Source organism: Sphingomonas benefaciens (assembly GCF_052907485.1).
Map to the genome: position 1 here is coordinate 845,610 of NZ_JBREIC010000001.1, position 56,930 is coordinate 902,539.

Annotated in this window: 50 protein-coding genes, 2 tRNA genes and 1 riboswitch (2 of these 53 cut by a window edge); of the genes, 10 read left to right on the plus strand and 42 right to left on the minus strand. The window is 68.5% G+C overall.

What is annotated here, in order from left to right:
- The 10 genes in view from ACU5AX_RS04120 to ACU5AX_RS04165 are tightly spaced (at most 16 nt apart) and all read right to left on the minus strand, a layout consistent with a single transcriptional unit that may run on beyond the window.
- Positions 1 to 1,133, minus strand: the 5' portion of a protein-coding gene (locus ACU5AX_RS04120) for an XrtA/PEP-CTERM system amidotransferase (RefSeq protein WP_446689767.1). 754 nt of this gene lie to the left of the window's left edge; the window shows 1,133 of its 1,887 coding nt (coding positions 1–1,133); its start codon is at positions 1,131 to 1,133; its stop codon lies off the left edge, out of view.
- Positions 1,134 to 1,135: 2 nt separating this feature from the next.
- Entirely contained in the window at positions 1,136 to 2,662 is a 1,527-nt protein-coding gene (gene xrtA, locus ACU5AX_RS04125; RefSeq protein WP_446689768.1) for an exosortase A, read from the minus strand.
- On the minus strand, positions 2,659 to 3,846 hold the full coding sequence (locus tag ACU5AX_RS04130; RefSeq protein WP_446689769.1) for a TIGR03087 family PEP-CTERM/XrtA system glycosyltransferase: 1,188 nt from the start codon (positions 3,844 to 3,846) through the stop codon (positions 2,659 to 2,661). Before ACU5AX_RS04130 ends, xrtA begins: the two co-directional genes overlap by 4 nt.
- Complete coding sequence (locus ACU5AX_RS04135) at positions 3,846 to 4,880, minus strand: FemAB family XrtA/PEP-CTERM system-associated protein (protein WP_446689770.1); 1,035 nt, start codon at positions 4,878 to 4,880, stop codon at positions 3,846 to 3,848. The genes ACU5AX_RS04130 and ACU5AX_RS04135 overlap by 1 nt, the downstream gene beginning before the upstream one ends.
- Positions 4,877 to 5,722 (minus strand): XrtA system polysaccharide deacetylase, encoded by an 846-nt coding sequence (locus ACU5AX_RS04140; protein ID WP_446689771.1) that lies wholly within the window; start codon positions 5,720 to 5,722, stop codon positions 4,877 to 4,879. Before ACU5AX_RS04140 ends, ACU5AX_RS04135 begins: the two co-directional genes overlap by 4 nt.
- Positions 5,712 to 6,965, minus strand: a complete 1,254-nt coding sequence (locus ACU5AX_RS04145; protein WP_446689772.1) for an ExeA family protein — start codon at positions 6,963 to 6,965, stop codon at positions 5,712 to 5,714. Before ACU5AX_RS04145 ends, ACU5AX_RS04140 begins: the two co-directional genes overlap by 11 nt.
- 12 nt (positions 6,966 to 6,977) lie before the next feature.
- Entirely contained in the window at positions 6,978 to 8,582 is a 1,605-nt protein-coding gene (locus ACU5AX_RS04150) for a hypothetical protein (RefSeq protein WP_446689773.1), read from the minus strand.
- Entirely contained in the window at positions 8,579 to 9,577 is a 999-nt protein-coding gene (locus ACU5AX_RS04155; RefSeq protein WP_446689774.1) for an AAA family ATPase, read from the minus strand. The genes ACU5AX_RS04150 and ACU5AX_RS04155 overlap by 4 nt, the downstream gene beginning before the upstream one ends.
- 6 nt (positions 9,578 to 9,583) lie before the next feature.
- Positions 9,584 to 11,095 (minus strand): XrtA system polysaccharide chain length determinant, encoded by a 1,512-nt coding sequence (locus ACU5AX_RS04160; RefSeq protein ID WP_446689775.1) that lies wholly within the window; start codon positions 11,093 to 11,095, stop codon positions 9,584 to 9,586.
- Between the two features lie 16 nt (positions 11,096 to 11,111).
- Positions 11,112 to 11,747, minus strand: coding sequence for an XrtA/PEP-CTERM system exopolysaccharide export protein (locus ACU5AX_RS04165; RefSeq protein WP_446689776.1), 636 nt, complete (start codon positions 11,745 to 11,747; stop codon positions 11,112 to 11,114).
- Between the two features lie 169 nt (positions 11,748 to 11,916).
- On the opposite strand from ACU5AX_RS04165, the gene ACU5AX_RS04170 reads away from it, so the two are divergent.
- Positions 11,917 to 12,345, plus strand: a complete 429-nt coding sequence (locus tag ACU5AX_RS04170) for a DUF4879 domain-containing protein (protein WP_446689777.1) — start codon at positions 11,917 to 11,919, stop codon at positions 12,343 to 12,345.
- Here the strand turns inward: ACU5AX_RS04170 and ACU5AX_RS04175 are convergent.
- Positions 12,338 to 13,567, minus strand: a complete 1,230-nt coding sequence (locus ACU5AX_RS04175) for a pyridoxal-dependent decarboxylase, exosortase A system-associated (RefSeq protein WP_446689778.1) — start codon at positions 13,565 to 13,567, stop codon at positions 12,338 to 12,340. The two genes, ACU5AX_RS04170 and ACU5AX_RS04175, sit on opposite strands and share 8 nt — an antisense overlap.
- On the minus strand, positions 13,564 to 15,057 hold the full coding sequence (locus ACU5AX_RS04180; protein ID WP_446689779.1) for an acyl-CoA ligase (AMP-forming), exosortase A system-associated: 1,494 nt from the start codon (positions 15,055 to 15,057) through the stop codon (positions 13,564 to 13,566). Before ACU5AX_RS04180 ends, ACU5AX_RS04175 begins: the two co-directional genes overlap by 4 nt.
- Positions 15,058 to 15,141: 84 nt before the next feature.
- Here ACU5AX_RS04180 and ACU5AX_RS04185 point away from each other — a divergent pair, with 84 nt between their 5' ends.
- From ACU5AX_RS04185 to ACU5AX_RS04195, 3 genes are read left to right on the plus strand one after another with little or no spacing between them, the layout of a single operon-like run.
- Complete coding sequence (locus ACU5AX_RS04185) at positions 15,142 to 15,414, plus strand: acyl carrier protein (RefSeq protein ID WP_446689780.1); 273 nt, start codon at positions 15,142 to 15,144, stop codon at positions 15,412 to 15,414.
- 53 nt (positions 15,415 to 15,467) lie between these two features.
- Positions 15,468 to 16,124, plus strand: coding sequence for an alpha/beta hydrolase family protein (locus ACU5AX_RS04190; RefSeq protein WP_446689781.1), 657 nt, complete (start codon positions 15,468 to 15,470; stop codon positions 16,122 to 16,124).
- Positions 16,112 to 16,876 carry a hydrolase 1, exosortase A system-associated gene (locus ACU5AX_RS04195; protein ID WP_446689782.1) on the plus strand — a complete coding sequence of 255 codons (765 nt, stop codon included), beginning with the start codon at positions 16,112 to 16,114 and terminating at the stop codon, positions 16,874 to 16,876. Before ACU5AX_RS04190 ends, ACU5AX_RS04195 begins: the two co-directional genes overlap by 13 nt.
- Positions 16,877 to 16,983: 107 nt before the next feature.
- Here the strand turns inward: ACU5AX_RS04195 and trxB are convergent, their stop codons facing one another.
- The 6 genes from trxB to ACU5AX_RS04225 all read right to left on the minus strand — a co-directional run bounded on the left by trxB (position 16,984) and on the right by ACU5AX_RS04225 (position 28,747).
- On the minus strand, positions 16,984 to 17,952 hold the full coding sequence (gene trxB / locus ACU5AX_RS04200) for a thioredoxin-disulfide reductase (RefSeq protein WP_446689783.1): 969 nt from the start codon (positions 17,950 to 17,952) through the stop codon (positions 16,984 to 16,986).
- A 136-nt stretch (positions 17,953 to 18,088) separates the two neighbouring features.
- Positions 18,089 to 21,166, minus strand: a complete 3,078-nt coding sequence (locus ACU5AX_RS04205) for a TonB-dependent receptor domain-containing protein (RefSeq protein WP_446689784.1) — start codon at positions 21,164 to 21,166, stop codon at positions 18,089 to 18,091.
- 262 nt (positions 21,167 to 21,428) lie between these two features.
- The gene (locus tag ACU5AX_RS04210; protein ID WP_446689785.1) at positions 21,429 to 22,478 is read right to left on the minus strand and encodes a threonine aldolase family protein; all 1,050 of its coding nucleotides are present in this window, start codon (positions 22,476 to 22,478) and stop codon (positions 21,429 to 21,431) included.
- Between the two features lie 51 nt (positions 22,479 to 22,529).
- Positions 22,530 to 22,644: riboswitch (SAM-I-IV-variant riboswitch) on the minus strand.
- A gap of 35 nt (positions 22,645 to 22,679) precedes the next feature.
- Positions 22,680 to 25,193, minus strand: a complete 2,514-nt coding sequence (locus ACU5AX_RS04215) for a TonB-dependent receptor plug domain-containing protein (protein WP_446689786.1) — start codon at positions 25,191 to 25,193, stop codon at positions 22,680 to 22,682.
- A gap of 184 nt (positions 25,194 to 25,377) precedes the next feature.
- Entirely contained in the window at positions 25,378 to 26,226 is an 849-nt protein-coding gene (locus ACU5AX_RS04220) for a tyrosine-protein phosphatase (RefSeq protein ID WP_446689787.1), read from the minus strand.
- 67 nt (positions 26,227 to 26,293) lie between these two features.
- Complete coding sequence (locus tag ACU5AX_RS04225) at positions 26,294 to 28,747, minus strand: TonB-dependent receptor (RefSeq protein WP_446689788.1); 2,454 nt, start codon at positions 28,745 to 28,747, stop codon at positions 26,294 to 26,296.
- A gap of 194 nt (positions 28,748 to 28,941) precedes the next feature.
- Here ACU5AX_RS04225 and ACU5AX_RS04230 point away from each other — a divergent pair, with 194 nt between their 5' ends.
- From ACU5AX_RS04230 to fdhD, 3 genes are read left to right on the plus strand one after another with little or no spacing between them, the layout of a single operon-like run.
- Positions 28,942 to 31,230: an FdhF/YdeP family oxidoreductase gene (locus ACU5AX_RS04230; protein WP_446689789.1), complete on the plus strand. Its 2,289-nt coding sequence runs from the start codon at positions 28,942 to 28,944 to the stop codon at positions 31,228 to 31,230.
- Complete coding sequence (locus ACU5AX_RS04235) at positions 31,137 to 31,733, plus strand: molybdenum cofactor guanylyltransferase (protein WP_446689790.1); 597 nt, start codon at positions 31,137 to 31,139, stop codon at positions 31,731 to 31,733. Before ACU5AX_RS04230 ends, ACU5AX_RS04235 begins: the two co-directional genes overlap by 94 nt.
- Positions 31,730 to 32,530, plus strand: a complete 801-nt coding sequence (gene fdhD / locus ACU5AX_RS04240; protein ID WP_446689791.1) for a formate dehydrogenase accessory sulfurtransferase FdhD — start codon at positions 31,730 to 31,732, stop codon at positions 32,528 to 32,530. The genes ACU5AX_RS04235 and fdhD overlap by 4 nt, the downstream gene beginning before the upstream one ends.
- A gap of 4 nt (positions 32,531 to 32,534) precedes the next feature.
- On the opposite strand, the gene ACU5AX_RS04245 is transcribed toward fdhD, so the two are convergent.
- Positions 32,535 to 32,837, minus strand: a complete 303-nt coding sequence (locus ACU5AX_RS04245; RefSeq protein WP_446689792.1) for a hypothetical protein — start codon at positions 32,835 to 32,837, stop codon at positions 32,535 to 32,537.
- A gap of 280 nt (positions 32,838 to 33,117) precedes the next feature.
- On the opposite strand from ACU5AX_RS04245, the gene ACU5AX_RS04250 reads away from it, so the two are divergent.
- Positions 33,118 to 36,255, plus strand: a complete 3,138-nt coding sequence (locus ACU5AX_RS04250) for an alpha-L-rhamnosidase (protein ID WP_446689793.1) — start codon at positions 33,118 to 33,120, stop codon at positions 36,253 to 36,255.
- Positions 36,256 to 36,341: 86 nt separating this feature from the next.
- Here ACU5AX_RS04250 and ACU5AX_RS04255 read toward each other — a convergent pair.
- From ACU5AX_RS04255 to ACU5AX_RS04270, 4 genes are all read right to left on the minus strand, one after another.
- A tRNA-Met gene (locus ACU5AX_RS04255) sits at positions 36,342 to 36,418 on the minus strand.
- A gap of 54 nt (positions 36,419 to 36,472) precedes the next feature.
- The gene (locus ACU5AX_RS04260) at positions 36,473 to 37,000 is read right to left on the minus strand and encodes a 2'-5' RNA ligase family protein (RefSeq protein ID WP_446689794.1); all 528 of its coding nucleotides are present in this window, start codon (positions 36,998 to 37,000) and stop codon (positions 36,473 to 36,475) included.
- Positions 36,997 to 38,931 (minus strand): potassium transporter Kup, encoded by a 1,935-nt coding sequence (locus ACU5AX_RS04265; protein WP_446689795.1) that lies wholly within the window; start codon positions 38,929 to 38,931, stop codon positions 36,997 to 36,999. Before ACU5AX_RS04265 ends, ACU5AX_RS04260 begins: the two co-directional genes overlap by 4 nt.
- A 144-nt stretch (positions 38,932 to 39,075) precedes the next feature.
- Entirely contained in the window at positions 39,076 to 39,519 is a 444-nt protein-coding gene (locus tag ACU5AX_RS04270; RefSeq protein WP_198352603.1) for an Lrp/AsnC family transcriptional regulator, read from the minus strand.
- 123 nt (positions 39,520 to 39,642) lie between these two features.
- On the opposite strand from ACU5AX_RS04270, the gene ald reads away from it, so the two are divergent.
- Positions 39,643 to 40,749, plus strand: coding sequence for an alanine dehydrogenase (gene ald, locus ACU5AX_RS04275; RefSeq protein WP_446689796.1), 1,107 nt, complete (start codon positions 39,643 to 39,645; stop codon positions 40,747 to 40,749).
- Positions 40,750 to 40,789: 40 nt separating this feature from the next.
- Complete coding sequence (locus ACU5AX_RS04280; protein WP_198352601.1) at positions 40,790 to 41,008, plus strand: DUF3072 domain-containing protein; 219 nt, start codon at positions 40,790 to 40,792, stop codon at positions 41,006 to 41,008.
- A gap of 116 nt (positions 41,009 to 41,124) precedes the next feature.
- Here ACU5AX_RS04280 and ACU5AX_RS04285 read toward each other — a convergent pair whose 3' ends face one another.
- The 19 genes from ACU5AX_RS04285 to gspD all read right to left on the minus strand — a co-directional run.
- Positions 41,125 to 41,778: a tetratricopeptide repeat protein gene (locus ACU5AX_RS04285; protein WP_446689797.1), complete on the minus strand. Its 654-nt coding sequence runs from the start codon at positions 41,776 to 41,778 to the stop codon at positions 41,125 to 41,127.
- The gene (locus tag ACU5AX_RS04290; RefSeq protein ID WP_446689798.1) at positions 41,775 to 42,182 is read right to left on the minus strand and encodes a cytochrome c-type biogenesis protein; all 408 of its coding nucleotides are present in this window, start codon (positions 42,180 to 42,182) and stop codon (positions 41,775 to 41,777) included. Before ACU5AX_RS04290 ends, ACU5AX_RS04285 begins: the two co-directional genes overlap by 4 nt.
- Positions 42,179 to 42,706 (minus strand): DsbE family thiol:disulfide interchange protein, encoded by a 528-nt coding sequence (locus ACU5AX_RS04295; RefSeq protein ID WP_446689799.1) that lies wholly within the window; start codon positions 42,704 to 42,706, stop codon positions 42,179 to 42,181. Before ACU5AX_RS04295 ends, ACU5AX_RS04290 begins: the two co-directional genes overlap by 4 nt.
- Entirely contained in the window at positions 42,703 to 44,619 is a 1,917-nt protein-coding gene (locus tag ACU5AX_RS04300; RefSeq protein ID WP_446689800.1) for a heme lyase CcmF/NrfE family subunit, read from the minus strand. The genes ACU5AX_RS04295 and ACU5AX_RS04300 overlap by 4 nt, the downstream gene beginning before the upstream one ends.
- On the minus strand, positions 44,616 to 45,050 hold the full coding sequence (gene ccmE / locus ACU5AX_RS04305) for a cytochrome c maturation protein CcmE (RefSeq protein WP_446689801.1): 435 nt from the start codon (positions 45,048 to 45,050) through the stop codon (positions 44,616 to 44,618). The genes ACU5AX_RS04300 and ccmE overlap by 4 nt, the downstream gene beginning before the upstream one ends.
- Before the next feature lie 97 nt (positions 45,051 to 45,147).
- Positions 45,148 to 45,888: a heme ABC transporter permease CcmC gene (ccmC, locus tag ACU5AX_RS04310; protein WP_446689802.1), complete on the minus strand. Its 741-nt coding sequence runs from the start codon at positions 45,886 to 45,888 to the stop codon at positions 45,148 to 45,150.
- Positions 45,889 to 46,139: 251 nt separating this feature from the next.
- Complete coding sequence (locus ACU5AX_RS04315) at positions 46,140 to 47,192, minus strand: Leu/Phe/Val dehydrogenase (RefSeq protein WP_446689803.1); 1,053 nt, start codon at positions 47,190 to 47,192, stop codon at positions 46,140 to 46,142.
- A gap of 104 nt (positions 47,193 to 47,296) precedes the next feature.
- A tRNA-His gene (locus tag ACU5AX_RS04320) sits at positions 47,297 to 47,373 on the minus strand.
- Positions 47,374 to 47,420: 47 nt separating this feature from the next.
- Complete coding sequence (gene gspN / locus ACU5AX_RS04325) at positions 47,421 to 48,134, minus strand: type II secretion system protein N (protein ID WP_446689804.1); 714 nt, start codon at positions 48,132 to 48,134, stop codon at positions 47,421 to 47,423.
- Positions 48,131 to 48,601 carry a type II secretion system protein GspM gene (gspM, locus tag ACU5AX_RS04330; protein ID WP_446689805.1) on the minus strand — a complete coding sequence of 157 codons (471 nt, stop codon included), beginning with the start codon at positions 48,599 to 48,601 and terminating at the stop codon, positions 48,131 to 48,133. Before gspM ends, gspN begins: the two co-directional genes overlap by 4 nt.
- A gap of 46 nt (positions 48,602 to 48,647) precedes the next feature.
- Entirely contained in the window at positions 48,648 to 49,721 is a 1,074-nt protein-coding gene (gene gspL / locus ACU5AX_RS04335; protein ID WP_446689806.1) for a type II secretion system protein GspL, read from the minus strand.
- Positions 49,718 to 50,704, minus strand: coding sequence for a type II secretion system minor pseudopilin GspK (gspK, locus tag ACU5AX_RS04340; RefSeq protein WP_446689807.1), 987 nt, complete (start codon positions 50,702 to 50,704; stop codon positions 49,718 to 49,720). Before gspK ends, gspL begins: the two co-directional genes overlap by 4 nt.
- Positions 50,685 to 51,359, minus strand: a complete 675-nt coding sequence (gene gspJ / locus ACU5AX_RS04345) for a type II secretion system minor pseudopilin GspJ (protein WP_446689808.1) — start codon at positions 51,357 to 51,359, stop codon at positions 50,685 to 50,687. The genes gspK and gspJ overlap by 20 nt, the downstream gene beginning before the upstream one ends.
- Positions 51,356 to 51,766 carry a type II secretion system minor pseudopilin GspI gene (gspI, locus tag ACU5AX_RS04350; RefSeq protein ID WP_446689809.1) on the minus strand — a complete coding sequence of 137 codons (411 nt, stop codon included), beginning with the start codon at positions 51,764 to 51,766 and terminating at the stop codon, positions 51,356 to 51,358. Before gspI ends, gspJ begins: the two co-directional genes overlap by 4 nt.
- An 80-nt stretch (positions 51,767 to 51,846) precedes the next feature.
- The gene (locus ACU5AX_RS04355; protein WP_446689810.1) at positions 51,847 to 52,308 is read right to left on the minus strand and encodes a GspH/FimT family pseudopilin; all 462 of its coding nucleotides are present in this window, start codon (positions 52,306 to 52,308) and stop codon (positions 51,847 to 51,849) included.
- A 118-nt stretch (positions 52,309 to 52,426) separates the two neighbouring features.
- Positions 52,427 to 52,867 carry a type II secretion system major pseudopilin GspG gene (gene gspG / locus ACU5AX_RS04360; protein WP_446689811.1) on the minus strand — a complete coding sequence of 147 codons (441 nt, stop codon included), beginning with the start codon at positions 52,865 to 52,867 and terminating at the stop codon, positions 52,427 to 52,429.
- A 9-nt stretch (positions 52,868 to 52,876) separates the two neighbouring features.
- Positions 52,877 to 54,100 (minus strand): type II secretion system inner membrane protein GspF, encoded by a 1,224-nt coding sequence (gspF, locus tag ACU5AX_RS04365; RefSeq protein ID WP_446689812.1) that lies wholly within the window; start codon positions 54,098 to 54,100, stop codon positions 52,877 to 52,879.
- Positions 54,101 to 54,207: 107 nt separating this feature from the next.
- Positions 54,208 to 55,683, minus strand: a complete 1,476-nt coding sequence (locus ACU5AX_RS04370) for a GspE/PulE family protein (protein WP_446690466.1) — start codon at positions 55,681 to 55,683, stop codon at positions 54,208 to 54,210.
- A gap of 268 nt (positions 55,684 to 55,951) precedes the next feature.
- Positions 55,952 to 56,930 carry the 3' portion of a type II secretion system secretin GspD gene (gspD, locus tag ACU5AX_RS04375; protein ID WP_446689813.1) on the minus strand. The gene runs 1,259 nt beyond the window's last position, so only the last 979 of its 2,238 coding nucleotides appear in the window; the start codon falls outside the window, past its right edge — the gene reads right to left on this strand; the stop codon is at positions 55,952 to 55,954.

Sequence of the window (56,930 nt, forward strand, 5' to 3'; positions counted from 1 at the left end):
TGGAACTTGTAGCGGCGGTAGCCCGCTAACGCCTCGTCCGCGCCGTCGCCCGACAGCGCGACCGTGACCCGCTGCCTGGCGAGCGCGCAGACCTGATAGGTGGCGAGCGCGCTGGCGTCGGCGAAGGGTTCGTCGAAATGCTGGACCAAGGTGTCGATCAGCGCGACGTCGTCCGCGCCGACAACCTGGGCATGGTGATCGGTCGTGAAACGCCGCGCAATGGCGGCGGCATGACTGCGTTCGTCATGGCCCGCCTCGTCGAAGCCGATCGTACACGTCTTGACTGCCTGCGCGCTCGCCTCCGCCATCAAGGCGACGACCGCCGAACTGTCGACCCCACCCGAGAGGAAGGCGCCAAGCGGCACATCCGCCACCATCCGGCTGCGCACGCCCTCGCGCATCCGGTCGAGGAGCTCCCCTTGCATCTGCCGTACCGAACCGGTGGCGCGGTTCGCGAAGCTGACGTCCCACCATTGGGTCGGCCGCGGCACGGCATGGCCGCGGCGCAGGACCATCAGATGGCCTGCCGGCAGCTTGCGCACGCCGGCGACCATGCAGGCATCGTCGGGCACGTAACCGTAGGCGAGATAGTCCTCGACCGCGGTCAGATCCGCCGCGCGGCGCAGCAGGGGGTGCGCCAGCAGCGCCTTGAGTTCGGAGGCGAAGGCGATGCTGCCGTCGGCCAGTTCGACGTAATGGAGCGGCTTCACACCTAGCCGGTCCCGCGCCAAGACGAGCGCGCCAGCCTCCGCGTCATGCAGCGCGAAGGCGAACATACCGTTCAGCCGGGCGAGCAGCCCGGCGCCCCAAGCGCGCCAGCCATGCAGTAGCACCTCGGTATCGCCGACGGTGCGGAAGCGCGCCCCGCGCGCGGCGAGCTCCGCGCGCAGCTCGGCGAAATTGTAGATTTCGCCATTGTAGGTGACGCTCAAGGCGCCGTCGTGCATCGGCTGGGGCGAACCCTCGAGATCGATGATCGACAGGCGGCGGTGGCCGAGGCCCACACCGGCAGCGGTCCAGACGCCGTCGCCGTCGGGGCCGCGATGGCTCAGCGTCGCGATCATCGCCCGGATGCGGACCGGATCGACCGGCTTGGGCGTGCCGGGATGAAAGATACCGGCGATCCCGCACATGGCTAAAGGCCCGCGATGCGGTCGGCAAAGGCATCCATCGGGCCGATCGCCGCGGCCAGGCCCGCGATGTCGGCGCGCGCATCGCGACCGGGTGTGATCTCCGCCGACAGATGGACTGCCACCGCGCGCGGCGAGCCACCGAACAGCCGCGTCTTCATCGTCTGAAACTTCACCCGCCGCTCGTCCGCCGTTATCGTGTCGCCGACGACGTACCACGTCGCGACGAGCCGCTCCACCGTAAGTCGGCCGGGACCGGGTGCCGTGATCCGCATCACCGCGCCCCCGGCGATCGGTGCGGTGTCGCCGACCCGGATCCAGCGATCCTCCTCGCGCAGCACGCCGGTGCCGAAGGCGCCGATCTTGTGCCCCTCGCCCTGCGCTCCGAACACCGCGACGGCGAGATCGACCGCGCCGGCACCCCGCGCATAGCGTCCGAACAGATAATGGTCGGCACCGGGATAATAAGGCTGCCACGGCGCAGTCCGGCTCAGCGGAGCGCGTTGCCAGCCGCTGAGCTTGGGCAGGTCGACCCTTGCCGGCAACGGCGCCGGCCGAGCGGTGGCGGCGGTCCACACCGGCCAGACCGCTGCCGCCGCGACGACCAGCAGCACCGCGATCGGCGTCGCGATGATGCCGCCACGCGGCGTCGGCAGATGCGCGGGATCGAACGCGGGCGCGTCGGGAGCCCGGTCGAACCAGCGCCAGCCGATCGCCAGCACCGCCGCCATGACGAGCCCGAAGAACAGCCAGCCATAGACGATATGGTCGAATCCGGTCGCCGTTTCGACGTCGGTCAGATGCGCGGCATAGATGGTGGCGAAGGCGCGGACGCCGTTGGCGAGCACCGGTACAACCAGGCTGACCGCAAGGAAGATCGCCCGCCGCCGCCAGCGGCTGAAGCAGACGTTGGCAACCAAAGCGGCGAAAGCGATCATTGCGATCACGAATTTAGCGCCCGAACACGCCTCCGCCACCTCGAACCAGTAGCGACCGGCATGGATCAGTACGCCGTTCGAGCTCGCCGGCACCCCGAACAGGTGCAGCAGGGGCATCACCATCGCTACTGTCACTTGCTGCAACGGCGGTTCCAATTCCTCGCCGAACGGGACGAGGAACAGCGCATAGCCCAGCGGGAACAGCAGCCCACGCGTGACCTGCGGGCCGAACAGGGTGACGCAGGCGCCCTGCAGCATCACGATCACGCCCAATTGGCGGGCGAAGCTCACCCCGCCCGCCTCGCCAAGCGCCCAGCAGAGCCCACCGATGGCGACGACCGTCAGGCCGGGCCACCAGGCGACCGGGAGCAAAGCGCTCAGCTCGCCGCGCCGCTGCCATACCAGCCAGGCGATGACCGGTCCGATGAATAGGCAATGGCCGAAAGTGGTACTGGTCCACCAGATCGTGACGAGCCGGACGACATCGGCACGGAATACCAGCAGCATCGCCGCACTGGCCAGCACCAGCGCCAGCGACTGCCGCCGCCAAGGGCTCGCCGCGGGCTTCGGCGCGACGGTCATCGCGATCGTCATGCCGCCGCCCGTACATCTAGGCCGAGTAGGATATCCAGCGGCTGCAGCCGCGCCGGCCAGGCATAGCGCGCCATAACCTGCATCCGGGCGAGCCGCCCCAGCGCCGATGCATCGTCCCTGTCCGCGATCAATGCCAGTACCGCCGCGGCATGATCCTCCGTCGTATCGGCGACGCGAACCGTGCCGAGATGGTCGATGCCCTCAGCGGCGGCCGCACTGGCAACGACGGGCCGTGCCATTGCCATCGCCTCCAGCACCTTGTTCTGGATGCCGCGTGCCAGCCTGAGCGGCGCGACGCAGACCGCCGCCGCCGCCAGCCACGGACGGACGTCATCGACCGCGCCGGTGACGATCACCCCCTCGCCGGCCAGGCCACGGACGGCGACAGTCGGCTGCCGTCCGACGATCGCGAACCGGGCTTGGGGCTGGCTGCGGCGGATGATCGGCATGATCGCCTCGGCGAACCAGACGGCCGCCTCGACGTTGGGGGGATAGTCCATCTGCCCGGTGAAGACGATCGTTGGACCAGGGCCGTCGATCGGCTCGACATCAGACGGATCGAAATGCGCAGCGTCGATACCGTTCTCGATGACATGCACGGCACCGCGCGCCCCGCCCTGCCGAAAGAGCGTCGCCTCCGCTTCGCTGACGAACAGGCTGGCGTCGACGCGAGCGGACATGGCGCGTTCGAACCTACCGAGGAGGCGGGCTTCGCGCCGCATCAGCCAGCGCATCGGCGGGGAGCCCTGTCCGGCGTATCCGGCGAACTTCGCCGAATCCACGTCGACGAAATCCATCACCGCCATCGGCGCCGTACGGGTGTCGAGATATTGCGCCATCTGGCCGGAGAAGCAGTAGACGCGCGTGATCGGGTTGGCCGCCAACACACGCCTCACCGCGCGACGCATCGCCCCGCTGGCGAAGGCGGCGAGCGACACCGGGCGGCCGGTCGCCAGCGCTTCCACCGCGGCTAACGCGCGTGCCTTGCGGCGCGGCACGATCGTCGCGCTGGCGAGCATCGCCGCCAGATCGGCGGGCAATTCGGTATCTCTACCGTCTTCGGCGAAGGCGACCAGATGGACCCGCGCGCGGGCGGCGAGATGGCGCAGGATGTGATAGCTGCGGATCTTGTCGCCGCGGTCGGGCGGGAACGGTGCGCGATGCGCCAGGAATAGGATGTCCATCACCCCAGACCGCGCGCGATCCACGGGCCGATCAGATTGGCGACGGGCAAGGGCAGCCGCTTCCAGCTGCGCACCATCAGCGCGTATTTGGGGTTAAGCGGATTGACCTCGCGCGCCGCACCTTCCTGTCGGGTGGCATAGAGGCGCGGCACGGGCTCGAAGCCCCAATTCTTCTTGAACGCCGCCGCCCCGGTTCCCGTCTTCGAACGGCCGAAGTCGAAGCGCGTGCAGCCGCGCTCGCGGGCATGTTGCATCAGTGCATAGTACATCCGGTCGTTGGCGCGCAGCGTCCGCGCTGCCGCGGTCCCGCCACCCCAATAGGGATAGACGGTTCCGTTAAAGTACAGGCTGAGGACGCTGGCAATTGGCGTGCCGCGGTGGCGAACCGTCAGGACGTCGCTGTCGAGCGCCGCGGCGACGGCCCGGAACAGACGCGCGGGAAAGACCGGCGTACCGAGGTTACGCACCGATTCCGCATAGACGCGATATTGGTCCGCCAGATCGCCGGTCGCGACACCCGTGGTAACTGTAAGGTCGGCGTCGAGACTCTTGCGCACTTCTGCCCGTTGCTTGCGCGGAATGGCGAGCAGTTGCGTATCGTCGTCCGGCGCGAGATCGCGCACGAAGCCGAGGTAGCTGGTCGCATCGACCGCCCATCCTTCAGGCAGAACACCGCCACGCAGCTCCACCGAAGGACAGCCGAGCCGGCCTGCCAGCGCCCATGCCGCCGCCGCCAATGCCTCGCCACCCCCGCCCAGCACGCCCCCGTCGACGGCGAACGCCGCCGACACCAGCGCCTTGCCGAATAACGGCGACCGCATGGCCGTCACCGGCAGCACGCCGATCAGTGTGCCACCGGCGCTTTCCGCGACCAGATAACGAGCACGCTGTCCGGTGCCGTCCGCCACGGCCCGGCTCCAGCCGCTCAAGTGGAAGGGCGTCGCCCCGGCTGATTCGCGTACGAAGGCGTCAATCCGTGCCGCTTCGCGGCCGTCGCGTAGATCGACCACCCGGACGGCGGGCGCAACCGTCACACCGCCACCTGTGCCACCACCGCATCGACGCGCCCCCAGCGGTGCCGCGCGATCAGGCCGTCGAGCTTGCCCGCCATTGCCGCCAGCCGTGAATAATGGCGTACCCGCGAGCGCAACGGCGCGTTCCGCACCCGCGGCTGGTCGGGATCGACCTCCCATGGATGGAAATAGAAGACCGCGGGCTGACGCTCGGCATTGACCTGGCGCACCGCGAAATCGGTCAGGGCGGCAGGCAGCATCCGGAAAAAGCCGCCGCCTGTCGCCAGATGGCGGCCGCCGATGCTCGCCACCGTCACCGGCAATTCGATCAGGTCGCTGCCGGCGATCGGCCGAAAGGCGAAGCGAGGTGCATCCCGCCAGCCGTAATGATCATGACGCACCGGCGCGACGCTGGACGAATAACGATAGCCCGCCGCCGCCAGTTCGGCATGTGCCCAGGGGGTGCGCTGATCGATCGAGAAGCTCGGCGCGCGATAACCGGTCACCGCCGCGCCGGCCGCATCCTCCAGCGCGACCCTAGCGCGGGTGAGGTCGTCCCGGAAGGTCGCCGCATCCATGGTGAAAACGCGGCGATGATCCCAGCCATGGCTGGCGATCTCATGCCCCGCCGCGACGATGCGCCGGATCAGCCGCGGATGGCGTTCCGCAACCCAGCCCAGGGTGAAGAAGGTCGCCTGCACGCCGGCTGCCGCGAACAGGTCGAGCACCGCGCCGGTGTTCGCCTCGACGCGCGAGCCGAGGCTGTCCCAGTTCGCCTTGTCGATGACTCGTTCGAAGGCGCCGACCTGGAACCATTCCTCGACGTCGACCGACAGGCCGTTGAGAACGCGATCAGGCCGCATCGTCCCACGCATTCGGATTGCGGATCGGCATGGCGGCGGTCGCGATCGCGGTCGCGGATGGCGCGTCGCTGCGGTCGCTTTCGACCCAGTCGACCAGCAAGGTCAGCACGCGGCGCAGCGCGGCCTCCTGCTCCTCGATTCGCGCCTCGAGCGCGGCGACACGCTCAGCCAAGGCATCGGCACCGGCTTCGACGTGAGTCTCAACGGCCGCTTCTGGCCCCGCCGTGTCGATCTCCAGCCAGCGCGGACTGCGCGGCACGAAGCGACGCACACGGCCGTCGCTCTCGTCGAGCTTAACCGGCGCCGGCTCAGCCGTCTCCTCGGCCATGTCCGGCTCGGCGCGTGGCGGGAGCTGTTCCGCCACGTCGTCGAAGCGGTCGCCATCCGCGCCAGCGCTCGGCTCGTCCGCGGCCTCCGGTGCCAGGATCGGCAGATCGGCGTGGAGGTCGCGCAGCACGTTGCCCACCACCCCGGCATCGATCAGCGTCAGATCCTCGATCGCCGCCTGCAGCATCACGCGCCCGGCGAGCAGGTTGAGCCGGCGGGGCACGCCGCCCGATCCCTGGTACAGCGCGTCGAAGGCATCCTCGGTGAAATCCGGCCGCCCCTGCCAACCGACCAGCGACAGGCGGTGCGCGATGTAATCGGCGACCTCGCCGGGCTCCATCGGGTCGAGATGGTGGATCGCGATGACCCGCTGGCGCAACTGTTCGAGCCGCGCCGAACCATGCAGCCGGTCGCGGAACTCCGGCTGGCCGAGCAGCAGGATCTGCAGCAAAGCGTGGCCGCCCGCTTGGAAGTTGGACAGCATGCGCAGCTCTTCGATCGACTCCACCGGCAGCGCCTGCACCTCGTCGACGATCAGCAACGTGCGGCGGCCGGAGCGGGCCACTGCATGCAGGCCGCGCTCGATCGCGGTCAGCAGCTGTGCCTTGGTGAGTCCGGCCGGATCGACGCCCAGCCCGCCGGCGACGATACGCAGCAGGTCGTCCGCCTGGATCGCGGTCGAGACGATCGTCACGACATTGAGCGCCGCCGGGTCGAGCTGCCCAGTCAGATGACCGACCAGGGTGGTCTTGCCGGCACCGACATCGCCGGTGACCACGATGAACCCCTCGCCCTGCGTCAACCCGTAACCCAGATAGGCCATCGCCTTGCGATGCGTCGCCGTCTCATACCAGAAGCGCGCATCCGGCGTGAGCTGGAAGGGGCGCCCCGTCAGGCCGAAATGTTCCTCGTACATGCCTGCCCCCGATCAGAACGAATAGCGTGCGGCGACCTGCGCCTGCGCGGACCATTGGGTGTCCAGCGCCGGCAGATCGAAGGCATAGAGCCCTGCCGTCGCGCTGGTGGTGATCCGGCCGAAGCTGCGACCGTAGCTGGTCGTCGCGCCATAGGACCAGACGCCGGCGTTGCGGACCGCGCCCGGCTCGTAATAATTGACAAAGACGTTGGCGTCGATGTTCGACACCGCAGTCAGAGTGCGGTTCCAGAACAGCTGGCCGTATACGCTCTGATCCTCGACCCCATAGAGGGTCACGCCCTGCACCGTGTCGGGATCATACAGCTTGCGATTGGCATAGCCGATGCCGCCGCCCCACGTCGATCGGCCGCGGGTCGCGGACAGCACCGCATCGATGCCGCGGGCGCGATAGCTGGCGGTGGTGATCGACTGGAAGACGTCGTTCAGACAGCCGCCCGGCGTCGACCCGCGGGTCGAGAAGATGCAGCCGTTATATTGCTGCGTATAGGCGTCGCGGGCGGAGATGAAGCTGGTCGGCAGGTTGGATAGACCGGTGCGCAGCTGCTGACCGAAGGTCGTCACCGAATCGTAGACGTCGGCGGCGAAGCCGACATGTTCCGACGCCTGATAGGTCATCAGGCCGGTGTAGCTAACGGAGCCATAACGTTTGCCGACATGCGCTTCCGCCGACAGGCGTCGGTTTGGCCGCCACACGACACCAGCGTCATAATATACGCCATCGGTGCGATAGGCGATGCGGCGCGGCGAGCGCTCGTCGGTGACGTAGCGGCCGGCCGCGTCCAGCGCCGGGGCGCCGGGCGACGTGAACAGCGGCGACCGGTCGCTCGTTTCGATCTTCTCGTAACCGACACCGGCGGTCAGCGCCACATAGGGCGAAACCGGTGCCAGCGCGTCGCCGCGCACCCGCCAGGAGTCGTAACGCGCGTCCAGCTGGCCTGCATCCTCGCGCTGCCAGCCGCCGCTCAAAGTCGCGCCGATCGGAGCGACATCGCCGGGCTTCACCGCCACCGCGATGCCCGCGACCTGTCCGAAACTATCGTCATAATAGTCGAGCCGGGGCGAGCCCGCCGTAATGCCTGTGTAGGTCGGCACCTTCACCTTGGTATAGCCTGCCATATAGCTGGCGACGACGCTAGCCGGGCCGGCGTGGGTCGCGTAGCTGGGGCCACCATAGACGGCGTAGATCTGGCTGACGTTGGCGTCGTTCGCGGTGATCACGCCGGGTGCGGCGCCGCGGATGTCGGAACGTGTCCGCGTCGCCAAGCCTCCCGCCTCTAGGCTCAGGCCGCGAGCAAGCTGTGCGGAGACACGAGCGAGGCCGTAGTGGACATCGTCGTCGCCGACATTCTTGTCCCAGGAAAAGCGGCGTTCGTAGCGATACGACAATTGTCCGGCGACCCGCTGGCCGGTCGAGGCGACGTCGACGCCGGCGGCAAGGCTGGAGTAGGTCAGCGTATCGTCGTTGGTGAGATCCGAGACGAGCACCTGGCCGATCTCGATATAGGGGGTCACCGCGACGCGGCCGCGCTGTTGTGCCTCGGCGCTTCCCGCGACCGCGAGCGACGCGACGCTGCCGAGCAGAAGGAGGCGGATCACTTGCCGATCTCCTGGCCGTAATAGGTGCCGAAGCGCTGGGCGCCGGGCACGAAGGACATGGCGTTGAGGACGAGCGCGATATGGTCGCAGGCGTCGAGCCGCTGCACCGCCTGCTTCAGTTCGCTTTCAGGCGTGTGGTCGGCGCGGACCACGAGCATGACCTGGCCGACCAGCATCGCCAGCACCGCGGCGGGCGAGGCGGCGAGCGCCGGCGGCGAATCGAACACGACGATGCGCCGTGGGTTCGCTTCCAGCAGCCGCGCGATCACCGCGCGTGTCCGGTTCGATGCGAGCAATTCGGTGTCGGTTGCGGTGCGCGTACCCGCTGGCAGGATCGACAGGCCGCCGACATCGGTGCGGATCACGAGCTGTTCGACGTCGAGGTCGCCGTCCGCCAGGGCGTCGAGCAGGCCCGGCGTCTCGGCCAGCCCGAGTTGCGCCAGCACGTCGGGCTTGGCGAAATCGGCATCGACCAGCAACACCTCGGTATCGCGCTCCGCCGCCATCGACAGCGCCAGATTGATCGCGCTGAACGTCTTGCCGTCACCGGGACGCGCCGAGCAGACCAGCACCGTTCTTGCCTTGTCCGGCTGGCCATCACGGGCGATGCGCTCGCGCGTGATCAGCAGCTGTCGCTTGATCAGCCGGAACTCTTCGGCGAGCGGACCGACCGGGGCACCGGGCACGATCATCCCCGCCTCGGCCAGCAGGCCGCGATCGATCCCCGCAATATCGGACAGTTCGGGCGTATCGTAAAAATCGTCGGGCAGTTCATGCCCGACCGGCGCGCGTAGTTCCTCCGGGATGGCCAACAGCGTCGGCGAATCGAGGTCTTCGACCGTCGCGGGCTCGACCGGCAACGCAGAGGCCGCGCCCGGTGTCTCCACCCCGACGGGCTGCCGCGCGCGAAGGTGGGAACCGAAGTCGTAGACCTGCGCCGCCCGCTCGAGCAGCGAGCTGGACCGCGAGAACGGGTTGGAAGTGGGTGTCGCCATAAGGGATCAGGCCGCCATGCCGCGTTGCAGGACTTCGACACAGAGCAGCAGAACGAACGCGCCGCCCAGACCGGCCGTGCCGCCGAGAAACAGCTTCAGCCGCTTCGCCCGCAAGTCCGACTGGGCGCGGGTCACCACCTCGCCGATCGACCCGATGACGCTCATCCCGGTCGCCTTCTCGAGCTGGGCCGAGGTCGCGAAGGTCGCGCGCAGCTGCCCCATCAGGAACGCCGCGCCGATGCCGGCGGCGAGGCCCGCGATCAGCACGCCGGTCAGCAGCAGCATGCGATTGGGCGCGGTCGGCGTCCGCGGCATGGTCGGCGGATCGATGACGGAAAATTTGACGCTGTCGGTCTGCGTTTGCGCCTGGCCGCGCATCGCGATCTGCTGACGCTGCGCGAGCAGCTGGTCGTACTGATCCTTCAGCACCTGATAGTCGCGATCGATCTGGCCCTGCTGCGCCGCCACCTCCGGATCGCCGGCCAGCTTGGCGTTGAGTTGGTCGAGATCGCTCTGCAATTGCGCCTTGCGCATCCGCAGCGAGGCGACCGTCGATTGCTTGTCCGCAACCATCGATTGCAGCGACAAATAGAGCGGATTGGGCGTGCCGCCGCCCGCCGCGCCGGCCGGTTCGCCGCGCGCCGCGGCCTGCGCCGAGGCGAGCTGGCGCTTGAGCGCGATGACGTCGGGATGCTGGTCGGTATAGCCCCGGGCGCGGGCGTCGGCGAGCTGGCCCTGGATCGCCGCGAGCGCGGCACGGGCGGGACCGCCGGTGACCCCGCCGACGCCGGGAATGGTCTGGGCGGTGCCGGCCATCTGCCCCTGCACGGCGGCGAGGCTGGACTGCGCCGCGGCGAGGTCGCCGTCGACCTGCGCCATCTGGCTGCGCGCAGCGCCGATCCGATCGCTGACCGTGCCGGTGCCGGGCAGCGAGCCCAGATACCGGTTCTGGAAGTCGGCGCGCTTGGCTTCTGCGTCGGTCAGCTGGCCCTGCAACTGGTCGAGCTGCTTGTTGAGGAAGCTGAGGCTCTGGCTGGTCTGGCTGCGGTCCCGGCCGAGATTCTGTTCGACGAAGATGTCGATCAGCTTCTGCGTGATCGCCTTCGCCAACTTTGGGCTGGAGGCGGTGGTGGTGATCTGGAAGAGGTTGTTCTGTTGGCTCTCGACCTTGATCGCGGAGGCGAGGCCGGCGACCCGGTCGGCAACGTCGCGATCGCTCGACACGGTGTTGGCGAGGTCGGTGCCGCGCACCACCTTCTCCAGATTGACCGCGGAGATCAGCGTCTGCCGGACGGTGTCGACGTCCTGCTGCGCCTGTGCCGCCGGTGCGTCCATCGTCGGCGGCAGGATCGATTGCATCTGCACGAAGACGCGGGCCCGCGATTCGTAGCGGCTTGGCATCTGGCTGACGAAGAACCAGCCGAGCACGCACACGCCCCAGGCGACGGCCAGCGCCAGCCAGCGTCGCGTCCAGATCGCATGCAGCGCCAGGCGCGCCTCGTCGTAGATGCCGTTCATCCCCGCCCCGGCTCCCTTAGAACATCGATTCGGGGATGATGATCACATCGCCCGGCTGCAGGCTGACATTGGCGCTCGAATCGCCGCGCTTCAGCAGGTCGCCGATCTGCAGCTTGTATTCGTGCTGCGCGCCGGTCTCGCGGTCGTGGCGGACCAGCTTGGCCTTGTTGCCCGCGGCATATTGGTTGAGGCCGCCGACCGCGATCATCGCGTCGAGCAGCGTCATGTTGGCGCGATACGGGATCGACGCCGGCTTCTCCGTCGCGCCGATGATCCGCACCTGCTGGCTGTAGGTGCCGGAGAAATTCTCGACGATCACCGAGACGATCGGATCCTTCACATATTCGCCGAGCGCGCGCTTCATGTCGGCCGCCAGCATGGACGGTGTCTTGCCGACGGCGGGCATGTCGTTGACCAGCGGGGTGGTGATGCGACCGTCGGGCCGCACCTGCACCTTGGCCGACAGTTCCGGATTGCGCCACACGAAGATGTTGAGCGAATCGAGCGGCCCGATCACATATTCCTCGCCCGGCTGCTCCTTCGAGGCGACGTAAGTCGCGGCGGGCAGCGCGGGCCGGGCGTTGCCGCCGGAACACGCCGACAGCACCGTCGCCAGGCCGCCTAGCATGAGCAGGACACGAACGCGCACCATCAAACTCCTCCTGACCGTGACTGCACGTAAGGCTTGGGGTCCCTGCGCAGCCGGGGTTCCCCGGCGGCTATGCGGTCGGACAGGTGAAGATAGCGTTAGGAACGCCGTGCCCGTTTTTGCAGCGGTTTCCGCTGTTTGTCCGTAAGTCGACGGCGCGGTAGGAGATGGCATGCGGATCCTGCCCCTCGCCCTGATCGTCTGCACAGCGCCCGTCCTGGGCCAGGCTGCGCCCCCGTTGACCGGCGTCGTCGTCGCCTCCGTCGCTTCACCGGCGGGGTTGGAGCAGATCCAGGCGGATCAGCCGGCGACGCGGCGACACCATGCGCCGGGGCCGGTGACGGTGGTCGTGCACGAGACCGGCATCGGCGGCAGCCGCGTGACGCTGATCGACGGCGAGGCGCGGCAAATCCCCTCCTCGACCAAGCCGCTGTGCGGGCCGCAGCTGGCGGCGGGCGCGTGCGGGCCGGGACAACCGATCGCGGGCCTGGAGGTCAGCTACCGGCTCGGCCGCATCGCTCCCGGCCAGACCTTCACGTTCCGCGACCGGTCGGCGGCCAGCGCCGGCGCGCCGATCGAGACGCAGATCACGATCAACTGAGCGGCGCGACGATCTCGTGCGCGGGCGGGTGGCCGAGGAACGCCGTCGGGCTCGCGCTGGCCCCATAGGCACCGGCGAGGAAGACCGCGATCAGGTCCCCCACCTCCGCCGCCGGCAGCGCGACTTGGTCGCCGAGCCGATCGAGCGGGGTGCACAGCGGCCCGACCACCGATACCGTCTCGGCCGCCGGCGCGCCCATGCGATGTGCCAAAGCGAGCGGATAGTTGCGGCGCACCACCGTGCCGAAGTTGCCGCTGGCGGCGAGCTGATGGTTGAGGCCGCCGTCGGTGATCAGGAAGGTCTCGCCGCGGCTGACCTTCCGATCGACGATGCGGGTCAGATAGACGCCGGCCTCCGCGACAAGCCAACGACCCAGCTCGATGGCGTAACGCGTGCCGGCCGCGGTCAGGGCGCTCCGTTCGACCGCCTCCGCCAGCGCGGCGCCGACCCGCTCGATGTCGAGCGGCGTGTCGCCGGCGAAATAGGGAACGCCGAAGCCGCCGCCCAGATTGACCAGCGGCGGTACCTGCCCCGCCTCGTCGGCCAGCCGTTCCGCCAGCGTCAGCGTCGCGGCCTGCGTCTCGATCACCGCCGCGGCATCCAGCGCCTGACTGCCGGCGTAGATATGCAGCCCCCGCCAATCGGCGCCGGCGGCGACGATGGAGCGGATCAAGGCCGCGCCGCGGTCGGCATCGACGCCGAAGGGCGATGGCCGGCCGCCCATCTTCATGCCAGAGCCGCGCAGCTCGATGTCGGGATTGACCCGGACGGCGAGCCGGGGCGAGCGGCCGAGCCTGCCGCCGAGGGTCAGGGCGCGCGCAGCCTCACCCTCGGATTCGACGTTGAGCGTGACCCCCGCTCGGATGGCGGCGGCGAGTTCGTCGTCGCGCTTGCCAGGGCCGGCAAAGCTGATCGCGGCGGCGGGCTTTACCGCGAGCGCCCGGTCGAGCTCCCCGGCGGAGGCGACATCTAGGCCGTCGACCAGGGGCGCGATCCCGGCAAGCAGCGCCGGCAGCGGATTGGCCTTGATCGCGTAATGGAGGTCAATCTTCTCAAAGTTCGCGCGAAAGCGACCAGCCCGCGCAGCGACAACGGCCAAGTCGTATACGAAAAGCGGTGTACCGCCGGCGGCTGCGACCCAGTCGTGCGTCGGCCGGCCGGCGATAGCTAACTCGCCGGATTGACTGGCAAATTCAGGAGGCAGCGGGCCGGTCGGCTTCATGCCGTCACCTCGGACCGGATGGCGGCGCGGTCAAGCTTGCCGTTGGCGTTGCGGGGCAGATCGGCGCGCCAGAGATAGGTCGTTGGCTGCATGAAACTGGGCAGCAGGGTGCGCAATCGGGTACGCAACGCCGCCTCGCCCGCCGGGTCGCCGGCGAGCATCACCGTGATCGCCTGGCCGAGCCGCGGATCGGGCACGCCGACCGCGACCGCCTCGCGCGCCTCGCCGCCGGCAAGCACCGCTTCCTCGATCTCCAGCGGGCTGATGCGGTTGCCGGCACTCTTGATCATCTCGTCGTCGCGACCGACGAAGCGGAGCAGGCCGTCCGCCCCCTCGACCACCGTGTCGCCGGACCAGACGGCGGTACCACCGCTCGCCGACCAATCCGGCGCGGGGCGGAAGCGCTGCGCGGTCCGCTCCGAATCGTGCCAATAGCCCTGCGCGACGAGCGGCCCGGCGTGGACGAGTTCGCCCGACTCCGCCGGGGCGGCGCGCTGCCCGTCGGGGCGGACCACCATCACCTCGGCAAAGGGGATCGCCCGCCCCATCGCGTCCGGACGGGCGTCGATCAGCGCCGGGTCGAGATAGGTCGAACGGAATGCCTCGGTCAGGCCGTACATGGCGTAGAGATCGGCCTGCGGCAGACGCGCGCGCAGGCCGCGCACCAGCCGCTCGGTCAGCGCGCCGCCCGAATTGGTCAAGCGGCGCAGCGTCGTCTCCGCCGGCCAGTCGACCTCCAGCAGTTGCACCCACAAGGGCGGGACGCCGGCGAGCGTGGTGGCGCCGACGCGGGCGACCGCCTTCACCACGTCGCGCGGCGCGAGGTAGTCGAGCGGCGCCACCGCCGCCCCCGCCGCCCAGGTTGAGAACAACTGGTTCTGGCCATAGTCGAACGACAGCGGCAACACGCCGAGCACCCGGTCGTCCGGCGTCAGCCGGAGATAGTGTGCCACGGCGATCGCGCCGAGCCAGAGGTTGGCATGGCTGAGCATCACCCCTTTCGGCCGGCCGGTCGAGCCAGACGTGTAGAGGATGGCGGCGAGACCGGCCGGATCGGCGTTCGAACGACCGGGGCCGCTGCCGGTCGTCGGAACCTCTCCGTCCACGACCGCCCGACAGCCGGACGGCAGGTCGCCCGCCTCCAGTGTCGCGACGCGCGCCGGCTGGGTGACGAGCAGCGTCGCGCCGCTGTCGGCGAGGATGTGCGCGACCTGCGCACGGCGCAGCGCCGGATTGACTGGCACGTGGATCAACCCGGCCCGCGCCGCGGCGAGCGGCATCAGGCAGGCCAGCGCGGTCTTGGGCAGCCAAGTCGCGATCCGGTCACCCGGCGCGAGCCCTTGCCCGTCCAGCCAGCCGGCGATCGCCGCGACCGCCGCCTCGCATTCGGCATAGGTCCAGTGTCGCTCCCGCTCGATGAGTGCCGGCGCATCCGGTGCGCCGCGCAGCAGATGGTCGATGGGAAGCGGAACGGGATCGAGCGGCACCATGTTCGCTCCATAGCGCCTCCCCGTTGCCGAATTCACCCCCAGCCTCTACCGAGTGCGCGATTGCAACGGATCGGGGCGGAACGCGTGCTTCCAGAAGGCTATAGCCAGGTCGAGTCGACGGTACGCAGCGTATTGGGCGACGTGCTCGGCCTGTCGCGCGAGCGCGCCGAGGCGTTCGAGGCGAATACGCCACTGTTCGGCGCGCTGCCGGAACTCGACTCGATGGCGGTAGCCGGGGTGCTGACCGAGATCGAGGACCGGCTCGGCATCCTGATCGAGGACGATGAGGTCGACGGCGACATGCTCGAGACCTTCGGCGCGCTGGTCCGCTTCGCCGCTGGCAAGGCGCTGGTCTGAGCGCAACACCGCCCCGCATCGATCAATACGCCTGGTCCGGCGGGCGCGAGGCGATGCTGCGCTTCGGACCCGATCACGGCCCGGTCGCGATCCTGACGCTGCCCTTGCTGGACGAGGCGAACCGGACCCGGCGACTGGCGGTGCGGATGCTGCAGCGACTGGCGGACCATGGAATCGGCGGCCTGCTGCCCGACGTGCCGGGTCAGGGCGAAAGCCTCGCCCCGCTCGCCTCGCATCGCATCCTGGCCGATGCGCTGGCAGCGCTCTCGGAACGCTGTCTCGCCGAGGGAAGGCGCACCTATGGCATCGGCATCCGCAGCGGCGCGCTGCTCGACTCCAGCGCAAAACACACCGGCCGCTGGCACCTGACGCCGCAGACCGGCGCCGAATTGTTGCGCGAATGGCATCGGCTGTGGCTGGCAGCCGGACATCGCGGATCGCAGGAGGCGATGAGCACGGGCGATGGACCGGTGGAGATCGCCGGCCATCGCGTGCCGGTGGCATTGCTGGCTTCGCTGATCGACGCTCAGCCCGACACTCCGCGAGATCGGCCGTACCGGGTCGTGCGGCTGTCCGGCGACGCCCGCGTCGCCGACCGGCTGGTCGAGGCGGCGCCACCCTGGCGACGCAGCGAGCCGGGCGACGACGTCGCACTGGCGACGCTGCTGGCCGACGACATCGCCACCTGGATCGCCGCATGCGAAGCGTGATCACCTTTGCCTGCGCGGGCGAGACGCTGTTCGCCACGCTGGATGCGGCGCCGGGGACGACCGGGCTGCTGATCGTGTCCGGCGGCAACGAGATCCGCGTCGGGGCGCATCGCGGCATGGCGCAACTCGCGGCCGCCGTCGCCGCGGCGGGGCATCCGGTGTTCCGCTACGACCGGCGCGGCGTCGGCGATTCGGGCGGCGTCAACGGCGGCTTTCTGTCGTCTGAGGCCGATCTGACCGCTGCGGTCGCCGCCTTCCGGTCGGCACAGCCGCAGATCGAAACGCTGGTCGGCTTCGGCAATTGCGACGGCGCGACGACGCTGGCGTTGTACGGCAGGGCCGCGGGGATCGATCGCGTGCTGCTCGCCAATCCCTGGGTCGTCGAGGACGCCGATGATGGCCTGCCACCGCAGGCGGCGATCCGGGCGCGTTATGCGGCGCGGCTGCGCGACCCGGCAGCATGGTGGCGATTGGTGTCTGGCGGCATCGATGTGCGCAAAGCCGTCAGTGGCTTACGCAAGATTACCACGCCTGCCGCGGAGACGAGTCTGGCCCGCCGCGTCACCGCGGCAATCGGCGACTGGGGTGGCAGTGCGCACATACTGCTGGCCGAGGGCGATGCGACGGCGATCGCATTTCGTGCCGCCGCACCCGAGGTCGCTGCAGAGATGGTGGCGACGGCATCACACAGCTTCGCCCGCGACGGCGATCAGGCCGCGTTGCTTGCCGCGGTGTTGCGGGTCCTGCGCTAGGCGCGCGTTGGACCGCCGTTCCGATCGGCACAAGGGTTGGGGTTAACGCAGGATCGTCTGGCGGCGGCAGTGTTGCGCTGCCCGCCGACGCCCGCCTGCCCGCGCCCTCACTCCGCCGCTTCGGCCATTTCGGCGAACTCCGCCGCCGCCAGGAAGCGTTCGGCGTCGAGCGCCGCCATGCAGCCGGTGCCGGCGGCGGTGACCGCCTGGCGATAGACCTTGTCGGCGACATCGCCGCAGGCGAAGACGCCCGGCACGCTGGTGCGGGTCGATCCGGTCTCGACAGAGATATAGCCGTCGTCGTCGAGCGCGAGATGGCCGCGGAACAGCTCGGTCGCGGGATGGTGGCCGATCGCGACGAAGCCGCCATCAACGTCGAGCCGCGAATGCTCGCCGGTCACCGTATCCTCCAGCTCGAGCGCCACAAGACCGCTGGTGCCGCCGCCGTCGACGAATTCGCGCACTTCCTTGTTCCACAGCACCGTGACGTTGGGATGCGCGAACAGCCGCTCCTGCAGGATTCGCTCGGCGCGCAAGGAGTCGCGGCGGTGGATCAGCGTAACGTCGGGCGAATGGTTCGTCAGGTACAACGCCTCCTCGACCGCGGTATTGCCACCGCCGATCACCGCGACCTTCTTGCCGCGATAGAAGAAGCCGTCGCAAGTCGCGCAGGCGGACACGCCCTTGCCCTTCATCGCTTCCTCGCTGTCGAGGCCGAGCCATTTGGCTTGCGCCCCGGTGGCGATGACCAGCACCTCGCCCTCATAGACGTCGCCGCCGTCGCCGATCAGGCGGAACGGGCGGCGGGTCAGATCGACCTCGACGATCGTGTCCCACATCAGCCGGGTGCCGACATGTTCGGCCTGCTTCTGCATCTGCTCCATCAGCCACGGCCCCTGGATGACGTCCGCGAAGCCGGGATAATTCTCGACATCGGTGGTGGTGGTCAGCTGGCCGCCCGGCTGGATGCCCTGCACGACGATCGGCTGCATGCCCGCGCGCGCGCCATAGATGGCGGCGGAGAGGCCGGCCGGGCCGGAGCCGAGGATGAGCATGCGGGTGGTGTGGGTGGTCATGGATGTTCACCGCCAGAAAGGGATTCGCCCGCCGATCTAGGGGATCGGCGGGCGAATTTGAACCTCCACTGCGTGGCGGGCGCCACCGGCGTGCAAGCGGAGCCGGCCGCCCGCCTTCGCCGGTCGCGGCCGGTGTCTATAACCGAGCGTTGAACCCGACCGCGATCTGTCGGCCGAGCAGATCATAGCCGAACATCGTATTGCTGTGCAGCAACCCGAGCAGGCTGCGAGAATCCGGCACCAGCGGCGGATCGCGGTCGAACAGATTGTTCACCGACACGCTCAGGCCGAAGCGCTTGGCGACGTCGAAACCGATCGACAGATCGATGTAATCGTAGGTCGGCACGCCGGTGTAGAAGGCGCGGCGGTCGGTGCTTTCGAACGGCAGGCCGGCCGAGGGCGCGGCATTGTAGGATATCGTCATCGGGCCGATGTGCCGCCAGTTGGCGGAAACGTGGACGATGTGGTCGGGCGTGTCCCAGGTCGCGCGGAGGCCATGCTTCCATTTGGGAAGGCTCTCGCCGCAGAACGGCCCGTAATAGCCCACGCAGTTCGTCGCCTTCGCATCTGGCGAATCCTGCGAACCCGCCAGGGTGGTCAGCGATCCGTTGAAGGACGTGTCGAGCGAGCCGAACCGGCCAAGATGCAGCGTATATTGCGCCTGGAAATCCCACCCGTGCGACTTCGACTTGTAGCCGTTCGTGGTGCCTTGCGCGAAATAGCCGCTCGTCGGGTTCTTGGCCGCCACGCTGTAGAGCGTGTAATTGCCGGGATTGCGCACGACGCCGCGGCAATAATAACTGAGTCCCGTCGACAGGCAGCCGTTGAGGAAGTCGTTCGCGGCAATGTAACTGATCGAATCGTTGAGATCGATCAGGAACCGGTCGGCCGACGCGGTCAGCCCCTTCAGGAAGCGCGGCCGGAGCACCACGCCGAACGTCTTGGTATAGGCGGTTTCCGGTTTCAGACCAAAGCCGCCGTTGCGGATCGTGCAGGTCTGGTCAGGGCAGTTGAGCGAGGCACTGTTGTACAGATTGTCCGGCAGGCCGGTGCGGCGGCACTGGATCAGCGTCGCCGTTGCCGGCAAGCGGGCGTTGGGATCGGACGAATTGGGATCGGGCGTCGAGGCGCAGGGATCATTGCGCGACCCCGCCGTGGTGTAATCCACGGCATAGGCCTGCACCGCCTCGATCACCGTCGGCGCGCGCTGCGCCTTGTTGAACGACCCGCGGAAGCTGATGTCGTCGATCGGCGACCAGATGCCCTCGATCTTCCAGGTGCCGAACGAGCCTTGCAACATGTTGTATTTCGATCGGCGATAGCCGCCGTTGAGCTGAAGCAATTGCGTCCAGCTGCGGTCCTCAATCAGGGGCGCCTGTACTTCGGCGTTCGCTTCCCAGACGTTCTGGGCATAGTTGCTGTCGGTGCCGCCGTTGGTGGCGCGATATTGCGCATCCGCGTTGCCGATGAAGCCCTCATCGCGGAATTCTCCGCCGAACGCCACGGCGACGCCCTGTTTCGCCAGCGGCGAGGTGATGCCGTATCGGCCAAGGTCGCCGTTGATCACCAGCAACCCCTGCCACATGCGCGAGATACTGCCCGATGATCCGTCGACGCTGGTGAACAGATAGCGGTTCGCCGCGGCGTCGTTGTTGAAGGGAATAAAGGCGTTGAACGGCACGCAAGCCTTGTCGGTCCCATCAATCGCCGCCACGCAGGTCGGCGTGCCGTTGACGTTGACGACGTTCAACGATCGATTGACGCGATTGAAATCGGGGTTGCCGGGATAGATCTGGCGGTTGGTGTTGCGCGAGTATACCCCGGCAAGATCGTAGCTCCAGACATCGTCCAACACCTTGCCACGCACGCCGGCGACGATCCGCATCCCCTTGTTGACGAACCGCGTCTGGACGAGCGGCAGGCCGTCGAACCGGTAGCGCAGGTCGAGCGGGACCAGACCCGATGTCTGTGTGCCGCAGAGCGCAGCCCGCTGCGACGAGGACAGGAACGGATTGTCGCAATTCACCTGGAACGGCGTCGAACCATACGCCGAATAGGAGTAGATGCGGTTGGGCAGCGCATTATACGACTGATCACGGTAGAAGAGCGCATTGGCGTAAAGTTCGACGTGATCGTCGAGCCGGGCAGTGAGGAACCCGCCAGTATTGATCCGATTGAAATACCGCTGAAAAGCGATTTCGTCATACGGATTGGCGACGGTGCCGGGACCGGAATTCCACGGCACCAGCGTACCCGAGCCGTTGGGATTGTTGACGAGCGTGGAGCCGACACCGATACCGCCCGGCACGATCGTACCGGCCGGGGTGTACGTGCTGCGGGTGCAGGTCAATACGCCGGTACTGACTTTCTGCGTGACCTCGCATGCACCATTGGACCGGTCGCCGATCCCGATGCTCTCGGACGCGCGATAGGCGACGAAACCGGTGATGTTCACCGCGCCGCCGAACAGCGTCTTGCCCAGTGCCAGCGACAGCGATGCGCGGCCGCCGTCATTGGTCATCCCGCTCCGCGTCGGAAAGGAGGCCCGCGTCGCCGCCTCTGTCACCGCATCGGGACGATTGTCGTGGTTGTAGAAACTGTAATTGCCGGTCAGCGCGATGCCGTCGAAGTTCTTCTTGAGGATGAAATTGACGACGCCCGACACCGCGTCCGAGCCGTACACCGACGAGGCACCGCCGCTCAGCACGTCGATACGCTCGACGAGCGTGTTGGGAATGATGCTGACGTCCATGCCGTTCTGAATGCCGAGGCGCAGCCCGTCGACGAGCGTCAGCGTTCGCTCGAAGCCGAGGCTGCGCAGCTTGATGCGTTGCCGGCCATCGGAGTCAGCGTAGTTCTGTTCGGAATTGGCCTGAACCTGCGGCAGGCGGTTCAAGACCTCCTCGATAGTGGTCGCGCCTTGGGCGGCGATCTCCGCTGCCGTGGTCGTGGTGATCGGGGCGGCGGAATGGTTGTTCGGGCGGGTGATGCGGGTGCCCGTCACGATGATATCGCGCGGATCGGCGGCGATGATCGCCTTGTCCGCTTCCAAGCGGAGCTTCGCCTCGGCGACCGGGTCGCCGACGGTGGGCGCCGCCGTTTCCTCGTCAACGGACCGGCTGCCGGCGGGTGCCGTCTGGGTCTGCGCTAGGGCTGATGACGCAAAAAGTGTCATCAGGCAGCAGCTCGACGTCAGCAGCATCTTGTAAGTCATGGATTGTCGCCCCTTCCCTGTTGGGGGAGCGCATCAGATTGCTGGCTCAGCCAGCATAATTCCCATCCGCAAGCACCCGCCCTTCGAGCTATCCGGCAAAGCCGGACGACCCGTCGGCGATTATCTGGCGAATCGTCCCTTCACGCTCCCGCCGTTGAATTTCCATCCGATTTCGACATATATCAATACCGATCCATTATCGTTCTGTCAGAAAAGGACTTTCTAGAGCGCAAAGGCTTTCATTGGTATGGAACACTGGCGTTCAAACAGGCTCGCTCACCAGCGCCGCCGCACGGATATCTGCCGCCAGCTGGTCGACGCGGGCGGGGTCGGCATCCCAGGCGAACATGAAGCGGGCGCCGCCGCCGATAAAGGTGTAGAAGCGCCAGCCCTTGCCGCGCAGCGTCTCCAGCACGTCCTCCGGCGCGGCCAGGAAGACGGCATTCGCCTCGACCGGGAAGATCGGCGCGATGTCGGGCAGCCCCTCGACCGCCGTGGCGAGCCGGCGTGCGCAGGCATTGCCGTGCGCCGCGTTGCGCAGCCACGCACCGCTGTCTAGCAGGCCGACCCAGGGCGCCGACAGGAAGCGCATCTTGCTGGCGAGCTGGCCCGCCTGCTTGCAGCGATAGTCGAAATCCTCGGCCAGCGCGCGATCGAAGAAGATCACCGCCTCGCCAACCGCCATGCCGTTCTTGGTTCCGCCGAAGCACAGCACGTCGACACCGGCACGCCAGGTGATCTCGGCCGGATCGCAGCCGAGGCTGGCGCAAGCATGGGCGAAGCGGGCGCCGTCCATGTGCAGCTTGAGGCCAAGGTCACGGCAGGTCGCCGACAAGGCGCGTATCTCCGCCGGGGTATAGACCTGACCGGTCTCGGTCGGTTGGGTGATCGTCACGACGCGCGGTTTGGGGAAATGGATGTCCGACCGGCTGGTGGCGAGGCTGCGCACTGCCTCGGGTGTCAGCTTGCCGCCGGCGGTCGGCGCGACGAGCAACTTGGAGCCGTTGGAGAAGAATTCGGGGGCGCCGCATTCGTCCGTCTCGACGTGCGCCGAGGCGGCGCAGATCACGCTGTGATAGGATTGGCAGAGCTGCGCCAGCGCCAGCGAATTGGCAGCAGTGCCGTTGAAAACGAAGAACACCTCGCATTCGGCACCGAACAGGGCGCGAAAGGCGTCGGAGGCGCGCTGAGTCCAATGATCGTCGCCATAGGCGGTTTCCGAGCCCGGATTGGCCGCGACCATCGCGGCGAGCGCGTCGGGGCAGATGCCCGCATAATTGTCGCTGGCGAATTGCTGGGGTGCGATGGTCACGTTCGATCCTCCTGTGGCGAAGGAGTCGTGACGACGCGTCGGTATGCGGCTGCTAGTCCCGTTCGTTGCCGGTCCGGCCACATCCTCCCCCCGTGTCCGGGGGAAGCACCACCTTGCCGGGAGGGCAGGTTGGTGCCGGGCGTCGGCCCGACTCTTGATGTCTGACCGACGCCCTATCCGTTCATGTCCGTTTCGGCAAGCTCACCAATTGAGGCCGGCGCGTGCGTAGAGGTAGCGGCCGTTGAAGCCGAACGGCGAGAAGTACGGGAAGCCCAGCACGCCGGTCGAATTGTTCGCCGCCGCGGTCGCGCGCGGATATACGTCGAACAGGTTGCTGACGCCAAGGCCGATCTGCGCGCCCTTGGGAGCCGAATAGCGGACCTCGAGGTCGGTGATCGCGCGATTGCCGGTCAGCACGTCGGCGGAGGCGACGGTACCCGGCTGGTTGACGTTGCCGTAATAGGTGACGCGGGCCAGCGCACCGAGCTGACCCAGCGACCAGTCGATCGTCCCGGTCACCTTCTCGCCGGGCGTCCCCTCCTCCAGCGTCAGGATGCGACTGCGCGCGAACAGCGTCGGCGCGGGATTGAGCGTCGCGGTGCTGGTCGGCACGCGCGTCACGTCGATCGTGTTGAGATTGCCGGCGAGCGTCAGGTCGAACGTCCCCGCCCCTGCCGTCGTCGCACGATAATGGGCGACCGCGTCGATGCCCTTGGCGGTGCTGGCAAGACCGTTGATGAAGAAGCGCGCGGCCGAGACGTTGTACGGCGCGAGCAGGCCGGCGACCTGGGTGCTGAAGGTCGACTGAATATTCTCCGACAGGCCGATCTGGTCGCGGATATGGATGCGATAGGCGTCGACGGTCAGGTCGAAGCCGCCGCGGCGGATCACCGTGCCGACCGACAGGTTGCTCGACTTCTCCGGCCGCAGCGGCAAGCCGCCAAGCGCCGTGCCAACCGCGCTGACCGACGGGAAGGTACCGGTCTGGATCGGCACGCCATTGGTCACCACCTGCGCGGTCTGGGTGAAATATTGCTGCTGCAGCGAGGGCGCGCGGAAGCCGGTGGAGGCGGTGCCGCGCAACGCGAACCAATCGGTGAAATCGTAACGCGCCGACACCTTGCCGGTCGCGGTCGAGCCGAAGTCCGAATAATCTTCGCCGCGCCCGGCGATGCCGACCAGGAACTTGTCGGTCAGCTGCGCCTCGACATCGAGATAGATGCTGCCGCTGCGCCGCCCGCGCTTCACCGCATTGTCGGCGCGGAACCCGCCGAAGCCCTGCGCGCCCGGCGCCGAGCCGGCGACCGCATCGGTGGTGCCGGTGGGATAGCCATAGGAGGCCGGCTCGCCGGCGCTGATCTTATAGCCCTCGCGCCGCCCTTCGACGCCGAACGCCACGTTCAGCGACTGGAAGACGTCGAACTTGCGCGTCACGTCGAGGCCCGCGACATATTGGTCATAGGCGACCTGGCCGTCGTAGAAGTTCTTCGGCGTCGCAGACCCATAGGCGTAATTGGCCGAGTTGAGCGTGCGGAAGTCGACGGTGTTGCGCCCGTAGCTGAACGACAGGTCGACGTTGTAGCCGCCGAAGTCGCCGCGCAGGCCGGCGGCCGAATTGATGTCCTTGGTCTTGGTGTTGATGATCGGCAGGAAGCCGTTCGGGTAATAGCTGGCGAGCGTGATCTGGCGGACGGTGTTGGCGCTGGCATTCGTCGCGATGATGCGCGGGAAGGCCGCGCTGCGCGTGTCGCGGTCCTGGTAGCCGCCGAAGGCGTAGAGGCTGATGTTGTCGGTCAGCGAGGTGCCGGCGTTGACGAAGCCGGTGTACTGCTCGACCTCGGGATCGCCGTAGCGGCCCGTCACCTGCGGCACGAGGACGCGGCGATCGATGTCGGCGCGGTTGGTCGGCTGGCGCTTGGTATATTCGCCCGACACGGTGATGAAGCCGTCGCTGCCGAAGCCCAGGCCCTGCCACGCCGAGGCGGTGACGACGGGTTCGCCGTTGACGCTGCGGCGGTTGTTCGCCGTGGCGAAGTCGGTGTTGTAGAAGCCGTAGGTGACGCTGGCGCCGCCGCCGGAGCGCGCCTCGCGCAGGCGCAGGTTGACGACGCCGGCGATCGCGTCCGAACCATATTGCGCCGAGGCGCCGTCGCGCAGCACTTCGATCCGGTCGAGCGCAACGGTCGGCACAGTGTTGAGGTCGACCGCCGCCGAGCCGCGGCCGACGGTGCCGTTGGTGTTGAGGTTGGCCGAAGTGTGACCGCGGATACCGTTGATCAGCACCAGGGTCTGGTCGGGCGACAGGCCGCGCAGCGTCGCCGGGCGGATCGCGTCGGTCGCATCATTGGCGGACGGACGCGGGAAGTCGATCGACGGCGCGACGGTGGCGAGCGCCGCAGCCAGTTCGGTCGTCCCCTGGCGCTGCAGGCTGGCGCCGCTCAGCACGTCGACGGGCGACACGCTGTCGAGCCGGGTGCGGCCTTCGGCTCGGGTACCCGTGACGATGATGTCGTTGCCCTCGTCGCCCGTGGTCGCCGCACCGGCAGCGGGGGCCGTCTGCCCCGCCTGGTCGTCGACGCGCGCCGATCCGTCGTCGGCCTGGCCCGGCTGGCCCTGCTGCTGCGGCGGCGGGGAGACCGTCTGCGCGGCGGCCCCCTGCGCAACGAGCGCCAGCAGCGAGGCGCCGAGGAGAGCGGTGGTGCGACCCTGTGTCATTCCCTGAAATCCTTTTATCGTCCCGCGCTCGCGGGCGGCGGGGCAACGCCCTTAGCCCCGCCCGGTTCGCACCGACGTCAAAGAATTTCTATGTACTAAGTGGGAATGCGTTTTTCCGTGCTGGCCAAGAGGCTTTCCAGGCCAAGTCCAGTCGGTAGTCGGGCTGCGACCGGCAAGACCGCTCTTATCCCCTGGTCAGGTAACGGTCACGCAGGCGCCGCACCGTGGCGGGGTCGAGGCCGAGCTGATCGCGCTGATAGGCGGCGAGGCCGCCGGGCCGCGCCGCGATCGCGGCGAAGGCGGCATCGAGATAGGCGGGCTCGACATCCATCAGTGCCTTGACCGCGTCGGCCGGCAAGCGTTGCGTGAACGCCGCCGTATTGGGGTCCTGAGCCGCGGCGCGGGCGGGATCGAAATAGCGGTTGGACAGCAGATAATCCTGCATCACCGTCGCGCGCGGCACGCCGAGCACGGTGAGGAGCAAAGCGGCCGCGACGCCGGTACGGTCCTTGCCCGCCGAGCAATTGACCGCCAGCGGCGCATGGCCGGCGGCGAGTTCGGCGAACATCCGGCGATACTGGCCAGCGAAGCGGAACGGTAGATCGGCATAGGTCCGCTGCATCAACGCCCGCGCCTTGGCGCCGTCGAGCGCGGGATCGGCGAGTTCGCGCATGGCCCCGCTCATGTCGTAATCGTCGGCAAACACCGCTGGAGCATGCCCCGTCGGCCAGTTGACCGGTGCCTTGGTCCGCTCGCGCGTGTCGCGGAGGTCGCAGACGGTGCGCAGACCATGTTGCGCGAGCGTCGCGAAATCCGCCGGGGTCAGCGCGTTCATCGCGCCCGACCGGTAGAGCAGACCCCATTTCACGATCCGGCCATCGGCAGTGCGATAGCCCCCGAGATCGCGGAAGTTCTGACCGCCCTGCAGCGCGACCAGCCGCTCATGCGCATTCGGAGCGGATGGGCCCGGGCGCGCGTCGACGACGCCGGCGACGGCAGCGAGGAGAGCAAAGGCGGTGGCGAGATGGCGCATGGTTGTCGTCCCGGTCAGGCTGAAGGGGACCGGCCGGACCGCACGGGCGGCGCGGCCGGTACAGGCGTCAGAAGCGGAGGTTGAGTTCGCCGCCGAACGTCCGCTGATCGTTGAAGAAGCCGCTGAGCCCCGATTGCGGCGCGCCCGACTTCACGAACACATGCTGTTCGTTGAACAGATTGCGTGCCCAGGCCGAGACGGTGAGCTTGGTGCCGCCGGACAGGGCGATATCCGCCAGCGCCAGACGGCCGTTGAAGACCAGGCCGGCATCGCCCTTCGGTTGAGCATAGCGCACCGCGCGGGTCACCGGATCGTAGGTCGAGTCGGTATAGCCGGCGTAGAACCCCGCAGCGTAATTGCCGTCGAGGTGGGCGCGCAGCACGACGCCGTCGAGCGGCACTTCATAGTCGATCGTCCCGCTCGCCGAATGGTCGGGCGTATAGACCTGATAGATCGGCACCGGCACGGTGATGAACACGCCCCCGGACTGCGGAAAGGGATTGATCGTCGCCGGGATCCGCACGTGGTTGTAGGCATAGCTGGCGCCGAGCGTCAGGCCCTGCGCCGGCACCAGCGTCAGCTCCGCCTCGATCCCCTTCAGCCGGCCGGTGCCCGGCGCATTGACCGTATTGGTCGTGGTGCGCGTCGTCGCGACGCGAATGCCGTTGACGACGTCTTCGTACAGGCCGCTGAAGTCGAGCTGGATGTTCTTATAGGTGCCAGCATAGACGGCGACGTTGAAGCGGCCGCGATTGTTCCAGAATTGGGTCTTGGCGCCGACCTCGAACATCGACACCGTTTCCGGGTTGAACGCGGCGTAGTTGAGCGAGCGGGAATTGGCGCCGCCGGAGCGATAGCCGGTGCTCCATGTGCCATAGACATGGACATCGTCGGCCAGGTCGACGGCGAGGTTGACCATCGGGTCGACCCGCGATTTGCTATAGCGCAACGGGACCGGCCCGGTCACGGTGACGCCATTGATCGGGATCGACGGCACGGCATTGTTGACCGTGGTCAGCGCGCCCTCTTTCTTGTCATGCGTATAGCGTGCGCCGAGCGTGAGATGGACGATGTCGCCCAGCGCCCCGGGCGTCCAAGTGCCCTGGCCGTACGCGCCGAGACTTGTGGTCGTGACATGGCTGGCGCGATCGATCGGCCGCGTCGCCGGGTCGAGCGTCAGCGCGACATAGCTGCTGCCGGCCCCATCGGTGAAGGCGTTGGTATTATACGCCTGCGCATTGTCGTTGACGCTTTCGCGGTAATAAAGCGCGCCGACCGCGAACTTCACTTTGTCGCCGAGCGAGCCGATCCCCTGCACTTCCTCGCTGAACTGATGCTGGGCGAAATAGGCCAGGCTGTAGCGGGAGAAGGGAAAGCCCGGATAGGCGACGCCGGCGATCGTCTGCGGCACGTTGAACGCGGCGGTCGGATTGCTGGACGTCACCGGCTGTTGCAGCCCCGGCGCGGCCGAACCGTTGTCGAATTGCCCCTGCGTCAGCCGGCGGAATGCGGTGATCGACTTGATCATCAGCGTCGGCACCGCCTGCCATTCGAGGTTGAGGCGCATGCCGCTGGTCTTGCCGATGCTCGGCTGTTGGGGCGAGCCGACCGGGGCGACGAGCTGGCGCGTCAACGACGGCCGCGCCACCGCGGCGAGCTTGTATGGCGCGATGGCCGGACCCGTGGCCGTCGCGGCTAGGCCGGCACCGGGCGCGAGCAGCTGATTGTACAGCGTCGTGGTCGCATCATAGGACGTATCCACGGCATAATCGGCGGTGAAGTCCGGCACGATCTTCCACAGCACTTCGGCATGGGCGCCGCGCTTGTCGAAACCGTTGAAGTCGGACGCGCCCGCGAGTGGGTTGCGGACCAGGCCGTCGCGGCGGGTCAGCACGCCGTCCAGCTTGACGCTGATCCCGTTGGCTTCGGGCAGGTCGAGATGCGCCTCGCCCTTATAGGCACCGTAATTGCCGAAGCCGGCGGTGGCGTTCATCTTGAACAGGCCGCTGGGCCGTTTGGTGACGATATTGACCGCGCCGCCTTCGGTGTTGCGGCCAAACAGCGTGCCCTGCGGCCCCTTCAGCACCTCGATATTGTCGACGTCGTACAGCGCGGCGCCAAGACCCTGTGGCCGCCCCTGATACACGCCGTCGATATAGATGCCGACGCCCTGGTCGCGCGCCGGCTGGTTGCTGTCCCCCAGCACGCCGACGCCGCGCACGTTGACGATCAGCGCCCCCGGCCGCGAGAAGAAGGGCGCGACGCGCAGCGACGGAATGGCACCGTCACCGAGGTCGGTCAGCGACTGGACGTGGCGGTTGGTCAGATCGGCGGCGCCGAGCACCGAAATAGCGATCGGCGTCTTCTGCAGCGTTTCCGGCCGTTTCTGCGCGGTGACGATGATGTCGCCGAGCGCCTGTTGCGCATCGTCGCCCGCGGCAACAACGGGTACGCCGGTTTGCGCGAAGGCTGGCGCATAACCGGCAACCAGGATCGCGCCCGCGCACACGCAAGTGCGCAACCTGTTCTTATACGTCACTGTCGTCGTCCCCCGATTGAACGGAGCCGCGCCTAGACAGGTCCGAAGACGACCGAGTTGCAATTTGCTGACAGATCGATGGCACGGCGCCATCGGATCGTCACCGCAGGAAAAATGACCGTCCTGCATCGAAAGTGCCGCGGCGGCGTTGGTCCTTCCAAGCGGAAGGGCCTGACATGCACAAGACGGACGATATCGACACCAGCCCCTATACGGGTCCCGCCGGTGGCTGGGGGTCGATGAAGTCGCTCGCCGAAATCTCAATGCGCGAGAAGGTCGGGCCAGAGGCGGCCAAGGAACTGACCCGGCAGAACAAGCCCGGCGGCTTCATGTGCGTGTCCTGCGCCTGGGGAAAGCCCGCCCATCCGCATATCGCCGAATTCTGCGAGAATGGCGCCAAGGCGACCGCCTGGGAATTGACCAGCTATCGCACCACACCCGAATTCTTCGCCAAGCACACGATCAGCGAGCTGCGCGGCTGGAAGGACTACGACCTCGAACAGGCCGGGCGGCTGACCCACCCGATGAGATATGACGCCGCCTCCGACAAATATGTCGCGGTCAGCTGGGGCGAGGCATTCGCCGACATCGGCGCGCAGCTGAAGGGCTTCGACCCGACCAAGGTCGTCTTCTACGCCTCGGGCCGCGCCAGCCTGGAAACGTCGTACATGTGGGCGCTGATGGCGCGGATGTACGGCAGCCAGAATTTGCCCGACAGTTCGAACATGTGCCACGAGACAACGTCGGTTGGCCTCAAGCAGGCGATCGGATCGCCGGTCGGCACGATCCACCTGTCAGACTACAATGTCTGCGACGCGATCTTCTACTTCGGCCAGAATCCGGGGGTGAACAGCCCGCGCTTCCTCCACCCGCTGCGCGATTGCGCCAAGCGCGGCGTCGATATCGTCGTGTTCAATCCGCTGAAGGAACGCGGGCTCGAGCGGTTCACCGATCCGCAGAACCCGATCGAGATGGCGACCGGCAAGTCGACGCCGATCGCCAGCCAATATCATCAGGTGCGGGCCGGCGGCGACATCGCCGCGCTGATGGGCCTGAGCAAATACGTCATCGAGGCCGACGATGCGGCGCGGGCGGCCGGCCGGCCAGCGATCCTCGACCACGACTTCATCGCGCAGCACACGGTGCGCTTCGAGGAATTCGCCGCCCGGGCGCGCGAGACCGGATGGGACGAGATCGAGCGCGAGAGCGGCCTGACCCGCGCTGAGTTGGAGGAATCGGCGCGGATCTATATCAAGGCCGAGCGGGTGATCTGCGTCTACGGCATGGGCCTGACCCAGCACGTTAACGGCATCGACAATCTGCACATGCTGGTCAATTTCATGCTGCTGCGCGGCAATGTCGGCAAGCCGGGTGCCGGTTTCGGCCCCGTGCGCGGGCACAGCAACGTGCAGGGGCAGCGGACGGTCGGCATCACCGAAAAGCCCGAACTGGCGCCGCTCGACCGGCTGAAGGACCTCTACGACTTCGAGCCGCCACGCGAGAAGGGCTGGGACACGGTCGAGGCGTGCGAGCGGATCATCGACGGCAGCGCGCAGGCGTTTGTCGGCCTGGGCGGCAATCTCGCCCGTGCGGTGCCCGACACGGCGCGCATCGAACCGGCGTGGCAGCAATTGCCGCTGACGGTCAGCATCGCGACCAAGCTCAACCGCACGCATCTGCTGCCGGGCAAGACCTGCTATCTGCTCCCCTGCCTCGGCCGGATCGAGACGGACGAGCAGGCGCGCGGCGCGCAGGCGGTGACGATGGAGGATTCGTTCAGCCGCATCTACGGATCGCGCGGCCGGGCGACGCCGGCGGCCCCGACCCTGCTGTCCGAACCAGCCATCGTCGCCGGCATCGCCAAGGCGTTGCTGGCGCCCAACCCGAAGGTCGACTGGGACGCCTGGGTCGGCGACTATGGCCTGGTCCGCGACGCGATCGAGGCGACCTATCCGGACAAGTTCAACCGCTTCAACGAGCGGATGTGGATTCCCGGCGGCTTTTGGAAGGGCGTGCCCGCCGCGCATCGCGAATGGCAGACGGAAAGCGGCCGCGCCGAGTTCAACGTGCCGACGGCGATGAGCGCGACTGGCTTCGAGGATGCGGAAGGCCGCTTCCGGCTGATGACGCTGCGGTCGAACGACCAGTTCAACACCACCGTCTATGGCTATCACGACCGCTTCCGCGGCATCAAAGGCACGCGCGACGTGGTGATGATGAATCGCGGCGACATGGCGCGGATGGGGCTGAAGGAGCATGACCGCGTCGATCTGGTCGGCGACGCCGGCGGCAACGGCGACACGCGCGTCGGCAATCTGCTGGTCGTGCCCTATGACATTCCGGCCGGCTGCCTGGGCGCCTATTATCCGGAGTGCAACGTGCTGATTCCCGTCGCGCACCACGCCCATCAGAGCCACGTGCCGGCGGCCAAGTCGGTGCCGGTGCGAGTGGAGCGCAGCGCCTGATCCTCGGTGCCATCCTGGCCGGCGGGCAATCCCGCCGTTTCGGCAGCGACAAGGCCGTCGCGCTGCTCGACGGTGCGCGGCTGATCGATCTGGTCCGGGCGCAACTGGCACCGCATGTCGATACGGTGGTGGTGGTCGGTCGCGACGGCGGGATCGCCGACCTGCCGGCCCCCGGGCTCGGGCCGCTGGGCGGGATCGCCGCGGCGCTCGACCATGCCGCCGCCCATGGCTTCGGCTGCGTCCTGACCGTGCCCTGTGACACGCCGCGCCTGCCCGAGCCGATGCTCGAGGCGCTGACGCGGCGGGCGCCGGCGTATTGCAGCGACGCGCCGGTGATCGGTTTCTGGCCGGCGGTGCTGCGCACCAATCTGCTCAACCGGCTCGGCCGTGCCGGGGCCGATCGGTCGGTGGCAAGCTGGGCGCGCAGCGTCGGTGCGCTGCCCATCGCCAGCCCGACGCCGCTTGCCAACGTCAACCGGCCGGAGGATCTGATGGCGCTATGAGCGCCGTCCCCTCCGATCCCCTTCGCCGCGAGCTCGTCCGCATCGTCCACGCCGATGGCCGCACCTCGGACGACCTGCGCGGCATTGCGGTCGAGGCGCCGGTCGCGATCGAGGTCGACGGGCTGGGCTATGCGGTGATGATGATGACGCCGCGCGATCTGGCAGCGTTCGCGACCGGCTTCATGCTGACGGAACGGCTGGCGGACCGGCCGGACGAGATCGTCGCGGTCGAGCCGTTCGAGGCCGCCGACGGCTGGATCCTGCGCATCGTGCTGGCGTCGTCCTGCGCCGGCCGCATTCACGATCGCGTCCGCCACCGCAGCAGCGATACGTCGTGCGGTCTGTGCGGCATCGCCGGACTGGAGCAGTTGCGCCGGCCCGTCGCCGCGCGACCGCCGCGCCCGACGGTGACCGCGGCGGCGATCTTCGCCGTCGGCGCGGCCTTGCGCGCGCACCAGCCGATCAATGCCGCGACCGGCGCGGTGCATGCCGCCGCCGCCTGCGATGCGGACGGACGCATCGTCGCGGCCTTCGAGGATGTCGGGCGGCACAATGCGCTCGACAAACTGATCGGCGCGCGTGCCGGCCATAGCGACGCCTTCCTGTTCGTCACATCGCGGCTGAGCTTCGAGATGGTGGACAAGGCGCTGGTCGCGGCAACCCCTTTACTCGCCGGCATTTCCGCGCCGACGGCGATGGCGGTCGATCACGCCCGTGCCCACGGCCTGACCCTGGTCGGGCTGGCACGTGCCGACTCACTTATCGTCCTGCACGACCCTTATCGGGTGTTCGGCTGACCGATCAGTGGCCCCAGTCCCAGACATGGGCCGACCAGTCGCGCGTCCGCGCGGCGGCATCGCTGACGGCATTCTCGACCATGTGGCGATAGGCGCCGCCCAGGCTGACCGCATCGACGACGCAGAAGAGCGCCAGCACCCCGGCCCACAGCACGCCGCGGTGGATCGGCTCGCGTTTGCGGACCAGCTTCACCTCGTCGTTGCGCCGCTGTGCCAGCCGTCGCTCCGGTCCAGGATAGGGCGCAGCCGGCGCCACCCGGCGCTCTTCGCGCCGGCGCTCGTTCGGAAAATGATAGCGCGTACGCATCGGTTCTACTCCACCGCTCCGGACCTTACCCCGCGGAAGTTTCCGAAAGGTTCATAACAGATGCGTCGCGATCCGCGGGCCCATCGACCGTGCTGGCGGCATCGTGCCGGTCCGCCGCGCGCTTTGACAGACAGTAGGAACCGTATACCAGATGGTCAGTGTAACGAGATGGCGTGGAACGGAGCGTTGCGGCGGCGCGCGCGACGTCGGCATCGGCAGGCGATCGGATCGGGGAGGAATGATGTTCGACAGGCGATCGGTCTTGCTGGGGGCGGGTGCCATGACGGCGGCATTGCCGGCTGCCAGAGCCCTGCCGGCGACGGGGGATTGGGCGGTCGGCGGATTGCTCGTCGACGGTCTGGTCGACCCGCGCGGGCTGCACACGGCGACGCCGCGCCTGTCTTGGCAGTTGCTGTCGACCCGCAACGGGGCGCGGCAGTCCGCGTGGCGGGTGGGCGTTGCGTCCAGTCGCGCGGCGGCGGCGGCCGGCCGCTACGATCTCTGGGACAGCGGCCGGAGCGAAGGCGACGCGTGCTTCGACATCGCCTATCGCGGCAAGCCGCTCGGTTCGCGGACGCAGGCATGGTGGCGGGTCACCGCCTGGGACGAGCGGGGCGTGTCCGCGGTGTCGCCGATCGCATCGTGGGAAATGGGCCTGCTGTCGCCGCAGGACTGGTCCGCCCGCTGGCTGTCGGCGGAAACGCCGGTGCTGCGCGCCGATCGCGAAGCGGGCCTGGCATGGCGCCAGGCACCGCTCGCCGCGAAGGGCAGCCTGCAGGGGTTCCGGCTTCGCTTCACCCTGCGCGAGCCTGCCGAGGTGACGATCATGGCTGGGTGCAGCACCTCCGCCAGGGTCTATCTCGACGGCGAGCCGATCGTCGTGCCCGCGACTAACGGCTGGGGCGTGGCCGGCCCCTGGGCCGTGCCCCTGTCGCTACCCGCGGGCGACCATCTCGTCGCGATCGAAGCCAAGCAGCGGGACGATGCGGCCGTCCGGGCAGCGGCGCTAGTGCGCGCCACCTTCGCCGATGGCCGGGTGGTCCGCTTCATCGGCGAGCCGATGCGGGCGGCCAGTTCACCGCCCGAAGGCTGGCGGTCGCTCGCCTTCGCCGACGGCGGCTGGACTCCGACCCAGCCGGCGCCGGGCGGCGCGCCGATGCCGCCGCTGCCCGCGACGATGCTGCGTACTCGCTTTCGGATCGACGGCAAGGTGGCTTCCGCCCGACTCTATCTGACCGCGCTGGGCGCTTATGAGGCGCAGATCAACGGACGGCGGCTCGACGACGCGCTGCTGCGCCCCGAATTCACCGACTATCGCAAACACTGCCTGTACGGCGTCGACGACGTGACGCCCATGCTGGTCGCGGGCGACAACGTACTCGGCGTAATGGTCGGCGATGGCTGGTACGGCAGCTTCGTATCCCCCAATGGCCGCTTTTCGTTCGGGGAGGCACCCTTGCGCCTCTTTGGCCAGCTCGAGATCCGCTATGAGGACGGCAGGACACAGACCGTCGCCACCGGCGACGGCTGGTCGGTCGCCGAATCGCCGATCGTCAGCGCGACGATCTACGACGGCGAACATTATGACGCGACGCGGGAGCAGGTCGGCTGGAGCACGCCGGGCTTCCGCCCCGATGCGCGCTGGCATCCCGCGGCGGCGGCCCCGCCCGCGGCGGCCAAACTGGTGGCCGCGACGGTCCCGCCGATCCGGCGGCAGGAAACCCTGACTCCGGTCGCCATCGCGACGCTGCCGAACGGTGCCAGCGTCGTCGACTTCGGCCAGAATTTCGCCGGCTGGTCAAGAATTTCGATCCGCGGCGCGCGCGGCCGGACGATCGCGCTCCGCTATGCCGAACTGCTCAACGCCGACGGCAGCGTCGACCAGACCAACCTGCGCCAGGCGAAGGCGACCGACCGCTACACCTTCCGCGGCGATGGCGGCGTCGAGCGCTACGAGCCCCGCTTCACCTATCACGGCTTCCGCTACGTCCAGGTCGAGGGGCTGGGCCGGCCGCTGACCAAGGACGAGATCGTCGGCGTGCCGATCCACACCGATCTGGCGGAAACGAGCGATCTCCACCTCGACGCCTATGTCCCGCAGCGGCTGTGGCTCAACAGCCGGTGGAGTCAGCGTTCGAACTTCATGGGCATTCCCACCGATTGCCCGCAGCGCGACGAGCGGCTGGGCTGGATGGGCGACGCCCATGTCTTCTGGGACGCCGCCAGCTTCAACATGGACACCGCCGCCTTCACCCAGCGTTTCCTTGCCGACGTCCGCGACGCGCAACGCGACACGGGCGACTATCCCGACATCGCGCCGAACGCGGATACGGCGCATTTCACCGGACCGGGCTCGTCACCGGGCTGGGGCGACGCGGGCGTCGCGCTGCCCTGGACCATCTGGCAGCGCTATGGCGATACGGCGGTGATCGACCAGCATTGGACCTCGATGACCCGCTTCATCGATTCGATCCGTACGGCCAATCCCGGACTGGTGTGGGAGACGGGCCGGGGCAACGACTATGCCGACTGGCTCGCGCTCGACGCCGTGCAGCCCGGCGATCCGACGACACCCAAGGATCTGGTCGGCACCGCCATGTGGAAGGGCGCGGTGGATCAGATGACGGACATGGCGCGCGCCTCCGGACGGCAGCGGGAGGCCGCCTATTATGCGACCATGTCGGCCGGTCTCGCGCAGGCGTTCCGGCGCAAGTTCCTGGCCGAAGACGGCGCGATCGGCAACGGGTCGCAGACCGGCTACATCCTCGCGCTTCAATTCGGATTGCTCGAACCGGCACAACGGCCCGAGGCGGTGCGCCGGCTGGTCGCCGACATCCGCCGTCGCGGAACGTTGCTGTCCACCGGCTTCCTGGGCACGCCCTACAGCCTCGACGTGCTGGCCGATGCGGGCGAGGATCGGCTCGTCTACGACCTGCTGCTCCGGACGGAATTTCCCTCCTGGGGCTATATGATCGCCAAGGGCGCGACGACGACCTGGGAGCGGTGGAACAGCGACGCCGGCGATCGGTCGATGAACTCCTTCAATCATTACGCCCTGGGCGCCGTCGTCGGCTTCATGTTCCGGCGGATCGCGGGCATCGACCCGATCGCGCCGGGTTTCCGCCGCTTCGCGGTGCGCCCCGTCCTCGACCCCCGGCTGAAGAGTGCGGGCGCGCGCTATGATTCGCGTATCGGGACGATCACCACCCGCTGGCAGCGCCAGGGTGACGGGGGCGTGTCGCTCGATCTGGTCGTGCCCGCCAACGCCACGGCATCGGTGCAGCTGCCGGCCTCGTCCGGCCAGGCGATCCTCGAAGGCGGGCGCCCGATCGCCGGTCGGTTCCGGCAGAGCGACGCTCGCGACGGTCGCATCGCGGTGGAGGTTCCGTCCGGGCGCTATGCGTTCCGCATGTCCTGACGCCGCATCCGCCCGGCGGGATGACGCCACAGACGAAAACCCCGGCCGGAGCCGGGGTTTCTCCTGCCATCGACGGCAAGGGTGAATGGTAGCGGAGGAGGGACTTGAACCCCCGACACGCGGATTATGATTCCGCTGCTCTAACCAGCTGAGCTACTCCGCCCCAAGGGCATCGCCGTCGGCGAGCCGCGGCCTATATGTAGGCGCCGCGAAGGCGTCAAGCGAACATGTGACGCGACAGCGGTTCCCATGGCCCGCCGCGATACCACCAGCTTGCCAGACCGGCGATCTCGACGTCGCGGGGCACGAATTCGCGGGTCAGCGCGCCGAGCAGCAGCTTGGCGACGTTCGGCTGCACCTTGTTCTGGATGGTGACGTGCGGGCGCCAGCCGCCGGCATCCTGCGGCGTCAACAGGCCGGCGAACGCCTCCGCCAGATCGCGGCGGACGGCGACCAGTTCGGGCGATTCGATCCGGTAGGCGACCCCGCGGCCGAGCGACATCACCCCGCCGACCCGGGCACGCGGTGCCCGTATGCCGCGGGTGGCGAGCGACAGGCGATGCTTGAGTTCGGCTTCGGCCGACGGCGGCAGATGGTGGAACAGCGTCAGATGCGCGGCGAGCACGTTGCGGTCGGGCGGAAAATGGGCGGCGCGCTGCGCATCGAACCAGCCCTGATCCTGCCGGCCGAAGAGTGCGGTGACGATGATCGGCGCCGGGCCGCCGGCCGGCCCCGCGGCGCTCAAATCTCCACCTGGCTGCCGAGCTCGACGACCCGGTTGGTCGGCAGGCGGAAGAATTCCATCGCGCTTTCCGCGTTGCGCAGCATCCAGGCGAACAATTTCTCGCGCCAGATCATCATGCCCGGCCGCTCGGAAGCGAGCAAAGTCTGGCGCGACAGGAAGAAGCTGGTGTCCATCATCCGGAAATCGGCGCCACATTCGTGCACGCGCTTGAGCGCGGCCGGCACGTCGATCTCTTCCATGAAGCCGTAGCGCAGCACGACGCGGAAGAAGCCCTCCCCCATCGGCTCCTCATAGGCGCGGTCGTCCGCCGACCAATAGGGCTGGTCGACGATCTTGACCGTCAGCAGGATCACACGCTCGTGCAGCACCTTGTTGTGCTTGAGATTGTGCAGCAGCGCGTGCGGCACGCCGTCGGCGGTCGAGGTCATGAACACGGCCGTGCCCGGCACGCGGCTGGCAGAATTGGAGGCGGAGGTGATGAACACCTTGATCGGCATCGCCGCCTCGCGCAGCCGCTCCATCATCAGCTTGCGCCCCTTGGACCAGGTGGTCAGCAGGGTGAAGACGATCAGCCCGATCATCAGCGGGAACCAGCCGCCGTCTGGCACCTTGGTCAGATTGGCGGTGAAATAGGCGCCGTCGACCAGGAAGAAGAGGCCGAGCAGCGGCGCCGCGGCATAGATCGGCCAGTTCCACAGCCGCAGCAGCGCGACGCCGAGCAGGCAGGAATCGATGAACATCGCCCCCGTCACCGCAATGCCATAAGCGGAGGTGAGGTTGGACGAGGTGCGGAAGAACAGCACCAGGATGATCACCATCGCCATCAGCAGCCAGTTGATCAGCGGGATGTATATCTGTCCGACCGTGGCCGCGCTGGTATGCTCGATCCGCAGCCGCGGCATGAAGCCGAGCTGGATCGCCTGCTGGGTCACCGAGAAGGCGCCGGAGATCACCGCCTGGCTGGCGATGATCGCCGCCGCGGTGGCGAGGATGACGAGCGGCAGCTGCAGACTGTCGGGCGCGAGCATGTAGAAGGGGCTTTCCAGCGCCGGCCGCCCCTCGCGGAACAGCAATGCGCCCTGCCCCATGTAATTGCACATCAGCGCCGGCAGCACGAAGACCAGCCACGACAGGCCGATCGGCCGGCGGCCGAAATGGCCCATGTCGGCGTAGAGCGCCTCCGCCCCGGTCACCGCCAGGACCACCGATCCCAGCGCCAGGAAGGCGCGGACCGGATCGAGGTAGAAGAACTCTACCGCATAATGCGGCGAGAAGGCCCAGAGCACGCCCGGCGTCTGCACGACGCTGATCAGCCCGAGCACCGCGATCGTCGCGAAATAGACCAGCATGATCGGGCCGAAGAACAGGCCGACGCGGGCGGTGCCGCTCTTCTGGATGGTGAACAGGAAGACGAGGATCGCCACCGCGATCGGCAGCACGAGATTGCCGAAGGCGGGGGCGGCGACCGCGATCCCCTCGACCGCCGACAGCACCGAGACCGCCGGGGTGATCATCGAGTCGCCGTAGAATAACGATGTCGCAAAGACGCCGAGCAGGACGATGCCGGTGCTCCACCGCCGGCTCTTGGTGCGGCCGGAGACCAGCGCGAGCAACGCCAGGCTACCCCCTTCCCCCTTGTTGTCGGCGCGCATGATGATCGCGACGTATTTGATCGTGACGACGATCATCATCGACCAGAACATCAGGCTAAGTACGCCCATGATGTGCAGGGGGTCGAGCGCCAGCTTGTGATGGCCGTTGAACGTCTCGCGGAAGGCGTAGAGCGGGCTGGTGCCGATGTCGCCGAAGACGATGCCGATCGCGCCGAGCGCGAGCTTGAGCATGCCGTCCTGGCCGTGCGCCTGTTCGGTCTTGTGCTGGTGTTGCCCTTCGCGGGCGCTGGGCACCGAAGCCGTGACGGGTGCGCTCATGACGCCGCTCGCCGGATCGTGACCACGCCGACGATCCGCGGGCGAGACGCTTCGTTCCCAACCTGTTCCATCGCGGCGCGCCTTAGCATGAGGTGAACGAAAGGGGCAACGCCGCGCGACGAGGTTCGGTTGCCGGGCGGTGGATCAGGTCCGCCGCACCACCTCGCGGATGACGAAATGCGAGGCGAGGCGCGCGACGCCGGGCAGGCGCGACAGCGTTTCGCGGTGGATGCGCTCGAACGTATCGTCGCGGCGCACCTCGACGTGCAGCATGTAGTCCGCCTCGCCGCTCATCAGGAAGCATTCGCGCACTTCGGGACAGTCGACGATCTCGCGCTCGAACGCCGCCATCGTCTCCTCGCGCTGGTCGCGCAGCGTGACGTTGACCAGCACGGTGCTGGGATCGCCGCGCGCGCTCTTGCTCAGCACGGCGCGATAGCCGGCGATCAGGCCGCGCTCGCGCAGGGCGGCCACCCGGCGGTGCGCAGCGCTCGGCGACAGGCCGACAGCCTCCCCCAGCTGGGCGCTGGTCAGATCGGAATTGCGGGCGAGCTGTGCGAGAATGCGGCGGTCGAGCGGGTCAAGCATGATCGTGCGTCCTGATCCCCTTCCACGGGAAAATATCCCGCGGCGGCGTGCCGGGATGGATGAGATTGCAAACCTCTCCCGGCTGTGCGGCGCTATTGATGCGCGCGCAAGAGGAGAGTCTGTATGCGGATCGGTGTTCCCAAAGAGATCAAAAATCATGAATATCGCGTCGGCCTGACGCCACCGTCGGTGGCCGAGCTGGTCGCCGCCGGCCACGACGTGGTGGTCGAGACCAAGGCCGGCGCCGGCATCGACTTCGAGGACGCCGACTATGTCGCCGCCGGCGCGACGATCCTCGGCACCGCGGCGGAAGTGTTCGCACAGGCCGACATGATCGTGAAGGTCAAGGAGCCGCAGGCGAGCGAGATCGCGCTGCTCGAGCCGCGCCACCTGCTGTTCACCTACCTCCACCTCGCCGCCGACAAGCCGCAGGCGGAGGGGCTGATCAAGTCCGGCGCCACCTGCATCGCCTATGAGACGGTGACCGCGGCGCGCGGCGGCCTGCCGCTGCTGAAGCCGATGAGCGAGGTCGCGGGCCGCATGTCGGTGCAGGTCGGCGCGCATTACCTCGAGAAGGAACAGGGCGGCCGCGGCGTGCTGCTCGGCGGCGTGCCCGGCGTCGCGCCGGCCAAGGTCGCCATCCTCGGCGGCGGCGTCTCTGGCGTCAACGCGGCGCAGATGGCGGTCGGCATGCGCGCCGACGTCACCATCTACGACATTTCGAACGATCGGCTCGCCGAGCTCGACATGTTCTTCTCCAGCCAGATCAAGACCGCTTACGCCAGCAAGGCGGCGATCGCGTCGGCGGTGAAGAACGCGCATCTCGTCATCGGTGCCGTGCTCGTGCCCGGCGCGGCGGCGCCGAAGCTGGTGACTCGCGACATGGTCAAGACGATGAAGCGCGGCGCGGTGATGGTCGACATCGCCATCGACCAGGGCGGCTGTTTCGAGACCAGCCACGCGACGACGCATGAGGACCCGGTGTTCGAGGTCGACGGCGTGATCCATTATTGTGTCGCCAACATGCCGGGCGCCGTGGCGCGGACCAGCGCCTTCGCGCTCAACAACGCGACGCTGCCCTTCGCGCTGAAGCTCGCCAACATGGGCGCGGAAGCGGCGATGAAGGCGGATGCGCATCTCGCCAACGGCCTCAACGTCTATCACGGCAAGATCACCCATCATGCCGTGGCCGAGGCACTGGACTTGCCGTTCTCCGGCTGGAACGGATAAGGAACATGTGGGTTGGGTGTTCGGAAAGGATACCCAACCCATGTCAGAGATTGAAAATCCCAAAGACCATCCGACCGGCAACGCCGAAAAGGACCCGGACGATTGGACCACCGGCGACGAGCCGATGACCGGCGCGCAGGCGAGCTACCTCAAGACGCTGAGCGAGGAAGCCGGTGAACCGTTCGACGACGGGCTGAGCAAGGCCGAGGCGTCGAAGCGCATCGACGCACTGCAAGAGAAGACCGGACGGGGGAAATAAGGCTACGGCTCCACCCCTATGTTTTTTAGAACGCAGCAACTCAGAGCCGCGGATGATGACCCCTGCAACTCTGGGTTCCTGCGTCCGCAGGAGCACTCAAGAAAGGGGTGCAGCGTTCAGCGTTGCGGGGAGGTCACCCCATCCCCCTCCCGCATCGCAATCAGCCGGTCGAGCAGCGCAAGGCGCACCTCGACGTCGCGCCGGTAGGACGCGTCCGCCGGCGTCAGCGCCAGCGCGCGCGCCCAATAGCGACGTGCCCCTTCGAAATTCTCCTCGCGCAGATAGGCGAGGCCAAGGAAGAACGGCGGCGCCGGATGCTGCGGGGATAGGCGCATCGCCTGTTGGAAGGCGAAGAGCGCCGGTGGCGACAGATGGCCGCCGTCATGCGCCGCCATCGCGCTGCCGAGCGCGGTCCACAGCATCAGGCTTTCGGGCACATGCTCGATTCCGCCGAGGATGACTCGCACCGCCGCCTGCGGTTCGCCGGCGCGGGTCATCGCGTCCGCCGCAGTGAGATAGGCGGCATCGGCGGAATAGCGGCCGAGCATACGGTCGCGCAGGTCGAACATTGTCAGGTCGTCGGGCTGAACCAAGGCACGCGGCGTGGCGGGATGCGCCGGCAGCGATGGCCGCCCCTGCATCGCATAGCCGACGCCGGCGAGCATGATCGCCGCGCCGACGCTCGACCACAGCAATCGCGGCAGCCCGATCAGGATCATCGCGCCCGACACGGCGAGCGCCAGCGCCGCGAAGCACAGCCAGCCGATCATCGCGCCCGCCGCCGGAAGCTCGCCTGCGCCACCACCACGCCGACCGCCAGCAAGATCAAAGGTGCCAGCCAGAGCGGCCACGTCGCCGCCCCGAGCGGCGGGTCATAGCTGACATAGTCGCCGTAGCGGGCGATCAGCCAGCGCCGGATCGACCCGGCGCTTTCCCCCGCAGCGATCCGCTGCCGGACCAGCGCGCGCATGTCGCCGGCGATGCTGGCGTCGCTGTCGGCGATCGATTGCCCCTGGCAGACGAGGCAACGGAGCGTCTCCATCAGCGCGCGCGCCTTTGCCTCCTTGGCGGGATCGGCGAGCTGCGTATTGGCGAGCCGCGCCGGCGGGGTCGTCGGATCGGCGAGTGCCGGTGCCGCGACCAGCAGCAGGATCGGCAGGACACGGCGGATCATCGCGCGCTCCGCACCGCTGCGGCGATGCCGTCGACATCTTCGGCGCGGATATCGCCGACATGCTGCAGGACGATCTTGCCCTGTCCGTCGATCACGAATGTCTCCGGCACGCCCGACGAGCCGAGCGCCAGCTGCACCGCGCTCTGCTTGTCGTCGCCGATCCGCTGATAGGGATCGCCGTTGCGGCGCAGGAAGGCGGTCAGCGCGGGCGCCGTGTCGCGGATCGCGACGGCGTCGACCGCGATGCCCATCGCCTTCAGCCGCATCAGCTGCGGCGCCTCGGCGGCACAGGGGATGCACCAGCTGGCGAAGATGTTGAGCAGCCGCGGCTGGCCCTTGCGGAAATCGGCGCTCGATAGGCCGGGCTTGCCGGGCGCGAGCGGCGGCAGCGTGAATGCGGGAAGCGGCTTGCCGACCAGTTGCGACCGGACGGTGCGGTCGGCGGGGCGGATCAGGCCGCTCGCGACGACCGCGAAGAACAGGGCGAAAGCGAGCAGCGGCCCCCACAGCAACGCGCGCCTCATGCCCATGCCTCCCGCATCCGTGCCCGACGCTCACGCCGCCACCGCCCGAACAGCGACAGCGCGCCGCCGAGCGCGACGAGGCCGCCGCCCAGCCAGATCAGCGTGACGAACGGCTTCCACCACAGGCGCAGCTGCCAGCGCCCCTCCCCGTCCGGTTGACCCAGGACGGTATAGAGCTGGCCGTCCCACAATGTCGCGATCGCGCTCTCGCTGGTCGTCGTCGCCGGCGTCGAGAAGAAGCGCGACTGTGGACGGAGCACCAGCCGCTCGTCACCGCGCGTCGCCGACAGGCGCGCCTCCAGCGCCGACCAGCCCTCGCCGACCACCGGCTTGATCCCGTCGAGGCGGACGGTGAACGGCCCGACCCGCGCCGGCTGGCCGACCTCGACCGCGAGCAACGTCTCGCTGGTGAAGGCGGCGTCCGACGCCATGCCGGCGAGACTGACCGCGATACCCAGATGGGCGACCACCATGCCCCAGGTGAACAGCGGCGTGCGCCGCAGGTCACGGCCGACCAGCGGCAGGACGCTGGCGACGGCGAGGCCGGCCGCCAGGGACAGGCCGATCGTCGGCAACAGGGGCACCGGACCGAAGGCGACCAGCGCCGCGGCGGCAAAACAGGTCGCGGCGATCGGCCAGGTCAGCCGGCCGACCAACTGCCCGGCATCGTCGCGCCGCCAGCGGACCAGCGGCCCGACCGCCATGACGACGACCAGCGTCAGCGCGATCGGCCCGGCGGTCTTGTTGAAGAAGGGCGGGCCGACCGACAGCTGCACGCCGAAGCTTGCCGCCACCAGTGGGTAAAGCGTGCCGATCAGCACGATGCCGAGGATCACCGACAGCAGCAGATTGTTGATCACCAGCCCGCCCTCGCGGCTGACCGGATCGAAGGTCGTCCCCGCACGCACCTTGCCGATCCGCGCGCCGAACAGCGCCAGCGCGCCGCCGATATAGAGGGCGAGCAGCACCAGGATGAAGGTGCCGCGACGCGGGTCGACGGCAAAGGCATGGACGCTGGTCAGGATGCCGGACCGGACCAGGAAGGTGCCGATCATCGACATCGAAAAGGCGACCACCGCCAGCATCACCGTCCAGGCGCGCAGGCCGTCGCGCGTCGCCAGCACGCTGACCGAATGGAGCAGCGCCGTCGCCGCGAGCCACGGCATCAGCGAGGCATTCTCCACCGGGTCCCAGAACCACCAGCCGCCCCAGCCGAGCTCGTAATAGGCCCAATAGCTGCCCGCGGTGATGCCGAGCGTCAGGAAGATCCAGGCCGCGAGCACCCAGGGCCGCATCGCCCGGGCGAACACCGGTCCGACCTGCCCGGTGACCAGCGCGCCGACCGCGAAGGAGAAAGCGACGGAGATTCCGACATAGCCGAGGTAGAGCGTCGGGGGATGGAAGGCGAGGCCGGGGTCCTGCAGCAACGGATTGAGGCCGAGGCCGTCGGGCGGCGCCGGGCTGACCCGGTCGAACGGATTGGAGGAGAAGAGCAGAAAGGCGTAGAACCCCAGCGCCAGCGCCGCCTGCGCACCGAGCGTCGCCACCAATGTGCGCGCGTCGAGCCGCCGCTCGACCAGCGCCACCGCGCCGCCGGCGAGACCGAGGATCGCCACCCACAGCAGCATCGACCCTTCGTGATTGCCCCACGCGCCGGCGAATTTGTACAGCCACGGCTTGGACGAATGGCTGTTCTCGACGACGACGCGCACCGACATGTCGGAGGCGAGGAAGACGCCGATCAACGCCGCCATCGCGGCGATCGCCAGCGCGCCCTGCGCGATCGCCACCGGGCGGACGCCGGCGATCACCGCCTCCCGACCCCGCGCTACGCCGGCGGCCGCGAGCATCAGCTGCAGCAGCGCGAGCGCGGCGGCGAGCCACAGCGCGGCGAGGCCGGTCTCGGCGATCATTTCTCCAGCGTCTTGGTTTCGTGCATCGCGCCCGCCACCTGCGGCGGCATGTATTTCTCGTCATGCTTGGCGAGCAGATTGGTCGCGGTGAAGCTGCCGTCCGGATTGAAATGCCCCTCCGCGACAACGCCCGAGCGTTCGCGGAACAGATCGGGCGTGATGCCGGCGAAGGTGACGGGGGTGGTCGCCTGGCCGTCGCCGACGACGAAGCGCACCGTCACGCCATCGGGCGCGCGCCGGATCGATCCTGCCTGCACCATGCCGCCGAGCCGTACCGCGCGGCCGAGCGGCAGGCCGTCGCGCTTCGCATCGGAGGGCGAGTAGAAGAAGCTCGCCTGATCCTTCAGCGCCGACATGGCGAGCAGCGCCGCGGCGACGATCGCCGCGACCGCCAGGATCGCGAGGGTCAGGCGCTGGTTCTTCGGCGTCATTTCTCGGCCCGGCGCATCGCGATCCAGCTGGCGAGCACAAGCGCGCCCGCGCCGGCGAGCGTCACGGCATAAGCGGCGGCGACGAACGGCCAGGGGTTCATGCGCGCGCCATCCGGCGCAGCCGCGCCTCCGCCTTGATGCACGCGAGCTCGGCGCGCATCCGCATCAGCACGATGCCGGCGAACAGCAGGGAGAAGCCCGTCACGGTAAAGCCCAGCGGCCAAAGGATCGACGGCGCGATGGTCGATCCGGTGACGCTGATCGACGGCCCCTGATGCAAGGTGTTCCACCACACCACCGAATAGCGAATCACCGGCAGCAGCACGGTGCCGCCGATACCGTAAAGCGCCGGGATGCGCCCGTCGCCGCCACGCTCCGCATCGGCGCGGGCGAGCGCCATATAGCCGCAATAGACGAAGAACAGCAGCAGCATCGAGGTCAGCCGTCCGTCCCACTGCCACCACGTGCCCCAGGTCGGCCGGCCCCAGATCGAACCGGTGACGAGGCACAGCGCCGCGAAGGTCGCGCCCGGCAGCGCGATCGCCCGCGCGGCGACCTGCGCCAGCGGGTGCCGCCAGACGAGAAAGGCGATGCTGGCGATCGCGAGGCCGCTCCAGCCACCCATGCCGAGCCAGGCCGCGGGGACGTGGATGTAGAGAATGCGCACCGTCTCGCCCTGCAGATAGTCGGGCGGGGTCTGCGTCAGGCCGGCCCAGCAGCCGATCGCGGTCAACATGATCCCGACGAGCGTCAGCAGCGGCGTCAGCGGCCGCGCAAGGCGCAGAAAACGCGCAGGGTTCGCAAGGGCGTGGAGGCTCGGCACGGTGGTGCCGGTCATAGGGGGGAAAGCCGCACCCGCCAAGCGCAGCAATGAGCGAGAGCGACGCAGAACTGTTGCTCGGGAGAGGCAGGCCTGAATTCACGTCCCGTCATGCCGGACTTGTTCCGGCATCCACCTTTGTCCAGACAACGCAGCGTGGGGTTCGCAGCATGGTGGACCCCGGAACCAGTCCGGGGTGACGGCTCGTTAAAGCGGACGAGCAGCGTGAAGACCGGAGCGCGCGCTGATCCCCACTTGGCGCCGCGCGCTCACCCCCGCCCGATCAGCCGCTGCGCAATCGTATCGGCGACCTCCGCCGCCGGGCGGCCCGTGCGGTCGCTTTCGTCCCACACTTCGTTGAGACGCGCAGGAATCTTGTCGATCCGCGCCATCACCTCGGCCTCGTCGCCTTGGCCGAGATATTCGAGGCCGACGTTGATGATGCCGCCCGCGTTGATGACGTAATCGGGCGCATAGAGGATGCCGCGCTCGTGCAGCCGGTCGTAATCCTCGCGCGTCGCCAGCTGGTTGTTGGCGCCGCCGGCGACGACCTTCGCAGTCAGCGTCGGGATCGTCGCCTCGGTCAGGATCGCGCCCAAAGCATTGGGGCTGAAGATATCCGCCTCGACGCCCAGGATCGTCCCCGCCGCGACCGCGTCCGCGCCGAGTTCCGCCGCCAGCGCCTGCGCCCGCGCCGCGTCGACGTCGGCCAGCGTCAGCCTGGCGCCGTCCGCGGCGAGTAGGCGGGCGAGGCCGCCGCCGACCGAGCCGACGCCCTGGATTGCGACATGCACGCCCTTCATGTCGGTGGCGCCGAGACCGCGCGCCGCCGCCGCCTTGACGCCGAGATAGACGCCGCGCGCGGTGTACGGGCCGGGATCGCCGCCGGCCGCGCCGCTGGCGACGGGCAGGCCGGAGACGTACTTCGTCTCGCCAGCGATCACCTTCATCCGCGCTTCCGACATGCCGACATCCTCGGCGGTGACGTAGCGGCCGCCAAGCGATTCGACCGCGCGGCCGAACGCCTTCAGCTGCGCCTCGCTGATCACCGCGCCCGGCTTGTCGGCGAGGATCACGCCCTTGCCGCCGCCCAGCGCCAGGTTCGCCATCGCATTCTTGAAGCTCATGCCGCGCGACAGGCGCAGCGCGTCGGTCACCGCCTGATCGCCCGCCGCATAATGCCAGAAGCGCGCGCCGCCCGCCGCCGGCCCGAGATGCGTCGAGTGGACCGCAACCACCGCTCGCAGCCCCGAATCGGGGTCGGTGAAGGCGTGGACGCCCTCGTGATCGTCGAAATCCGGAAGATCCCACACCGAGGTCATGTCCTGCTCCACTGCATTATACGGATGTTGCGAAGCCGAGTAATATTCTTTCCCGGCCAGCTTGACCAGATATTTCGGCTATGCCGCTACAAAGCTGAGGAAAGTGGGGCGACCGACGGGACTTGAACCCGCAACTTCCGGCATCACAAGCCGGCGCTCTAACCAATTGAACTACGGTCGCCGCGAAGACGCGTGCCCCTAAGCGGGAGGCGGCGCTTCGTCAAGCTATCAGAAGCTGCCTTGGATCGAAAGCCGCCACGCATTGCCCGACTGGACGAAGCCCGCCTCGGCCAGTCGCGCCGCCGCCGTGGGATCGGTGGGCGTGATGCGCAATGCCGCAGTGTAGCGGCCCTGGCCGGTGATGCGCAGATCGACGCCCTCGCCGCCCGACTGACTGGCGAGCGGCAGCAGCAGCTGGCCCGCGTCGCAACGCGCGTTGCCGGACAACTCGGTCGGCAACGGCACGCCGGCAGCGTCGCCGACCAGCAGCGCCCGCACCCGCCCCTCTGCCCGGTCGCAGGTGTCGTCGGTGAAATGGACGGTGACCCCGTCGAGGATCAGCGTCGTCACCGGCAAGGGCGCGAAGACGCGTCCGGTCGGCAGCGTCGCGGTGACGTCCTCGACCCCGCGGCGATGGCGGCTGAGCGTGATCGCGCCCCGCACCGCGCCGAGGTCGTCCTCCAGCCCGACGCGGGCGCGACCGATCAGCAGCGCCAGCGGCGACAGGTCGGCGTGGAGCGAGCCCAAAGCGAGATCGCCGAACCGCGCTTCGTTGAGCCGTCCGTCCCAGACGGAGCCGGTCACGGTGCGCGCGCTGAAGCCCTGGTCGCCGAGGCCGATCCAGCCGAGCGCCAGCCGCATCGGCAGGAAGACGAGCAGCGCCACGACGAGCAAGGCACCGAACAGGACGCCCGGACCGGTGGCGAGACGCAGCCGCCTCACGACGTGCGCGCCCGTACGGTGAGATCAGCGGCGACGCTGCCGTCGCCATTGTCGCGCCAGGTCGCGGATTCGATCAGCAACCCGCTCGACTCCAGCCGGGCGAGCCAGCGCGACAGCGCCGCAGGCCGCGCCGCCTGGATCGTCGCATGGACACGCCCGCCGCTCTGTTCGTCGAGTGTGGCGAGGACGAAGCCGGCCGATTCGGCCTGGGCGCGCAATGCGTCCGCCGGCGTGCCGGTCAGCGGCACCCGGCGGCCGGCGCCGTGAATCGCGTCGACCGCGCGTTCCGTTTCGGCGAAGCGGACGACGGCATCGGCGTGCCGCTCGCGTGCGCTCGACAGGCCGTCGCGCACCGGACGGACGATCCCCGCCCAGACGATCGTCAGGGCGGCGAGGCCGACCATCACGAGCAGCAGCCGCTTCTCACGCAGCGAGCGACTGTCGAACCAGGCGCGCAAACCCGTCATCGCGTAACGATCCTCTGATAAATTGGGCGGGAGGAGACAGTCACCCTCACCGCCGCGTGACCGTCATCTCGCCGGTCACCCGGCCGTTGGCCGACTGGAAGGTGCCGGCGTTGACCGTGAAGCCGGCCCGTTCGAGCGATCGCTTGAGGTCGGTGGGCAGGGATTCGCGAGCCGCAGCGACCGACAGTCGCAAATCGCCATTGGCCTGGAAGTCGAGCCCGGTCAGTTCCGTTCCCGGTGTGGCACGTACCGCGGCGTAGGCGGCGGCGACGGTGGTCGTGAAGCCCAGCCCCGGCCCGCGCACCGCATTCAGCCGCTCGGTCAGCTGCCGGTCGACATCCGTCACCGTCTCGCCGCGCGCCAGGCCGGTACGCCCGAGCGCCTCGGCCCGCGCTTCCAGCGCATCGGCGCCGAAACTGTATTTGCCGATCCGCACCAGATCGATCGCCAGCGTGACGAGCAACACCGCCGCCGCCATCACCGCGAGCCGGCGGACATGCGCCCAGTCGATACCGATGCGGCGGCGGCGTGCGAACGGCCCCTGGCGCAGGTCGAGCGGCGGCGCGGCGGCGACACGCGCCAGCCAGCCGTCGAGCAACAGGTCGTCGAGCAGCTCGACCGGCGCATCGCCGACGACGAGGTCGGTGACCATGCCTTCATCGGCGAAACCGGTGGCGCGCCCGCGGATCAACGGCAGGCCGGCGATTTCGGCCCGGACATAGCCGTCCTCCGGTCGCGGCAGCAGCAGCGGCGCGGGGACCATGGCGATCGGATCGACACCCTGCACCGCCAGATCGGCGAGCCAGCCCGCCATCACGCCGCGGTCCACCACGGCGATCGGCCGATCCCCCTCACCCTCGTCGCCGACTGCGACGTGCAATTCGGCGACGGGCGTCGCGGTCGCTTCGGCGACAAGCAGCCGCGCCGCCGCCACCGCCTGCGCAGGCGAGCGGACGGGCAGCGTCGCCCAATGCAGCGTCACCGATTCGGGTGGTGCCACCGCGACGACCGCATCGTCGCCGATCGGCACCCCCTGCCCCGCAAGGACGCTATCGTCGTCGGCGAAGCGGAGCCAGCGCAGGCCGAGGTCGGCGGACGGGAGAAAGAGGAGCGTCGTCATAGGTCATCGCCCCATTGCCGCGCGACGAGCCGCGCGGGAAGCCGGTTCGCATCGATCAATGCACGTTCCTTGATCCGTGCCTGCCCCTGGACGACGTCGATGGCGAGCGCGAACCAGGTCGTCTTGACCGCAAATTGTCCGCTCGCGGTGCTCACCGTCCCATTGCCGGAGGCGAGATTGAGGAACGCCGTGGCATCGGCGAACCCGGCAGGCGGCCGGCGCATGATCATCGACCGCGCCGCCTCGACCGACAGCGTGTCGGGAAACAGCATTGCCACCAGCGGCGCCTGTTCGGGCGTCAGCGTGTTGACGTTGAGCGTCGTCGGCTGTGCCTTGGGCAAGGTGCAGATCCAGGGGCGCAGCTTGGCGTAGATGTCGGGCGTGACGCCGTTGACCGCGCGCAGCTCACTGGGATCGGCCATCAGCGTGCCGGCGGTCCGATAGGAAATCTCCTTGCCGAGATAGACCACGTCCTCGGCGCCGCCCGGAAGCGGGTTTTGGTCGCTGTCGATCCAGTCGGTGGCCGCAGCGGCGATCCCCTCCCCCGCCTGCGACGGGATGCCGAGCAGCCGCATCAGCCGGACGAACTGGACGCGCTGCTCGAAATATTCGGCGTAGAGACCGGGCCCGGCGGCGCGGACCAGACTGTTGAGGTTGAAGCAATTGCCGCCGTCGCGGACGCGTGCGATTGCGCTGCCGCCGCCCGGCAGCGGCAGGGGGATCGGCCGGTCGCTCCACCCCCCGGCCAGCGTCACCCGGTCGCCGGCCTGACCGAGGAGATCGGTCACGCGCGTCGCCGCCAACACTTCGGCCGCGCGGGCATAGGCGCGGGCCTGCTCACCGTCGGCGGCATTGCCGGCAAGTCGGGTCGACAGACGCAAATGCTCCAGCGCCATCGCCGCCATGACGGCGATCACGGCCACCAGCATCAGCACGGTGAGCAAGGCCGCACCGCGTTCGGGATCAGAAGCGGCGCGACGCATCGGCGGCTCCCCCGGGCGGCGGCTGACTGGTTGCGACCGGCGGCGGCGCATAGCCGGTGCCGACCAGGACGACGAGACGCAGCGCCGTGCCGTTATCGCGGCGAATGACGAGTTCGGCCGCCTGCGGCAGGGCGGCACCCTGGGTGCCGTCCCATCGGTCGCTCCATGCCCCGCGCAAACGGTAGCGCGCGCCGAGGCCGGCGACATGGTTGAGCAACGCGACTGGTGGCAGCGGGGCGGCACCGTCGATCATCGGATAGGCGATCCGCTGCAACGTGCCGCCCTCGACGCGATAGGCGACCTTCTGCGCGCTGGCGCGCGGCGCCGCGTCGATATTCGCCCAGCCGGTGCGCACGAAGCGGAGCTGACCATCGGCGGTGCCGGTGAACGCCGGCAGCATCTGTCCGCCCTCGTCACGCGCCGGCCGATCCACCGCCTGGCCGAGGTCGCCCGCGATCAGCGCGAGCGTGCGGTTGACGGCGGAGACGTCGTCGAGCCGGGCCGAAGTCGCCGCCTGCGCCCGCACGCTGAACGACAGGATCGCGACGCCGGCGGCGGCGATCATGCCGAAGATCAGCAAGGCGATCATCACCTCGACTAGCGTGAAGCCCGCTTCAGGGTCTGTCCCAGTCGGGCTGCGACAGTCGGCGCTCATGGCTGGTCGTCCGGCGGACGTACCGCGGTGGCGCGGCCGATGGGCACGCCGCGCCGGTCGGCGACGGCGACGTCGATGCGGACGATGCGGGCGTTGCCGGTCGGCCGCACGTCGCGCACCCACCGCCATGCGCGACCGGCGTTGTTTTCCACCCCAGCGCTGCGTCCGAGCGTCGGCACGCGTCCTTCGGTCAACGCCTCGTTGGCGACATTGCGCGCGACCAGATTGGCAACCAACGTATCGTCGAGGATCGTCGCGCCGCGGATGGTGGCGCTCTCCAACCGTACGAGGGCGAGCACGGCCAGGCTGAACACCGCCAGCGCCACCATGATCTCGATCAGGGTGAAGCCCTGCTCGCCCGCCCCCGCCCTGTCCCGACGACGGCGGCGCTTCGGCATGGCGCGCATCCGGAGCGCGATCGCCCCGTCGGCCTGCCCCGGTTTCCGCAGTGCCGGCGGTGACGATGCTGGACGGGGCGCGCGACGCATCACCCCGCCACCCGCACGCTACCGTCGGCCGCCATGTCGATCACCGCTCGCGCCTGACCGCGGCTGAGCACGAGCTGGGCAGGACGGTCGGCGAGCCCCGTCGGATCGAAGGTCACGCGCAACCGCCCGCCGGTCGCGCCGTCGATCCGCGCCAGCGTCCCGTCGTTCCAGCGGGTCACGCGCAGCGGCTTGTCCGCCATCGGTAGCCACGCACCCTCGACCCGGCGGTCGAAGCCATAGCCAGCGGGGGTGATCCACAGGCTGACCGCCCGCCCCTCGACGATCGCCGCATCGTGCGCGGCGCGCGCGCGCAGGCTGAACCGCGCCGCCTCGTCCGCCAACCGGCCGCGCGGGTCGGGCATGGCGAACATCGCGACCGACGCGGCCAGCGCGATCACCACGACGACGACCATCAGTTCGACCAAAGTGAAGCCGTGTTCGGCGGAACGCGATATGGGCATGAAGCCGTGTTCGGCGGAACCCGATATGGGCGTGAAGCCGTGTTCGGCGGAACGACGCGCGCGCAAAGCGCCATGACCGGCGCCGCGCCGCACGCGGACTACGCCAGGGTCGGCGTCATCACTGCCAGGAGCCGATATCGGCATCGATCCCCTCGCCGCCTTCCTTGCCGTCGGCGCCATAGGTCCAGACGTCCGCCTCGCCATGCTGGCCGGGCGAGGCATAATTATAGGGGCGCCCCCAAGGATCGTTGGGCAGCTTCTTGAGATAGCCGCCGCGTTGGTACCGCGAGGCGTCGACGCCGGCGGGCGCGGTGACCAACGCCTGCAGCCCCTGCGTCGTCGTCGGGAAGGTCGACATCTGCAGACGGTACAGTTCCAGCCCGCCCTCGATCTGACTGATGTCGGCCTTGGCCTTTTCCACCCGCGCCTTGTCGCCGGACGGCAGCACGTTGAGCGCGACGATGGTGGCGAGCAGGCCGATGATGACGATGACGACCATCAGCTCGACCAGCGTGAAACCGGCTTCGCGCTTCCGGCGCTTCTGGGAATCGGGACGCATATTACTTCCTCATTGTCCCGCCAGCGTGTTGAGCTGGAGGATCGGCAACAGGATGGATAGCACGATGGTGGCGACGATGCCGCCCATCACGACGATGATCGCCGGTTCGAGCAGCGACAGCGCGGTGGCGGTGAACCGATCGAACTCGCGCTCCAGATAGTCGGCGGCACGCTCGAGCATCTCGTCGAGTCGTCCCGCCGCCTCGCCACTCGCGGCAAGATAGGTCAGCAGCGGCGGAAAGACGCCCGATCGGCGCATCGCCGCCGACAGGCTGCCGCCTCCGCGTATCGCATCGACGATCTCATCGCTGGCGAGGCGGAGCCGGCGGTTGTGGATAGTCGAGGCGGTGAGCGCCAGCCCCTCGAGCAGCGGCAGGCGGCTGGCGACCATCGTTCCCAGCGTCCGCGCCATGCGGGCGGCATGCAGGTCGCGCAACAGCCGGCCGAGCAGCGGGATGCGGAGGAGGCGCGTGTCGAAGGCGAGGCGCAGGGTTGGATCGCGCAAGGCGAACCAGATGCCGGCGGCGATCGCCGCGGCGACCAGCGCCATCAGCCACCACCAGCCGACCAGCAGGTCCGACACGGCGATGACGATCCGCGTCAGCAGCGGTAGCTGCTGGCCGACCGTGTCGAACTGTTCGACCACCTGCGGCACGACGAACATCATCAGCGCGGTGACGACGCCGAGCGCGACCACCGCAAGAATGGTCGGATAGGCGAGCGCGGTGATCAGCTTGCCGCGGATCTCCGCCTGCCGCTCCAGCAGGGCCGCGAGCCGATCGAGGATGGTGGGCAGGCTGCCCGAGCTTTCGCCGGCGGCAACCATCGCACGGTACAGCGGTGGAAAGCTCTTCGGCTCGCGCGCCATCGAATCGGCCAGCCGCCGTCCCTCCACGACACCCGCATGGACCGCGGCGACGATGCCGCGCACGCTGTCCTGCTCGGTCTGGCGGGTGATCGTCCGCAGCGACTCCTCCAGCGGCGACACGCGGTTGAGCGTCGCCAGCTGTCGGGTGAACAGGGTCAGCTGCTTGCCGCTCATCCTTGGCCGGCCGAGCTGCAGGCCGAACAGCGGGCGCGACTTGGTCGCCGGCGCGGTACCGGGCTCGATACGGACGACGAACAGCCGCCGGCGGTCGAGCGACGCGCGCGCGGCGTCGAGGTCGGGCGCCGCGACGTGGCCGCGCTGCTCGGCGCCGCGGGTGTCGATCGCGACATAGTCGAAGTCAGCCATGGGTGCGAGCCGCCCTCACCCTTCCCACTCGCCTACGGCGAGCGGGCACCTTCCCTCTCCCACCGGGAGAGGGAGGGAGCGGCAAAGCCGCGGAAGGGTGAGGATGACTAACCATCCACCGCATCCGCATCGCGGCGCGTCACGCGCACTGCTTCCTCCGCCGTGGTCAGCCCTGCCTTGACCAGCGCCTTGGCCGACTGCGTCAGGCTGGGGCTGTTCTGGAAGGCGTGGGCGGCGATCGCGGCTTCGTCGCCGCCATCGTTGATCAGGCGGCGGATCGTCTCGTCGACGCGCACCCCCTCGAACACGCCGATCCGGCCGCGATAGCCGGTGTGGTTGCAGCGCTCGCAGCCGACCGCTTCGAACACCGTCTTGCCCGGTTTGATGCCGAGCAGCGGCGCGACGCCGTGGCCGGCCCGCGCCGGCCGCCGGCAATGCTCGCACAGCCGCCGCACCAGCCGCTGCGCGATCACCGCGCGCAGCGTCGAGGCGAGCAGGAACGGCTCCACCTTCATGTCGCGCATCCGCGTAATCGCGCCCACCGCGTCGTTGGTATGCACCGTCGACAGCACGAGATGGCCCGTCAGCGACGCCTGCACCGCAATTTCCGCCGTCTCGCGATCGCGGATTTCGCCGACCATCACCACGTCGGGATCCTGCCGCAGGATCGCGCGCAGGCCCGCGGCAAAGGTCAGGCCGACCTTGGCATTGACCTGCGTCTGGCCGACGCCCTCGACGGCATATTCGACCGGATCCTCGACGGTCAGGATATTGCGGCTGCCGTCGTTGAGCAGGCGCAACGACGCGTAGAGCGTCGTCGTCTTGCCCGAGCCGGTCGGACCGGTGACGAGGATGATCCCGTTCGGCTCGGCCAAAGCATGGCGGAGCAGGCCGAACATCTGTTCGTCCATGCCCAATGCGTCGAGATCGATGCCCGCATTCTCCTTGTCGAGGATACGCAGCACGACGCGTTCGCCCGCCCGGCTCGGCAGCGTCGAAACACGCACGTCGAGCAGCTTGCCTCCCAACGTCAGGCCCATGCGCCCGTCCTGCGGCACACGCCGCTCGGCGATGTCGAGCCGCGCCATCACCTTGATGCGGCTGACCACGACCGGCGCGACGTGCGGGGGCATCCGCAACGTCTCGCGAAGCACGCCGTCGATCCGCATGCGTACGACCAGGCCCGTCTCATAAGGCTCGATATGGATGTCCGACACGCCATTGCGGGCGGCATCGGCGATGATGCCATTGATGAGGCGGATCGCGGGTGCGTCGTCGGCGGTGTCGAGCAGGTCCTCCGCGGTGGGCAACCCTTCCGCGAGCATGTCGAGTTCGTCACCCATGCCGACCGCCGCCATCGCCGTCGCCTGTCCATCCATGGCGTAAGCGTCGGAAAGCAGCCGGTCGAACGTGGGCGGCGCGACGGTCGCAACGGTGAACGGCCGTGCGAGATAGCGCCGCACCTCGATCAGCGCACGCGGGTCCGCCCCCTCGCGCAGCGCGACCGCGGGCGGCGCGTCGGGCACGTGCGGTTGCAGCACGACGCCATGCCGCCGCGCGAAGGCATAGGGTATGGTGACCATCGGCACTGCGACGGGATCGGTCGGGGCATGGTCGTCGCGCAACGGAGCGTCAGGGAACACACCCTCCGCCGGCCCTTCAAGCAGGCGGGAGGGGAGTTGGTCGGCGGCGTCGCCGGGCCGGATTATGGGGTCGCTCATCACAGCCCGCCGGTCATCCCCGCGCAGGCGGGGATCCAGAGACGCTGACGTCGCGGCTCTTGCCGACCGTTGGCGTGTCGGCATGCCCGCCTGCGCGGGGATGACGCCAGGGCAGGCCAAGCCTGGCCGCTCACCGCCGCTTCTCCGGCCGCACTGTCTTGGTCGTCACGCTGGTCTGCACCGGCACAGCGATGCGCGGGTCCTCGATATTGCCCGGGATCGGCGCTGAGGGAATGGGGGGAGCCGCACCCAGATAGTCGCGGACGAGCTGGTCGATGCTGGGTTCCTCACCGGGGGTCTGAAGCCCCTGCTGAAGGCGCAGATAGCCGTAGCGCTGCTCCGCCAGCGCGCGGCTGTCCTGGGGCGTGCGCAGGATCTTGGGCCGGATGAAGATCATCAAATTGGTCTTGGTGCGCGACTTCGCCTTCGACTTGAACAGATTGCCGATCACCGGAATGTCGCCGAGCAGCGGGATCTTCTCAATCGTACGCCGCTCCTCGTCGCTGAGCAGTCCGCCCATCACCGCGATCTGCCCATCGTCAACGGTCAGCGTCGTCTCCACCTGACGCTTGTTGAGGATCAGGTCGCTGTTGTCGTTCGACACCGGCCCCGCGATCGAGCTGACCTCCAGGCGCAGATGCAGCTTGATCGAACCCGAGGAATTGACCTGCGGCCGCGCGGTCAGTTCGATGCCGACATTCTCGCGCTGCGTAGTGCGGAAGGTGTTGTCGAAATTGTTCGACAGCGCTTGGCCGGTGGTGATCGGAATCTCCTGACCGACCAAGCTGTACGCGTCCTGATTGTCGATGGTGACGAGGTGCGGCACCTGCAGCAGGTTCGACGTCGTGTCGCTCTTCACCGCATTGATGATCGCACCGAAGATGGTGTCGCCGATCTGTCCGCCGAAACCGCCGAAGCCGCCCGACGAGCCGATGATCGAGCTGATCGCACTCTGCGTCAGCTGATCGGAGGCGCTGGACGCCGTCGTCACCGTCGTTGTCACGCCGTTGGCGATCGTCGTCGTGGAGGTGCTGCCGAGTTCGCGCGCGCCGATCGCGCCGGCGATCTGAAGGATATTGGGCGCCGAGTTGGAGAAGGTCGAGGCGGCG

Excerpts from the sequence above, each read along its gene's own strand:
- ACU5AX_RS04180 (WP_446689779.1), bottom strand. The coding sequence starts at position 15,057 with ATGGTGCCGCTCGATCCCGTTCCGCTTCCCATCGACCATCTGCTGCGC.
- ACU5AX_RS04195 (WP_446689782.1), top strand. The coding sequence starts at position 16,112 with ATGCGAAGCGTGATCACCTTTGCCTGCGCGGGCGAGACGCTGTTCGCC.
- gspG (WP_446689811.1), bottom strand. The coding sequence starts at position 52,867 with ATGCGTCCCGATTCCCAGAAGCGCCGGAAGCGCGAAGCCGGTTTCACG.
- ald (WP_446689796.1), top strand. The coding sequence starts at position 39,643 with ATGCGGATCGGTGTTCCCAAAGAGATCAAAAATCATGAATATCGCGTC.
- ACU5AX_RS04140 (WP_446689771.1), bottom strand. The coding sequence starts at position 5,722 with ATGCGGCCTGATCGCGTTCTCAACGGCCTGTCGGTCGACGTCGAGGAA.
- ACU5AX_RS04355 (WP_446689810.1), bottom strand. The coding sequence starts at position 52,308 with ATGCCCATATCGCGTTCCGCCGAACACGGCTTCACTTTGGTCGAACTG.
- ccmC (WP_446689802.1), bottom strand. The coding sequence starts at position 45,888 with ATGACCGGCACCACCGTGCCGAGCCTCCACGCCCTTGCGAACCCTGCG.
- ACU5AX_RS04130 (WP_446689769.1), bottom strand. The coding sequence starts at position 3,846 with ATGGACATCCTATTCCTGGCGCATCGCGCACCGTTCCCGCCCGACCGC.
- ACU5AX_RS04230 (WP_446689789.1), top strand. The coding sequence starts at position 28,942 with ATGCACAAGACGGACGATATCGACACCAGCCCCTATACGGGTCCCGCC.
- ACU5AX_RS04170 (WP_446689777.1), top strand. The coding sequence starts at position 11,917 with ATGCGGATCCTGCCCCTCGCCCTGATCGTCTGCACAGCGCCCGTCCTG.
- gspI (WP_446689809.1), bottom strand. The coding sequence starts at position 51,766 with ATGCGCGCCATGCCGAAGCGCCGCCGTCGTCGGGACAGGGCGGGGGCG.
- ACU5AX_RS04285 (WP_446689797.1), bottom strand. The coding sequence starts at position 41,778 with ATGATCGGCTGGCTGTGCTTCGCGGCGCTGGCGCTCGCCGTGTCGGGC.
- ACU5AX_RS04245 (WP_446689792.1), bottom strand. The coding sequence starts at position 32,837 with ATGCGTACGCGCTATCATTTTCCGAACGAGCGCCGGCGCGAAGAGCGC.
- ACU5AX_RS04370 (WP_446690466.1), bottom strand. The coding sequence starts at position 55,683 with ATGGTCACCATACCCTATGCCTTCGCGCGGCGGCATGGCGTCGTGCTG.
- ACU5AX_RS04270 (WP_198352603.1), bottom strand. The coding sequence starts at position 39,519 with ATGCTTGACCCGCTCGACCGCCGCATTCTCGCACAGCTCGCCCGCAAT.
- gspL (WP_446689806.1), bottom strand. The coding sequence starts at position 49,721 with ATGACGACGCTCCTCTTTCTCCCGTCCGCCGACCTCGGCCTGCGCTGG.
- gspJ (WP_446689808.1), bottom strand. The coding sequence starts at position 51,359 with ATGAGCGCCGACTGTCGCAGCCCGACTGGGACAGACCCTGAAGCGGGC.
- fdhD (WP_446689791.1), top strand. The coding sequence starts at position 31,730 with ATGAGCGCCGTCCCCTCCGATCCCCTTCGCCGCGAGCTCGTCCGCATC.
- ACU5AX_RS04145 (WP_446689772.1), bottom strand. The coding sequence starts at position 6,965 with ATGTACGAGGAACATTTCGGCCTGACGGGGCGCCCCTTCCAGCTCACG.
- xrtA (WP_446689768.1), bottom strand. The coding sequence starts at position 2,662 with ATGACGATCGCGATGACCGTCGCGCCGAAGCCCGCGGCGAGCCCTTGG.
- ACU5AX_RS04265 (WP_446689795.1), bottom strand. The coding sequence starts at position 38,931 with ATGAGCGCACCCGTCACGGCTTCGGTGCCCAGCGCCCGCGAAGGGCAA.
- ACU5AX_RS04205 (WP_446689784.1), bottom strand. The coding sequence starts at position 21,166 with ATGACTTACAAGATGCTGCTGACGTCGAGCTGCTGCCTGATGACACTT.
- ACU5AX_RS04250 (WP_446689793.1), top strand. The coding sequence starts at position 33,118 with ATGACGGCGGCATTGCCGGCTGCCAGAGCCCTGCCGGCGACGGGGGAT.
- ACU5AX_RS04295 (WP_446689799.1), bottom strand. The coding sequence starts at position 42,706 with ATGAGGCGCGCGTTGCTGTGGGGGCCGCTGCTCGCTTTCGCCCTGTTC.
- ACU5AX_RS04215 (WP_446689786.1), bottom strand. The coding sequence starts at position 25,193 with ATGACACAGGGTCGCACCACCGCTCTCCTCGGCGCCTCGCTGCTGGCG.
- ACU5AX_RS04175 (WP_446689778.1), bottom strand. The coding sequence starts at position 13,567 with ATGAAGCCGACCGGCCCGCTGCCTCCTGAATTTGCCAGTCAATCCGGC.
- ACU5AX_RS04155 (WP_446689774.1), bottom strand. The coding sequence starts at position 9,577 with ATGGCGACACCCACTTCCAACCCGTTCTCGCGGTCCAGCTCGCTGCTC.
- ccmE (WP_446689801.1), bottom strand. The coding sequence starts at position 45,050 with ATGACGCCGAAGAACCAGCGCCTGACCCTCGCGATCCTGGCGGTCGCG.
- gspM (WP_446689805.1), bottom strand. The coding sequence starts at position 48,601 with ATGACGGGTTTGCGCGCCTGGTTCGACAGTCGCTCGCTGCGTGAGAAG.
- ACU5AX_RS04290 (WP_446689798.1), bottom strand. The coding sequence starts at position 42,182 with ATGATCCGCCGTGTCCTGCCGATCCTGCTGCTGGTCGCGGCACCGGCA.
- ACU5AX_RS04190 (WP_446689781.1), top strand. The coding sequence starts at position 15,468 with ATGCTGCGCTTCGGACCCGATCACGGCCCGGTCGCGATCCTGACGCTG.
- ACU5AX_RS04220 (WP_446689787.1), bottom strand. The coding sequence starts at position 26,226 with ATGCGCCATCTCGCCACCGCCTTTGCTCTCCTCGCTGCCGTCGCCGGC.
- ACU5AX_RS04300 (WP_446689800.1), bottom strand. The coding sequence starts at position 44,619 with ATGATCGCCGAGACCGGCCTCGCCGCGCTGTGGCTCGCCGCCGCGCTC.
- ACU5AX_RS04160 (WP_446689775.1), bottom strand. The coding sequence starts at position 11,095 with ATGAACGGCATCTACGACGAGGCGCGCCTGGCGCTGCATGCGATCTGG.
- ACU5AX_RS04315 (WP_446689803.1), bottom strand. The coding sequence starts at position 47,192 with ATGACCTCGGTGTGGGATCTTCCGGATTTCGACGATCACGAGGGCGTC.
- gspF (WP_446689812.1), bottom strand. The coding sequence starts at position 54,100 with ATGGCTGACTTCGACTATGTCGCGATCGACACCCGCGGCGCCGAGCAG.
- trxB (WP_446689783.1), bottom strand. The coding sequence starts at position 17,952 with ATGACCACCCACACCACCCGCATGCTCATCCTCGGCTCCGGCCCGGCC.
- gspK (WP_446689807.1), bottom strand. The coding sequence starts at position 50,704 with ATGCGTCGCGCCGCTTCTGATCCCGAACGCGGTGCGGCCTTGCTCACC.
- ACU5AX_RS04280 (WP_198352601.1), top strand. The coding sequence starts at position 40,790 with ATGTCAGAGATTGAAAATCCCAAAGACCATCCGACCGGCAACGCCGAA.
- ACU5AX_RS04165 (WP_446689776.1), bottom strand. The coding sequence starts at position 11,747 with ATGGTGCGCGTTCGTGTCCTGCTCATGCTAGGCGGCCTGGCGACGGTG.